Below are 55973 nucleotides of genomic sequence, written 5' to 3' on the forward strand. Positions count from 1 at the left end.
CCACCAGCTTGCAGCGCAGCGGGCCGGCTTCTTCAAGCACTTCCAACCAGCTACCAACACGCAACTGGCGAACTTGCCGAGCATATTCGCTGCTGTCGTCAAAAGGCGCATCACAGGTAGTCTCGTCAGCGACGGCGAGGACAATCTCATCAGCCACCAACACCTCACTGATCAGCGCCTCTTGATCAAGTTGGCTCACACCACCACACGCCCGCAGGTGCAACTGCTCAAGCTCGGCGAAGAACTCCCGAGCCGCGGTCGAGTCCTGGGCGACACTGGCCAACCCATCACGCAACGCCTTGAGCAGCCCCGGCACTTGTTCGAGCAACTGCGCACAAGCCTCGGCACTGCGGTGCGCACTGATGCTGGCAAGCAAGCTATCCATAGTCGCCAGGCCCTGGCGCCAGGCCGGTGAGGCTTCGCCATGCTTGAGCCATGCCAGCAACAGCACCTGGCTCCAGGACTGCACCAGCATCTGCACCAGCGTCTGCGGCAGCATCCGCCCGTGCAGGCGCAGGTTCAGTTCCTGCTGCACGCGCTGTCGCGCCTGCACGGTGCGCGCCCGACCCTCCTCGGCATCGCGGGTGCGCTGCTCGAGCAGTTCGTTGCGGCGGCGCTCATCCTGATTGAAGGCGAGAAAATCCTCGAGCAGCTCGGCGAACAACTGCGGATCTTCAGCGTAATCGTTAAGCAAACGCTGGACGATGCGCTCGACTCGCTGCTGCGGCCCGCCACGCGGCACCTGTTCGTCAGCCTCCCAGCCCAGCGCTGCGGCGGCGATCTCGTCGAGCAAGCGCCGCGCCGGGTGGTTGGCGCGGCTGAACAGGCCCCTGTCGAGCAAGGCCACTTTCAGCAGCGGAATATGCAGACGCGCGAGCAGTTCGCGCAGGTTGCTCGGCAGGTTGTCGTCAGTCTGGATAAAGTCGAAGAGCAAGCCGACCAGGTTGATCACATCTTCGTCGTAGTTGCCGATCCGCCGGCGGTTGCCGCTGCGTACGCCGACCCGCAGCAGCAACTGTTCCAGCTGCTGGCTCAGGTTGAAGTCGTCGGCATCAGCCACGCCGGGCACGTAGTGCTGCAAATGCGACAGTAGCCGCAGCAGATCGGCGGTATTGATTGGCTCGGCGGTTGCCACGCTCTGCAGGCGCGGCGCGAAACGCCCGCGAGCAGGCGCCAGCAGCGGTTGCAGGCTGGCGAAGAAGTCCTGGCCAGTACTGTCGCCGTCGGCCGGATCGGCCTGGGCGTGACAGTCAGCGCTGTGCAGGTGGGTCAGCGGCCGGTCTTCGGCGCGGCGCCGCGGCGCGGGCATCAGTTCGGGCAGGATGCCGGCTGCAGCGAGCAGTTGATTGGCTTCGCCGTACAATAGATCAAGATCACGCAGCACATAGCGTTCGAACAGCTTGAGCAGGATCAGCTTGACCTGCGGGCCAACCCCCAGGCTGCGCCCGGCATCCAGAAAGAACCCACACAGGCACTCCGGGCCCAACGGATTGCGGCGCAGTTCAAGGGGCATCTCCAGCAGCGCCTGGAAGCGCAAGCCGAGCTGATCAAGGGCAAAGCCATCACGCGACAACACCCGCGCCAGCATGCCCTCGATGGCCGCCGCCCGCTCCGGTTGAGCAGCGTTGCGCAGCGATTCGGTAATCGCCAGATAAGGTACGCGCTCGGCCTGGCCGATACGGGCGAAGGCGTCATAGAACGCATCGAGAAACTCCCGCTCGATACTCTTGCGCTTCAGCCGCAGGTCGCGCATCGCTTCGAAGTAGAGGTTCTGATCGACCCGCTCACCGGTCCGGTCCGCCATCTCGAACAGCCTGTCGTCAGCATTGTCGAACAGGGCCTGCAGGCCTTGGCGCAATTGCAGAACAGCCTTGTCCCGTACCTGCAGGAGCACGATCGGAAGGCTCAGCGAGGGCACGCGCGCACCTCTGTCGGCGGCCGCCACCAAGGGCACCACCTTGCCTTCTGTATGCATCCCTAACTCCTTGCAGGAAATCGTCAAAGCCATGACGCCAAATACTGGACGCTATTATCGACAAAAAGTCTTACAGCTGCCACCACGTAGTGCATGCCCCGGTGAAAAGACCACTAATCAGACGAAATGCTCCCCTGTTCTGACCAAAGGTCATCAGCGGCATGACTGTACACACCGCCCCCCTGCCCTATAATCGCCGGCATCTAGCTTGTGGAGCCGACCATGCCGAACCTACGCCTCGCCGACCTGACTGCCGAAATCGAAGCCAACGTGCGCCGCGCGTTGCTCGAGGACGTCGGCAATGGCGATATCACCGCACAACTGATCCCGGCCGAGCGCCTGGCCAAGGCCACCATCATCACCCGCGAAGACTGCGTGGTGGCCGGCAGTGCCTGGGTCGATGCGGTGTTTCGCCAGCTCGATCCGCGGGTCGCGGTGCATTGGCAAGTGGTCGATGGCGACCTGGCCAAGGCCAACCAGCCGCTGTTTCACCTCGAAGGCCCAGCCCGCTCGCTGCTGACCGGCGAACGTTCAGCGCTTAACTTCCTCCAGCTGCTGTCAGGCGTGGCCACCCGGGCGCGGTTCCTCGCGGACCTGGTCGAAGGCACCCAGGTGCGCTTGCTCGATACCCGCAAGACCCTACCCGGCCTGCGCCTGGCGCAGAAGTACGCGGTGACCTGTGGCGGATGCCACAACCACCGCATCGGCCTGTATGACGCGTTCCTGATCAAGGAAAACCACATCGCCGCCAGCGGTGGCGTTGCCGAAGCAGTAGCTGCAGCGCACCGCATCGCGCCAGGCAAGCCGGTCGAGATCGAAGTGGAGAGTCTGGATGAGCTGCGCCAGGCGCTGGCGGCCGGGGCCGATATCGTCATGCTTGACGAGCTGAGCCTGGATGAAATGCGCGAAGCGGTGCGGATCAATGCCGGCAAGGCCAAGCTCGAGGCCAGCGGCGGTGTCAATGAAAGCACCCTGCGGGTGATCGCCGAGACCGGGGTCGACTACATCTCGATCGGCGCAATGACCAAGGACGTCAAAGCGGTCGACCTGTCGATGCGCTTGAGCCTGTAAACGCAACGCGGGGCAATGAGCGCCGGTTGCGAACCGTGCCCATTGCCCCGCGTTTTGACGCTGGCGGCTTAGAACGAAGCGTTGGCCAAGCCGTCCAGGTACCGCTCGACGTCCAGTGCAGCCATGCAGCCAGCACCCGCTGAGGTGATCGCCTGACGGTAGACGTGGTCGGCCACGTCGCCGGCTGCGAACACGCCTTCGACGTTGGTTGCAGTGGCGTTGCCTTCACGGCTGCCGCTGACCACCAGGTAGCCGTCCTTCAAGGTCAGCTGGCCTTCGAACAGCGATGTGTTCGGGGTGTGGCCGATCGCGATGAACACGCCGTCAACAGTGATTTGGTCGCTGCTGCCGTCGTTGTTTTTCAGGCGCGCACCGGTCACGCCCATGTTGTCGCCCAACACTTCGTCGAGGGTGGCGTTGAGCTTGAGCTCGATCTTGCCTTCGGCAACCCGCGCGTTGAGCTTGTCGACCAGGATCTTCTCGGCGCGGAAGGTTTCGCGACGGTGCACCAGGGTCACCTTGCTGGCGATGTTGGCCAGGTACAGCGCCTCTTCAACGGCAGTGTTGCCGCCGCCGACGACCGCTACCGGCTTGTTGCGGTAGAAGAAACCGTCGCAGGTTGCGCAGGCAGACACGCCCTTGCCCATGAACGCTTCTTCCGACGGCAGGCCCAGGTAACGCGCACTGGCACCGGTAGCGACGATCAGCGCGTCGCAGGTGTAGGTGCCGCTGTCGCCTTGCAGAGTGAACGGCTTGTTGGCCAGGTCAACCGCGTTGATGTGGTCGAAGACGATCTCGGTCTCGAAGCGCTCGGCGTGCTCTTGCATACGCTGCATCAGCGCTGGGCCGGTCAGGCCATGGGGGTCGCCCGGCCAGTTGTCGACTTCGGTGGTGGTGGTCAGCTGGCCACCGGCCTGCATGCCGGTAATCAACAGGGGCTTGAGGTTGGCACGCGCAGCGTAGACCGCAGCGCTGTAGCCGGCAGGGCCGGAACCGAGAATGATCACCCGCGAATGACGTACTTCAGACATGTCGAACTCCTGTCGAGCGGGCCGCACGGGGTCGGCTGCAAAGCGCCGGCGGCGGCTGGAAATAAAAATGGACCCACGCAGCACTTGGGGAAGGCTAAAACGCGCAAGTCCGAAACCTCTAAAAGTTGAACGCACTGTAGCGAGGTCGCAGAGATTAAGGAAATATCCTCAGACAATCCACCTTATAGACACGCTCTATCCACCAGCAAAATCGATAGAGAGGTCCCGCGAGGTTTTGTTACAGCCGGTTGCGCGCTGCTCGGCCGGCTTCCGTCACGCCAGCAAACTCGGTAAGGTCAGCGCGTTTACCTTCTGCGGAGCGTCTCCATGCAAGCCCCTGTTCTATCCGGCCCGCAATACCTGCGTGAAGGCCTCAAGCTGATCCTGACCCCTGGCCTGCGCTTGTTCGTGCTGCTGCCGCTGGCGATCAACCTGCTGCTGTTCGGTGGCCTGGTGTACCTAGCCGCGCATCAGTTCAGCCTGTGGGTCGACACGCTGATGCCAACTCTGCCGGAGTGGCTGAGCTTTCTCACCTACATCATCTGGCCGCTGTTCGTGGCGCTGGTGGTGCTGATGGTGTTCTTCACCTTCACCCTGGTGGCCAACATTGTCGCGGCGCCCTTCAACGGCTTTCTGGCAGAAAAGGTCGAAGTGGTGGTGCGCGGCCAGGACACCTTCCCGCCGTTCAGCTGGGGCGAGCTGATCGCCATGGTGCCGCGCACCTTGAGCCGCGAAATGCGCAAGCTGGGCTACTTCTTGCCGCGCGCACTGGCGCTGTTCATTCTCTCGTTCATCCCGGTGGTAAACGTCATTGCCGCACCACTGTGGCTGATTTTCGGCGTGTGGATGATGGCCATCCAGTACATCGACTATCCGGCCGACAACAACAAGGTGAGCTGGCAGGACATGCTCGCCTGGCTGCGCCAGAAGCGCTGGCAGAGCATGGGCTTTGGCGGCATCACTTATCTGGCGTTGATGATCCCGTTCGTCAACATCGTGATGATGCCGGCAGCGGTGGCCGGGGCGACGTTGTTCTGGGTGCGCGAACGCAGCTGATTGGCTCTGGGGCCGGTGCACGGCCCCAGAGCAAGGCTCAAGAGCCCAATTGGCTGGAGAACTGCCCCACTACTTCGACCACGCGCTTGGCGCCATCCTGAATCTCGGTGATCACCGCGCCAGTCTCGCCGGCCAGGCTCAGGCCCTGCTCGGCCTGACGCTTGCTGGTGTCGATGATAGCCACCGCGGCTAACGCCAACTGCTCGTTCTGCTGCACGACCCGGGCGATCTCTTCGGTGGCGGTGCTGGTGCGCGAGGCCAACTGGCGTACTTCATCGGCGACCACGGCAAAGCCCCTGCCCTGCTCACCGGCGCGGGCCGCTTCGATGGCGGCGTTAAGCGCCAGCAGGTTGGTCTGCCCGGCAATATCGCTGATGGTCTTGATAATCGAGCCAATCACCCGTGACTGGGTATCCAGCGCCTGAATACCTTCTGCAGCCTGCTGCATCGAGGCTTCCAGGCCGCGCATCACGCTGACGGTCTGAGTCACCACATCATTGGCCTTGCAGGCGCTGGCATCTGTACCAAGCGAGGTGCTGTAGGCGATATCGGCAGCCTGGGCGACAGCCTGCTCCTGGTTGACCTGGTCGGTAATCACTGTGGCGAACTTGACCACTTTGTAGAGCACGTCGTGGGCGTCGATGATTGGGTTGTAGGACGCTTCCAGCCACACCACGCGGCCATTGGCATCAACCCGTTTGAACCGGTCAGCGACAAACTCGCCACGGCGCAGCTTGTCCCAGAACACCTGGTAACCGGCTGAGTTGGCTTCTTCAGGCTCGCAGAACTGACGGTGATGCTTGCCTTTGACCTGCTCCAGGCGATAACCCATGGTCTGCAGGAAGCGCTCGTTGGCGGTCAGTACATGGCCATCGAGGCTGAATTCGATGACAGCCGTGGAGCGCATCAGTGCATTGATCAGGCTCTCGTGCTCACGCGAACTGGCAATGGTCCGGGTCAGGTCGCTGGAGTGCAGCGTGAAGTACTTGATGCGGCCCTGGAAATCCCGCACCGGCTGCAGTATCGAGCGCAGCCACGCCTCTTCGCCATTGCCACGCAGTAGGCGGAAAGCGCCATTGAGGTGGGCGCCGGTGCTGATGGCGGATTTCATGCGCTCATAGAAGTCGAGTTTCTTGACGTGCGCCGGAACGATCTCTTCAAGGCTACGGCCGAGCAACTGGTCAGCGCGATAGAACATCTCACGCTCAAAGTTGGCGTTGACCGTTTCGATGCGCCCCTGCGGGTCCAGCTGCAGCACCAGCATTTCGCTGTCGAGGCTGTCCTTGACCTGCTCCATGGACATCAAGTCCTCGCGCAGTTGCTGGTTTTCTTTTTTGAGCTTGCTGTTGAACATTACCGCACTCCTGGAGCGCACCGGCCATCCGAATCCATCTGCATCGGCAGATATATGAACGTTCTTGAGCGGCCTGCTGGGAAATATTCCGCGCACTAGGCATTCCGCAACCAGACGTCACTTGCCGGTCATAAAGTGGTCATGGGAACGCAATCGGGCAGGCGGAAACTTTTGTCATGAACACTCCAAGCCTGCGCATCACCTTCGTCAGCGAGACATTTGCCCCTGAAGTCAATGGCGTGGCCAATACCCTCGGCCGGTTGAGTGACGGTCTGCGCGAGCGCGGCCACAGCGTTGAGCTGGTGCGCCCGCGCCAGGCCCACGATCCACTGCGCCTTGACGACGCTGACCTGCTACTGTGCAAAGGCTGGCCGCTGCCAGGTTACCCCGACCTGCAATGGGGCGGCATTTCCCTGCACAAGCTGCTGCGGCGCTGGCGCAGGCAGCGGCCAGATGTGATCTATATCGCCACCGAGGGCCCGTTGGGGCTGAGTGCGCTGCGCGCCGCACGCCGTTTGAAGATTGCCGTGGTCAGCGGCTTTCACACCAATTTTCCGCAGTATGCAGGCCAGTACGGGCTTGGCCTGCTGGCCCGGCTGCTGACCCACTACCTGCGCTGGTTCCACCGGCGCAGCGCGGTGACGCTGGTACCAAGCATCAGCCAACGGGTGGACCTCGAACGACGCGGTTTTACCCAACTGGCCATGCTCGCACGCGGAGTCGATGCCTGCCTGTTCAATCCCGCCCGCCGCAGCCAGCTGCTGCGTGAAGCATGGGGCTTGGCCGAGCAAGACCTGGCGATAATGTATGTCGGCCGGCTGGCTGCGGAAAAAAACCTGAACCTGCTCAAGCCTTGCCTGCAAGCCCTCCAGCAGCGTTATCCACAACAGCGCCTGCGCCTGATCATGGTCGGCGACGGCCCACAGCGGGCCAGCCTCGAGCAGCAACTGCCAGACGCGGTGTTCTGCGGCGCGCAGCGTGGCCAACACCTTGCCGAGCACTACGCCAGCGGCGATGTGTTCCTGTTCCCAAGTTTGACCGAGACGTTTGGCAACGTCGTCCTCGAGGCCATGGCCTCAGGCCTGGCCGTGGTCGCTTATGACCAAGCCGCAGCGGCTCAGCACGTGCGTCACGGGCACAGCGGGGCCGTGGCTATGCCCGGGGATCAGATCGGGTTCATCGATGCAGCGTGCTGGTTACTTGAGGAAAGCGAAACCCTGCGCCGGGTTCGCCTGAATGCGCGGCAGCATGCCAGCCGCCAAGGTTGGCCAGCTATCGTCGAGCAGTTCGAAGGGTATTTGTGCGATGCCTGGCAGCAGGCCTGCGACGCAACCCGCGCCAGAGCGCCGCTGCCGTTGCCCGCGATGGGCCGGTTAGCCAGCCCCGGCCGCTCGCAACAGCACCGTTAAGCCAAGGCTTTTTCGATCGCCTGCACCAGTGCAGGGTCATCAGGTGTAGTGCGCGGGGCGAAGCGAGCCAGCACGCGGCCGTCCTTGCCCACCAGAAACTTTTCGAAATTCCAGCTGATATCGCCCGGATACTCGGCACCCTCGCCCGCCAGCAGCCGATACAACGAGTGGCGCTGAGGACCATTGACTTCAAGCTTGCTGCTCAGCGGAAAACTCACCCCATAGTTGAGGCTGCAGAATTCCTGAATTTCACGCTCGCTGCCCGGCTCCTGGCCGGCGAACTGGTTGCATGGCAAGCCAAGCACGCTGAAACCCTTGGCCTTGTACAGCTGGTGCAACGATTCAAGCGAGGCGTACTGCGGGGTCAGGCCACACTTGGAGGCCACATTGACCACCAGCACCACCAGGCCCTTGAACGGCGCAAGGGGTAGATCCTCGCCATCCAACGCATGCAACGTCAGCTCGTGAAATGCACTCATGATGACTCCCCCTTCCTACGTTCTGATTGTCGCTGGAGCAAACGGCGCCCACTAAAAAGGCGCGCGGGCCAACCGTCAACCCTCCCATGGAGGGCAAGTACGGCTTGCCCGAGCGCCTGGCGACTGTCTGAGCTTAGCGCAGATATCAGTGCTGATGGCCGCCTTCGCCATGGACGTGGCCATGGGCAACTTCTTCTTCGCTGGCATCACGGACCGCAACGACCTTGACCTGGAAGGTCAGGCGCTGACCGGCCAGTGGGTGGTTGCCATCGACAGTTACGTCGTCGCCGTCCAGGTCACGGATGGTAACGATCTGCATCTGGCCGTCCGGCGCCGAAGCGTGGAACTGCATGCCGACTTCGAGCACGTCGACACCTTCGAACATGCTGCGGTTGAGGGTGCTGACCAGCTCGGCCAGGTATTCGCCGTAGGCGTCTTCCGGCTCGATGGTAACGTTCAGTTCTTCGCCGACATCTTTCCCTTCCAGGGCTTTTTCCAGGCCTGGGATGATGTTGCCGGAACCGTGCAGGTAAACCAGCGGCGCGCCGCCAGAGGAGCTGTCAATCACCTCCCCGGCGTCGTTGGTCAGGGTATAGTCGATGGAGACGGCCTTGTTGGCGGCGATCGGCATGGGGGCGAGACCTTTTGCAAAAGAATGTAGAGCGGACAAGTGTAACCAACGCATCGCCCGATTGCGAACGCACTGCAGGCGATGCCCGCCCCGTCAGTCGGGTCAGCGGTTTTCATCAGGATGAACAGGGCCACTGGGTGGTCGAGCTGACGTGCGGGCATACCCAGCATCTGCGCCATCAACCGCCCTGGCAAGCACGCCCGTGGGTGCTCGAGGCCGCCGAGCGCGAACAGCGCATCGGCCAGACATTCGCGTGTGGATGGTGCGCACAAGGTGCCGATTAGCGATACCCTTGGCGATTGGTTCTTTGCACCGCTTATTTCGAGAAGCACGCATGCAGACATTTTTCATCGCACCGACCGACTTCGGTGTCGGCCTGACCTCCATCAGCCTCGGCCTGGTACGCGCTCTCGAGCGCGGCGGTCTCAAGGTCGGCTTCTTCAAGCCCATTGCCCAGCCCCATCCGGGTGACACCGGCCCGGAGCGCTCGACCGAGCTGATGGCGCGCACCCACGGCCTGAAGCCGCCGACGCCGCTGAGCCTGGGCCAGGTCGAGCGCATGCTCGGCGACGGCCAGCTCGACGAACTGCTCGAAGAAATCATTCGCCTGTACCAACAGGCCTGCGTCGGCAAGGACGTGGTGGTGGTCGAAGGCATGGTGCCGACCCGGCATGCCAGCTACGCGGCGCGGGTCAACCTGCATCTGGCGAAAAGCCTGGATGCCGAGGTGATTCTGGTGTCGGCGCCGGAAAACGAAGTGCTCAGCGAACTGTCCGGCCGTGTCGAGCTGCAGGCGCAGTTGTTCGGCGGCCCGCGTGATCCGAAGGTACTCGGGGTGATCCTCAACAAGGTCCGCACCGAAGAGAGCATGAGCGAGTTCGCCAGCCGCCTGCGTGAGCATTCGCCGCTGCTGCGCGGCAATGACTTCCGCCTGCTCGGCTGCATCCCCTACCAACCCGAGCTGAACGCGCCACGCACCCGCGATGTGGCCGATCTGCTCGGCGCTCAGGTAGTGAACGCCGGTGACTACGAGCAACGGCGGATGAACACCATCATCATCTGCGCCCGCACCGTGGCCAACACAGTGCCGCTGCTCAAGCCCGGCACGCTGGTGGTGACCCCTGGCGATCGCGACGACATCATCCTTGCCGTAAGTCTGGCGGCAATCAACGGCGTGCCGCTGGCGGGCCTGTTGCTGACCAGCGACAGCAAGCCTGACCCGCGCATTCTCGAACTGTGCCGCGGCGCACTGCAGGCCGGCCTGCCGATACTGTCGGTGAGCACCGGTTCCTACGACACCGCCAACCGGCTCAACTCGCTCAACCGCGAGATCCCGGTCGACGACCGCGAGCGCGCCGAATTCATCACCGATTTTGTCGCCGGCCAGCTCGATGCCGCCTGGCTGCACCAGCGCTGCGGCACCCCGCGTGAACTGCGCCTGTCGCCGGCGGTGTTCCGCTATCAGCTGATCCAGCGCGCCCAGCAGGCCAACAAGCGCATCGTCCTGCCTGAGGGCGCCGAGCCGCTGCTGGTACAAGCGGCCGCGATTTGCCAGGCGCGTGGGATTGCCCGCTGCGTGCTGCTGGCCAAGCCCGAAGAAGTACAGGCGGTGGCACGCGCGCAGGGCATTACCCTGCCGCCGGATCTGGAAATTCTCGACCCTGATTTGATCCGTGGGCGTTACGTCGAGCCGATGGTCAATCTGCGCAAGAGCAAGAACCTCAATGCGCCGATGGCCGAACAGCAGCTGGAAGACCCGGTGGTGATCGGCACCATGATGCTGGCACTGGATGAAGTCGACGGTTTGGTCTCTGGCTTGGTGCATTCAACCGCCAACACCATTCGCCCGGCCCTGCAACTGATCAAGACCGCGCCGGGCAGCAGCCTGGTGTCGTCGGTGTTCTTCATGCTGTTTCCGGAGCAGGTACTGGTGTATGGCGACTGCGTGATGAACCCGCACCCAAGCGCCGCCGAACTGGCCGAGATCGCCCAGCAGAGCGCGCAGTCAGCCGAGGCCTTCGGCATTGCGCCGCGGGTGGCGATGATCAGCTATTCGAGTGATTCGGCCAGTGACGAGGAAGTCGACAAGGTGCGTGAGGCAACGCGTCTGGCGCAGCAGGCCGAACAACGCCTGGTCATCGATGGGCCGTTGCAGTATGACGCTGCCGCCAACCCGGAGATCGCCCGCCAACTCGCGCCGCAAAGCCCGGTAGCTGGGCGCGCGACGGTGTTCGTGTTCCCTGACCTGAATACTGGCAATACCACCCACAAGGCGGTGCAACGCAGCACTGACGGGGTCAGCCTGGGGCCGATGCTGCAGGGTTTGCGCAAGCCTGTGAACGACCTGCCGCGCGGGGCGCAGGTGGATGACATTGTGCATACCATTGCGCTGACGGCGATTCAGGCCAGCAGGAATATTTGAGTGGGTATTGGGGCTGCTTTGCAGCCCCAGCAATCTCAACCCCGGCGCAGATTACTGCTGATACTGCTGCCCAGGAATCGGCTTCAGGTTGACTTCAACCCGGCGATTCTGCGCACGCCCGTTGGCATCGGCGTTGCTCGCAATCGGCTGATCCGGGCCAAGGCCACGTACCGACACCCGCGAAGCATCCACGCCCTGCGAGGTCAGGTAAGTGCTGACCGCCTGCGCGCGACGCTGCGACAAGTCCATGTTGTGCTGGCGGCTACCGGTGCTGTCGGTGAACCCGACAACTTCAATGGTGTTCTGGTTGAACTGCTTGAACGAGCCCGCAAGGTTGTTCAGCGGGGTGTAGAAGCTTGGCGAGATGTTCGCCGAGTCGGTGGCAAAGGTGATGTTGCCTGGCATGATCAGCTTGATCTGGTCACCTTCACGCTGCACTTCAACGCCGGTGTTGGCCATGCTCTCGCGCAGTGCAGCTTCCTGCTTGTCGGCGTAGTAACCGTAACCGGCAGCGGCAGCACCTACCGCAGCCGCGCCGATCAGCGCGCCCTTGCCGCGGTTGTTGTGGTCGATCGCAGCGCCGGCTACAGCACCGGCCAGAGCACCCAGGCCGCCGTACTTGGCAGTCTTGCTCATGCCGCCAGAACCCTGGCCTTGGTTGTCATAAGGGTTCTGGCCAGCACAACCTGCCATCAGGGCAGCGGCAGTAGCGACGATAATCAGACGACGCATCATGGAAAGCTCCTACAGAAATTCAAGTGTGCAGTGATCGTACGTTGACCCCTGCCGGGTTTGGATCATTGCCGGGCTGAATAATTCCATGAATATTCAAGCGCGTACGAAAGGATTCTCGCGCATCTCATCGCCCAGGCGCGTATCTGGGCCATGCCCGGCCACCACCACCGCGTCTTCATCCAGCCGGTATAAACGGTCCTTGATCGAACGAACGATAGTGCGCTGGTCGCCACCCCACAAATCGGTGCGGCCAATCCCGCGGCGGAACAAGGTGTCGCCGGCAATCAGCAGCTTGGCATCGGCAAACCAGAAGCTCATCGAGCCCGGGCTATGCCCAGGCGTGTGCAGGGCAACGCCACAGCCGCAGGCCAGCTCCTCTTCATCGGCGAGCCAGCGATCCGGTGGTGGTGCGGGCGTATACGGCACGCCAAACATCTGGCACTGCATCTCCAGGTTATCCCACAGCGGCTGGTCGTCCTTGTGCAGGTGCAAGGTCGCGCCGGTCAGCTCCTTGAGCCGGCCAGAGGCGAGAAAGTGATCAAGGTGGGCATGGGTGTGGATGATGCTGACCAGCGTCAGGCCGTGGGCCTGCAAGCGGGCGACGATCTTCTCTGGATCACCGCCTGGGTCGACGACGATGGCTTTCTTGCTCAGCGGATCACCGATCAGGGTGCAGTTACACTGCAACGGCCCGACCGGGAAGGTTTCGCGGATAAGGCTTGGGGCGGCGCTGGTCATGGGGGTTCTGCTCAGCTGAAGAATGCTGAACATGATACCTCGACTCAGGGCAGATAGAGCCTGAACAAACCGCCACCGAGGGCGCCACCGTTGCTGATTTCGATTCGGCCGGTAACGCCATTGCGCTCATGCAGGGCCGCAATCCGTGCCGCGAAGTACAGGCCCAGGCCAGTGCTGCCGGTGCTGGCGTCGAGGCCCTGAATGTAATCCTGCTGCCGCTCGAGCATGCGCTCGGGATAACCCGGGCCGTCGTCGTTGACGCTGATGATCAACTGCTCGCCGTTTTCTTCAATACCGATCAGCAAGGCGTGGCCGGCGTAGCGAATGGCGTTGGTGAGCACGTTGGAGATCACCGAAGCCACCAGCTCGCGGTCGAAGAAGCCCAGCGGGCTGGCGCTTTCGATACGCCAGGTGGCGAGGATATCGCGGTGCTTGAGGATCTCCTGATGCGCCGCCAACTGCGCCTCGATGAAATCTTCCAGCTCGTGGTAGCCAGGGCAGATCGGCAGCTGATTGACGCCCAGCTTGTACAGCCCGAGCATCTGCACCAGCATGCCGTTAAGGTGGCCGAATTCATGCTCTATGACGCCCTGCTCGGTGCCTTGCCGCTGCGCTTCGGGCAGCCGCGCCAGCCACTGGTTATGCGCCTGGATCAACGCTGACAGCGAGTTTTTCATGTCGTGGACAGTTGAGGCGATCACTGTCGAGAAATCCAGCCCCGAGTTTTCCTGGTTCATGCGCCAAACACCCGCATATGCAGTTTTCGATAACGCTCGTAGCGGCTGTCGCTGGCGGGGATGCCGGCCACGCTTTGCAGGCAGCTGCGACACTCCAGCATGTATTCGGGCGAAGGCGACTCGCCGGCGATACGCAACAGGGCCTGAGCCGTGTTCAGGGCGATACTGATGTTTTTTGGCTGTAGCGACAGCGCTCGGCGGAACATCCCCAAGGCCTCGTCGAGCTGGCCGGCCTGATAGCAGCGAACCCCTTGGCGGTTGAGATCGACCGCTTCGGTCACGGCGCCCAGCACCGTTGGGTCGTCGGTCATCTTGGCTACGCTCTGCATGACCTTGGGGTCATCGCCGTAGGTTTCCACGCAGCCCTTGAGGATGCTGGTGCCGGCTGCCTCCTGGCCCAGTTGCTGGAGCTGCTTGGCCACGGTCAGGGCGGCGTCGACCGAGAAGAACTGGTCCATGTTGTCCAGCCGCTGCATGGCCTGCTCGGTCAACTTGGCGGCGGTTTCAGGGTCGCCGGCCTGTTGCAGGCTGGCCGCCTTCATCAACCGGGCGCGCACTTGCAGGCCCTGGTCCTCGCCGTTCTCCTTGGCCACCTCGCTGAGCACGGTGTTGATCTCGACCCGGGTGCGTGCGTCGAGGCCAAAACCTGCGTTCTTGCTCATCAGCGCCTGAGCCAGGCCAAGGTTGGTTTCGGCGTCCTTGTAGCGCGAGCTCTGGCCCTGGCTGACAGCATGACGGAAGGCCTTGGACGCGCTTTCGAAATCGTCGTTGCCCATCGCCAGCTTACCCAGCGCGGCCTGCCGGCGTACTGCCAGTGGCGACAGGCGCACGGCCTCCTCGAGCATGTGCTGGGCACGCTTGTTATCGCCCTGGGCGACCAGCACATCGGCCATGCCGTCATACAGCCCTGGCATGATCGGGAAGGCTTTCAGCGCCTGCTCGTACACGCCCTTGGCCTGATCGTTCTGGCCGCGTTTGTGCAGCACGCTGCCGAGCATCGAGTAGACCCACGGCTGCGGTCTGCTGGCGAGGATCGACGAGAGAAACTTCTCCAGCTCTTCGAAGCGGCCGAGATCGCGCAGGGCATCGGCGCGGTAGCGCAGGCACAGCGGGGCAAAGCGCGGGTCCTGCTTGCACAGGGCAGCACAGGCGGCCATCACTTCGGCGGGGCGACCGCGATCAAGTGCCTGCAGAATCGGCTTGAGCAGGGTTTTACGCTGCAGCAGTTTTTCCAGGCGCTGGGCCAGACCGACACGGTTGAACGGCTTGGTCAGGTAGGCATCCGGCTCGTGCTCGAGGGTGCTGAGAACAATGGCCTGGCTGCTCTCGGCGGTGACCATGAGGAACCCGCACTCGTGGCTGATCAACTTGTCGAGGATCAGGTCCTCGAGTACCTGCTGACCGTTCTTCTTGCCATCGCCCAGGTGAAAGTCCTGCAGGATGAAGTCATAGCGTTTCTGCGCGCACATGCGCAGCGCCTGTTCGCCGCTGTCAGCGGTGTCCACATCGCGCGCGCCCAGCTCGCGGAGCATGGAGCGGGCCGAGGTGCGAAAGTCGGTGAAGTCGTCGACGATCAGAAAGCTTTTTTGCCCGTACTGCAGCATCAACACGACCTGTCATGGCAGAAGATGGAAAATGACCCGAGGCGATGCGTGTCGCCGATCTGTTTATCGGCAGCAGGTAGAGAAAGCTGAGGGCGAATTCGCAGGCCGTGGGGCAGGCTCAGGGCAGCAGCCCTAGCGCCTTGGCCTTGGCTACCGCCTGGGTGCGGCGCTCCACGCCAAGCTTGCTGTTGATGTGGCTGGCGTGGGTCTTGACGGTGTGCAGCGAGATGAACAGGCGCTCGCTGATCTGCTGGTTCGAGCAGCCTTGGGCGATCAACTCAAGCACCGCCAACTCCCGCCCGCTCAGGGCTTCGCCGGTGCCACTGGCAACCACCTGCGGCTGCGGCAGGCGCGCCAGCAGGTCGAGCTGGACGCTGCAGGCGGGGCGCGTCGACAGCTGCTCGCGCAGCCACAGCGGCTGTTCTTCCAGCAACCGTTGAAACGCTTGCAAGGCGCCGCCCTGGGCGGCCAATAGCGCTTGCGGCAACAGGCTGGCAGCGGACTGCTCGCGGCCCTCGGTCAGATGCAGGGCAATCAGCTGGCACAAGGCGCTGGCCGCCAGCAACTGACCGCCACTGCCCTGGCCGCGCTCGACCAGCCTCTGCAGGCGCTCGACAGCCTGCGCCGAACGGCCCTGGACGCGCTCCAGCAGCGCCTGTTGCAGTTCGATGTGCAATGGCAGTAATGGGTGAAACTCCGGTGCTGCAGCGGGCTGCTCGCCGCCATAGGTCTGACCGAGCCGCAGCAGCCATGATTCAGCGAGATCGGTACGGCCCTGGGCCAGCCACAGCTCGCATTTCACCAGGGTGATCATCGCCAGGTAGAAGATTGGCGGTACGTCCCAGATATGCATCAAGCGCTCGGCTTCGGCCAGTTCGGCGAAGGCTTCGGCATACTGCCCTTCGCGGCCATCCAGCGAGGCAATCACGCAGTGCCCGATCAGCACGCTGATATCGCGACAGGCGCGCGCCTCACTGAGGCCCGCGCGCAAGCGCGCGCGGCCCTGGGCCGGTTGCAGGTGCGCCGCGAGCAAATGGCCCTCGTACAAGGTCAGCCTGGCGCGCACCGCGTACAGCCGCTGCGCTGACAGATCCTGCAGGCGCAACAAGCCCTGACGCACTTCATCCAGCGCCCGGCGGATTTCACCACGGGCGTGCAGCACCCGCGCCCGATCGTAATGGGCGAGTGCCTCGAACAACGGGTTGCCGACCCGCTGGGCCAACTCCAGCGCTTCGCGGTTCCAGCCACGCGCGCGCCAGAAGTCGGCGTCGGCAATGGCCAGGTTGGAAAGCGTCGACAGGCACACCAGACGTTGGCCGTAGCGTTTGTTGGGCAGGCTCTGCAGCGCTTCGCTGCAATAGCTCAAGGTGCGTTCACGATCGCCGCGGCCGCGAGCGATCACGCCACTGAGCGCCAGCCACTGCGCCAGCATCGAGCGCTGGGCGGTGGCCGAGGGCGCCGGCAAAAACCGGCTGAGGTGCGCCGCCAGTTCTTCGGCAGCATCCAATTGGCAGGCCAGGCCCAACGCCCAGCTGTACAGCACGATCAGCCGCGGCGTGCTGATCAACAGGCTGTCGGGAAGGTCCATCTTCCAGCGCAGGAGCATGCCGACGTTCTGCTCGGCCAGCAGTTGCTCCTCGGACAGGCTCTGCACCAGGTCCGCCGCCACATCCAAATGGCCGGCGCGCAGGGCCTGCTCGACCGCTTCGTCAAGCAGGCCCTGGGCCTGAAACCAGCGGCAGGCGCGCAGGTGCAGATCAGCCAGCGGCGCGCTGTGCTGGCGGCTGCGCAGCAAATCAGAGAACAGATGATGGTAGCGATACCAATGGCCGTGTTCATCCAGCGGCACCAGAAACACCTGATGCGCTTGCAGGTAGCGCAGGATGCCGGCGCTGTCCTGACGTGCGCGCAGGGCGTCGCACAGCTCGGCGCAGAAGCGCTCCTGGCAGGCGGTTTCGTACAAAAACGCCTGCACGTCGGCCGGCAGGATATCGATCACTTCTTCGAGCAGGTAGTCACGGATCAGCCCTTCGCCGCCATGCAATGCCTGCGGCAAGGCATGTTCGTCGCCCGACTCGCTGGCTGCCAGCTGCCAGAAGCGCAGCCCCGCTACCCAGCCATCGCTGCGCTGGATCAGGTTGTCCAGTGCCTGCCCGCGCAAGCCGGTGGGCTGTCGGCCGAGCACCGCCAGCGCTTCGTCGGCAGTAAGGCGCAGGTCCTGCTCGTTGAGTTCGCTGAGTTGGCGCGACAGGCGCAGACGCGCCAGGTGCCAATCGGGGCGCTGGCGGCTGGTAATCATCAGCACCAGGCCGTTTGGCAGGTGATTGAGGAAGAACTGCAAACACCGGTCGAGCACCGCGCCCTGCGCCAGATGGTAGTCGTCAAGCACCAGCAGGATCGGGCTATCGCTTTGCAGGTAAAGCGCCAGCTCGTCGAGCAGGCCGTCGAGCCACTCTTCGAAGGCGAACGGCTGATGACGCTGGCGCATCTTCAACAGGCCCATGGCCTGCCCGCCCAAGGCCGGGCAGTACTGCTGCAAACCTTCCAGCAGGCGCTCGAGGAAGCGCCCAGGGTCGGCATCCCTTTGGCTCAACCCCAGCCACAGGCTGCGCCAGTGATCAGGCAAGGACTCGCAGAACTCAATCGCCAGTGAGCTTTTGCCGAAGCCGGCTGGCGCGTTGATCAGCAACAGCCTGCCAGACAGCCCCGCATGCAGACGCTGGCACAAGCGCCCACGGGGCACGTGGCCATCGGGCAACGGTGGCCGGAAAAAACGCCCGTCCAGCAGGCCAAGGGCCTGGCTGGTGTATCCATGCGTACGGGACAGATCAGTCATGGCCGGCTCGTTATGAGGGAGACATCAGCACAGCAGGTTGTTGCGAGACTAGCGGGTATCGCAGCCTATTTGAAGATGATGGGTGTGTTTATCCGGTAAAAGACTACGACAAAAAGCGACAGAGCTGATTTACGGCAACCCATCAGTGCGCACCGGAAATCAAAACGCCCCGGCGGGCCGGGGCGTTCTGGGAGTCATGCGGAGTTTTAGCTGCGTCGATTAACGAATACCGTCCTGGCGCAACGCTGCTGGCTGGAAGTCGGCCTTGCTGGCGGTGAAGCCAAAGTCATAGGCACGTTTTTCTTCGTTTTTCAGACCCAGGGCCAGGTAGCGACCCGACTGCAGGTCATAGATCGTCTCGAGGGTGTACCACGGTACCTGGTTGTTGTAATAGTCCTGAGCATGCGCTTCGGACACGCGCCACAACTGGTTGCGACCGTCGTATTGGTCGATCACCGAGGCTTGCCAGGTATCCTCATCGATATAGAAGTCGCGCTTGGCATAGATATGCCGCTGGCCCGGCTTCAAGGTCGCGACCACATGCCAGACCCGGCGCAGCTCATAGCGGCTAAGGTCCTGGTTGATGTGGCCGGGCTTGACGATGTCGGCGTATTTCAGGCCTGGCGAATCGAGCTTGTAGGTGTTGGAGGCGATGTACATCTCCTTCTTGCCTTCAAGCTTCCAGTCGTAGCGATCTGGCGCGCCGTTGAACATGTCGAGATTATCGGAGGTACGCAGCCCGTCCGCCGCAGTACCCGGACCATCGTAAGACACCTGCGGTGCCTGGCGCACGCGGCGTTGGCCGGCGTTGTAGACCCAGGCCTTGCGCGGCTCCTTGACCTGGTCAAGGGTCTCGTGCACCAGCAGTACGGTGCCCGCCAGGCGCGAAGGCGCGGTGACCTTCTGTTTGAAGTAGAACAGCACGTTGCCCGGGTTGGCTGGGTCGTAATCTTTCAGCTTGTCGCGGAACACAAACTGGTCCGAGAACGATACCGGGCTGTAGGAGCCGTTGGGTTGCGGCGTGACCTGGGTAACCAGGCGCGTCACGCTGCCACCGCGATAGCGGGTGATATGGTTCCAGATCACCTCAACGCCGCTCTTGGGAATCGGGAACGGGATAGCCGTCTCGAAGTTCTCCAGACCGTTGCCGCCCGCCACCAGATTGGTCTTGGTGGCGTTGCGCTTGATCGCGGCAAACACTTCATCCGGCACGGTCGAGCCGCGATGGGTCGGGTAGACCGGAATCTTGTAGGTCTCCGGGTAGCGCTTGAACATCGCGTACTGGCCAGGCGAAAGCTTGTCCTTGTACTGCTCAACGTTCTGCGCGGTGATGGTGAATTTGGGCTTCTCGCTGCCATACGGGTCAGACAGGAACCCCTTGGCATCGACGCTGCCAGCCGTTTTCGATAGCGGTTGCCAGGCCGTGATGGAACCGTCGGCGTTACCGGCTTTTTCCGCACCCATCGGCGTCAGGGTGCTGCCGAGTTTGGCCGCCTCGTCAGCGGAAACCGCAGCCATTACGCTGGTTGCCAGCAGGGACATGCCCAGTACACCGGCCTTCAGCAGACTTCTGGTCTTGTTCATTGGTTGGTCGTCCTGGATCAATGGGCTTAGAAGTTCACGCCGAAGCTGAGCGCAACGAAGTCGCGGTCATCCACGGTGGTGTACTTGCCGTCAAAGAAGTTGGTGTACGACAGGCTCGCTGTGTAGGTGTTCTGGTATTCGGCATCGAGGCCCAGGCTTACGGCCTTGCGCCCTTCTTCGAAGTTGGCGCCCGGGCCAGGAGAATAGCCGGACACGTCATGCGACCAGGCCACGCTTGGCTTGAGGTTGACCCCAGCGAAGACATCGTTGTAGTCCCAGATCACGCGGCCCCGGTAGCCCCACGAAGTACTGGTGGTATAGCCATCGTTTTCGCACTTGCGGCTGAGGTTGGCGGTGGATGCGCCCGCGCCGGCGCCACCGATTGTGCTGTTATTGAGTGCCACACAGGTATCCGCGCCACCGGTCGCTGGCAGCGGCCCCGGGCCATAGACCGGGTCACGGCCATAGCGGATTTCGCGGGCGTTCTCCAGGCCGCCAACGTGAGTCACGCCGACTTCGCCGACCACAGTCATGCGGCTCGCGCCCATCACTTGATCGAAGAAGTGCGTCAGAGTGGTCTGGAACTGGGTGATTTCCTTGCGGCGGTAGCCGTGCAAGTCCTGGCCAGGGGTGCCATTGAGCAACGATGCGTTGGCCAACGCGCCGCCGATCGGACGTACGCCGGAGAACAAGATATCGGTAGTGTTGAGCTGCACAGGCGCGTTTGGCCGATAGCTGACTTCACCGCTCCAGGCGGTACCGGTTGGCAGCGTGGTGGAGAAGCTCAAACCGTACAGGCGGATGTCTTCCGGGTACTCGACGAAGTATTTCGAGTTGCCCGCAACGATCAGCGGCGCCAGACCCTGCAGCGGTGGCGGCAAACCGGCGAGGCCAGCGAACACCGATGGATCGGCGCCGGTGGCACTGAAGATCGGCGCACGGCTGTGATAATTCATGAAGTAGGCGCCGAACTCGGTGTCCAGCGGCTCGAACATGTAGCGCAGCGCGACCCCGAACTGGCCACTGTCACGGGCATCGCGGTCAGCACTGCGCCGCACAAGCACGCCTTCGTCGTTGTAGTTCACCCCGCTCCCGGCCAGGATGCCCTGCGCTATAGGTGGCAGCCCGCTCAAAGTTCGCCCACTGCTGAGCACCCGCAGATTGTCGGTACAGCCGTCGGCAATAATGTCCGGCTGAGAGAAGAAGGTGCCGCAGTTATCGACAACCGTCTGGTCCCATTCCAGCTGGTAGAAGGCCTCGGCCGAGAGGTTGTCGGTCAGGCTCTGCGAGATATAGAACATGTTGACCGGGATCAGGCCTTCTTTGATCTCGGCGCCAGGACGGCGGAAGGCAGCCACGTCAATCGGGTTGATCGAGTTGATGCCACCGCCAATGAAGGTGCTTTCACCCCAGCTGACTACCTGCTTGCCGAAACGCACCGAACCGGGTTGGTCGGCAATCGAGTAGTTGTGATAGACAAACGCATCGAGCAGCTCGGCCCCAGAGGACTTGGCGCCTTCCTTGCGGTTGGAATCGCTGATGTCCTTGAACTCGCGGTGTTCATCCTTGAGCTCGAAGTCATACCAGTACTTGCCACGGACGAAGATGCCGGTGTCGCCGTACTTCAGTTCGAGGTCATGGATGCCCTTGAAGATTTTCGAGAAGGTCTCACCGCGCTTGAAGTTCAGGTGGCCATCGTCGGAGGTCTGCGAAAGCCCTTTGCCGCCATTGTTGACGCCGATCAGGTTTTTGTTCGGGCTGGCTGTCGACCAACTGGCGCCGACCGACAGCGACGAATCGAACTGGCCTTCGATTTCACCGATGTTGAAACTGACAGCGAATGCAGGGCTTGCGAGCGTAGAAGCGAGGCTGACGGCAAAGGGCAGTCTTGCCCGACGCCAGAACGGGTGTGCAGATTTCATCGACGCTACTCCATGTTCTTTTTTGTTATGGCAGTGAGTCCTTGCAGAAACGGTCCGGCTGACCGGTAGGCAGGCTTGCACCTGCGACGCTGCGAGTTGCACGCAGCGCTCCCCCTCCGTTTCTGAAAACCCCTGGCCCCGACTATAGCCAGCAGGCTCGGACGCTAGATCCCTCTAAAGTGTGATTTGCGTTCCGTGCCCGTCGCTCGCCCCGATCTGGTCCGGTGTGCGAGCTGACAGTGCTCTAGCATGGCGCAATTTTCCCATTTGACAAGGCGCCATCCTCTCTGCAATGCGGGTCGCGCCTAATTCGCCGATGACCCGCTGCGCTTCACAGGGTCGACAGGAACGCGCTGTTGCTGGCCTGCCATTCGACGATGTCGAGGCGGATGCGCTTCTTGTCCAGCTTGCCGACGCTGGTCTTGGGAATTTCCGTAACAACGGCAATCTGGCTGGGAATCGCCCACTTGTTGATATGACCTTGCTCGACGAACGGTTTGAGATGTTCTTTGAGCGCACGGGCGTCAAGGCTCTGCCCGTCGCGAACAACCAGCAGGGCAAACGGACGCTCGCCCCACTGTGGATCGGCGACACCGACCACTGCAACTTCACGCACCGCCGGATGGCGGCTGATCAAGTCTTCAAGGTCGAGCGAGGAAATCCATTCACCGCCGGTCTTGATCACATCCTTGATGCGGTCGCGGATGTCGATATAGCCCATGCCGTCTAGGGTGGCGACGTCTCCGGTATGCAGCCAGCCGCCAGCCCACAGCTCGGTGCTTTTTTCCGGCTCCTTGAAATACCCCATCGACAGCCACGGCGCCCGCAGCACCAGTTCGCCCTGGGTCTCACCATCGGCCGGGAGGAAATTGCCATCGCAGTCGACAATCGCGGTTTCCACCAGCGGCACCGGCACCCCGGCCTTGATCCGATAGCTGACCCGCTCGTCATCGCCGCCGGCCTGCAGCTCTTCGTTGATGTGCGCAGCGGAGATCAGCGGGCAGGTTTCGGACATGCCGTAGGCTGCAGTGAGCTGAATACCACGGGCCAGCGCGTCTTGATACAGCGCACGGTTGAGCGCACTGCCGCCAATGATGATCTTCCAGCCGCCGAAGTCCTGGCCCTGGGACGCCGGGCAATTGAGCAGCATCTGCAGGATGGTCGGTACGCAGTGGGAGAAGGTGACCTTCTCTTCACGCCAGAGCTTGACCAGCATGTCCGGCTCGTATCGGCCAGGGTAGACCTGCTTCATACCCATCAGCGTGGCTGCGTAGGGGATACCCCAGGCGTGAACGTGGAACATCGGCGTAATCGGCATGTACACGTCATCGCTGCCGAGCAGGCGCACGCTGTCGATGCTGCCCAGTACCGAAGTTTCCGCCAGGGTATGCAGCACCAGTTGCCGATGGGTGAAGTACACGCCCTTAGGGTTGCCGGTGGTGCCGGTGGTGTAAAACATGGTCGCCACCGAGTTTTCGTCGAAATCAGGGAAGACGTACTGCGGGCTGGCGGCGGCCAGCAGTTGTTCGTACTCGCCGACCAGGTTCGGCAGTTCGGCGCGCTTGTCCGGGCCGTCGGTCAGCAGCAGGGTCTTTTCAACCGTGGTCAGCTGCCCGGCGATGCCTTGGTACAGGCCGATGAAATCGCTGTTGACCAACACCAGTCGGTCCTCGGCGTGGTTCATGGTGTAGAGGATCTGCTCGGGTGACAGGCGCACATTGATGGTGTGCACCACCGCGCCGATCATTGGTATGGCAAACATGCATTCCAGGTAACGATGGCTGTCCCAGTCCATCACGGCGACGGTATCGCCCGGCTTGACCCCGGCCTCGCTAAGCACATTGGCCAGGCGCGCAATGCGCTCGACCAGTTGTGGATAGGTCAGGCGCAACTGGTCACGGTAGACGATCTCGCGGGTGCGCTCGTAGCGGCTGCCAGACAACAGCAGGCGCTTGATCAGCAGCGGGAATTGGTAAGCACCTTCAGCGGGTTGGATGATGCGCGTCTGCAGCATGGTTATCCCTTTTTCGAGTCGGGCGAGGTCAGGCGGTTACTCTAGAGCGCAGATGTGACAGCCAAATCAGCCGAAGGAATGATTTGCGCGGCGCGGGTATGAGTGCCGCTGTTGACTCTACCGCTAGGGGCAGGCCTTAGCCTCGTTGGCTTGATTGAGTGGAGCTGACATGAGCAAACGTATTCTGGTGATCCTCGGCCACCCCGCCGCGGACAGCTTTTGCGCCGCATTGGGCCAGGCCTACATCCTCGCCGCCGGCGAGGCCGGGCATGCCGTGCGTATTCTTGACCTGCCGAAGGCGACCTTCGACCCGGTACTGCACCACGGCTATCGGCAGATCCAGCCGCTGGAACCGGACTTGCGCCAGGCCCAGGAGGACATCCTCTGGGCCGAACAACTAGTGTTTGTCTTTCCGATCTGGTGGGGCGCTACCCCGGCGTTGCTCAAGGGCTTTTTCGACCGTACTTTCCTGCCTGGTTTTGCCTTCAAGTACCGCGAAGACTCGCCATTCCCTGAGCAACTGCTCAAAGGCCGCACCGCCCATTTGCTGGTGACAATGGACACGCCGCCCTGGTACTACCGTTGGGTCTATCGCATGCCTGGCCTGCATCAGATGCGTAAGACCACCCTGGCCTTCTGCGGCATCAAGCCGACCCGCACCCTGACGTTCGGGCCGTTACTCGGCTCAGGTACCAGCCAGCGCGAGCGTTGGTTGCTGCAGGCCCGCAAGCTGGCCGCCAGCTAGCCACGTAGACGCGTTCAGCTGCTTGTGTAAGATGAATCGCCAGCCCAGGCTGGCGCCTCGATCACGCAAGGAAGCCCCCCATGTACATCGGAAAAGCAGCCCAACTTGCGGGCACCAGCGTCAAATCGATCCGTCACTACGAGAAGCTCGGCCTGCTGCCCGAGCCGCAACGCGCAGGCAACTACCGGATCTACAGCGAACAGAGCGTAGATCGCCTGCGCCTGATCAAATGCGCGCAGCAACTTGGATTCAAGCTGAAAGAGATGCAGGCCATCCTGCAGCCTTACCCAGAGGGTCAGATTCCCTGGCTGCAGGTGCAGCAGGCGCTCGCCGACAAGAAAGCTGCAGTTCGCGCACAGATCACCTCCTTGCAAGGGCTGCACGCGGCGCTGGAAGCATTCGAGCACGAAACTGCTGACGCCCTCTGCACGCTGCAGCCAGAGATCGGGGCAGCGGCCAAGGTCGCATGACAGATTTCAACTAGTCGACATGCGTTTTTTCACCTGATTCTGTAGGGTCTATTACCCTCCCCTTCGCGCACGCTGCCAGAGCACAGGACAGACCATGACCTTCAGCCACACTGCTGTATTTCTTGACCATGACTCACTGGACCTCGGCGACCTCGACCTAAGCGCGCTCAGGGCCTGCTTCGGCACTCTTACGCTACACGGCGCGACCGCGCCGGAGCAGGTTGCCGAACGCCTGCAGGGCGCTACTGTGGCAATCAGCAACAAGGTGCTGCTGGATGCAGACGTACTGGCGGCCAACCCGCAGTTGCAACTGATCCTGGTGGCTGCAACCGGCACCAACAACGTCGACCTGAACGCCGCGCGTGCCCAGGGCATTATCGTGTGCAACTGCCAGGGCTACGGCACTCCCTCGGTGGCGCAGCACACCCTGGCCTTGCTGCTGGCGCTGGCGACCCGCCTGTGCGACTACCAGCGCGCGGTCGCCGACGGTCAATGGGCCAAGGCCAGCCAGTTCTGCCTGCTCGACTTCCCTATCGTCGAACTTGAAGGCAAGACCCTCGGCCTGCTCGGCCACGGCGAGCTGGGCGGCGCGGTGGCACGCCTGGCCGAGGCCTTTGGCATGCGCGTTCTGAGCGGGCAGATCCCCGGACGCCCTGCACGTGCCGAGCGCCTGCCGCTGGACGAACTGCTGCCGCAGGTCGATGCGTTGACCCTGCATTGCCCGCTCAATGAACACACCCGGCACATGATCAGCCACCGTGAGCTGGCCCTGCTCAAGCCCGGCGCGTTGGTGGTCAACACCGCCCGCGGTGGTCTGATCGATGAACAGGCCTTGGCCGACGCCCTGCGCAGTGGCCATCTGGGCGGCGCGGCGACTGACGTACTCAGCGTCGAGCCACCGGTCAACGGCAACCCGCTGCTGGAGGCAGACGTGCCACGCCTGATCGTTACTCCGCACAGTGCCTGGGGCGCGGTCGAGGCACGGCAGCGCATCGTTGGGCAGCTCAGCGAAAACGCCCAGGCGTTCTTTGCCGGCACGCCGCGCCGCGTGGTCAGCTGAGCCAAGCCCGCCTCTGCTACACTGCGCGACTTTTTTCAGGAGGCGTCGTCCATGGACCCGCGCAGTGAAGTGTTGCTCCGTCAGGCGGAGTTGTTCCAGGGCTCGGTGCTGCTTGCCGGCCTGCCCGCCGACGATCTGCTCGGCCAACTGCCGCAAGCCCACGGCTGGACCTGGCACGCCGGCGACCAGGCCCTGCTCGAAGCGCGCTTTGCCGGGCGCAACCAGCATGGCGTCGAGCCGCCGCAGGTGCCGTTCGATGCCGCGGTAGTGTTCATGCCCAAGTCGCGCGAACTGGCCGCCTACCTGCTCAACGCCCTGGCTTCGCGCCTGGCTGGCCGTGAGCTGTATCTGGTCGGTGAAAAGCGCGGCGGGATCGAAGGCGGCGCCAAGCTGCTGCAAGCCTTCGGTAAGCCGCGCAAGCTCGACAGTGCGCGCCACTGCCAGCTGTGGCAGGTAACCGTCGACAACGCCCCGGCCGCCACCCCACTGGAAAGCCTGGCTGAACGCTTCGAACTGCCGCTGGCCGATGGTCCGCTGCAGATCGTCAGCCTGCCCGGGGTGTTCAGCCATGGCCGGCTGGACCGCGGCACCTCCCTGTTGCTTGAGCATCTGGACGGCCTGGCGGTTGGCCAGGTACTCGACTTCGGCTGCGGCGCGGGCGTAATCGGCTCGATCGTCAAGCGCCGTTACCCGGACAGCCAGGTAACCATGCTCGACGTCGATGCCTTCGCGGTGGCCAGCAGCCGCCTCACCCTTGCCGCCAACGGCTTGCAAGCTGAAGTCATCAGTGGCGATGGGATCGATGCTGCACCGCGTGATCTGCAGGTAATCCTGAGCAATCCGCCGTTCCATACCGGCGTCCACACTGACTACAACGCCTCGGAAACATTGCTGAAAAAATCGGCTGAACATCTGCGATCAGGTGGCGAACTTCGCCTTGTTGCGAACACCTTCCTGCGCTATCAACCGTACATCCAGCAGGCCTTGGGCAACTGCAAGACGCTGATCGAAGAGCAGGGTTTCAGGATTTACCAGGCAAAACGCGGATAGGAAATAGCGCTTGCCCAAACGGATTTGCCTAGGCAGAATCCGCTCCGTCCTAGGGGAGTAGTCTCCCGCAAGCACTCAAGCTTGCCCGGTACGCGTCAACATACTTGGTCCTCAGACCATGGCGCGTACGACTCATGGTCCGCACAGACGGACCCAGGGTTTGACAAGACCTATGACACGCACACCTTACCCGGGGCGGGAAGGCTGTACGTGTCATAGCCGTGTCGACCCGCCCCCGTAGGAACCCTGATGCTGGAATCCCTTCTCGTACCAACCGCCATCGTTGCGCTCGCCGAAATCGGTGACAAGACGCAACTGCTCGCGCTCATCCTTGCTGCCCGCTTTCGCAAACCCTGGCCGATCATCGCCGGTATCGTTGTCGCCACCCTCGCCAACCACGCTGCGGCAGGTGCAGTAGGGGCGTGGGTAAGTGGGTTCTTCAGCGAGTCGGTGTTGCACTGGGTGCTGGCCGCAAGCTTTGTCGCAACCGCGTTGTGGACCCTGGTGCCGGACAAGCTGGACGACGACGAAAGCAGCGCAGCACGACGCTTCGGGCCGTTCGTGACGACCTTGATTGCGTTCTTCCTGGCCGAGATCGGCGACAAGACTCAGGTCGCCACCGTGATGCTGGCGGCGCAGTATCCGCACCTGATCATGGTGATTATCGGTACCACCCTGGGCATGTTGATTGCCAACGTACCGGTGGTATTGGCGGGTAACTTTGCGGCGGAGAAGTTGCCGCTGACACTGATTCGGCGCCTGGCTGCCACGGCGTTTGTGGTGCTGGCGATCGTCGCGGTGTATTCGGCGATGAAGAGCAGTGGCTGGATTGGCTGATTCAGCAGGGATTTCGGGGCTGCTTCGCAGCCCCAATACCGCTTACTTCTTGGCAGCCTGATACAACGGCATCACCTTGGGAATGGCAGCCTGCAACGAGGCGATCCGGCTGGACGAAGCCGGGTGAGTGCTCATGAACTCAGGCGGGGCGCCCTCGGACGCCTTGCTCATCTTGTTCCACAAGGTGATCGCGGCGTTCGGGTCGTAGCCGGCACGGGCCGACAGCTCAAGACCGATCAGATCCGCCTCGTTCTCGTTGGCGCGGCTGTTGGGCAGGGTCATCGAGTAGTTCACCACGGTGTCGGCGAGGGCCATGCTGTCCTGGCCCAGGCCCAGCAGGGCGCCAGCACCGGAGCGGGCCATCTCGATCCCATAGGCCTTGGACATCGCTTCACGACCATGCTCACGCAGGGCATGAGCGATCTCATGGCCCATCACGGCGGCGATTTCAGCGTCAGTCAGCTTGAGCTGATCGATCAGGCCGGTGTAGACGATGATCTTGCCGCCAGGGCCGCAGTTCGCGTTGAGTTCGTCACTCTTGATGACGTTGACTTCCCACTTCCACTGCGCAGAATCCGGGCGAAACTGCGGCGCCTGGGCGATCAGGCGATCGGCGATGGCCTGCACGCGCTTGGCTTCGGCGCTGCTTTTATCCAGCGCGCCCTTGCTCGAGGCTTCGCTCAAGGTCTGCTGATAGGACTGGGCATACATGTTGTTGACCTCGTCGGTCGACAGCATGCTGAACATGTACTGCTTGCGCTCAACGCCGACGGCGCCGCCACTGGTGGTATTCACCGCCTGGCAGCCGCTCAGCAGGACGCCGGCAGCGAGCAGGCTGAGAACAAATGACTTACGCATAAAACACTCCCTGGGTACGTGCCGCGTATCCTAGGCGCAGACGCCCGGCGCCGCCAGAGCCATAGGGAAGATTTAACCCGAGGTTTTTCTGCACCAGGTCAAGCCGGCGTCAGACACTCCGGTGCATCCAGCTTGGGATCATTGACGAAATTGGCCAGCGCCCGCTCGCGTAGCGCAGCCGGTGGGCCAGCAAGCAACTCATGCAAACGCGCCAGAGGCGTCTGCGGATCAAGCCAGGCAGCCTGCCCGGCTTCGTCGAGGATCAGTGGCCGGCGCTGATTGACCACCGCCTGGGTGATCACTGCGCAGCTTAGCCAGACTTGCTCCTGCACCGGATATGCCTCCCATATCGCTGCAAAGAACAGCGCCGCGCCCTCGCCCGGCGTCAGCCAGTAAGGCCGCTTGCGCACACTGCCACGCCATTCGTAAAAACCGTTGGCCGGCATCAGGCAACGGCGCTGGGTAAACGCCTGGCGAAACATCGGTTGTTCGGCGAGGGTCTCGGCCCGCGCTTGTGCCGGCGTCTTGGACAAGTCGGTCAGCCACGGCGGGGTCAGCCCCCAGCGCGCTCTGGCCACCTGTAGCTGGCCGTCAAGCTGGCGCTGGATCAGCACCGAGGCGCCGGGCGCGATGTTCCATTGCGCCTGTTGGTCGGCGGGGTAGCCCGGCAGTCCGGCAAAGGCCGGGGTCCAGCGAAACAGGGCGTAGCGTCCACACATGCGATATACAACCTAGCAAATCAGTGTCCCGGGATAACTCTCCGGTTCGTCGCCAGCAACTGGCAGGGCAACATTGTACGCATCGATCAGCTCGCGTGCGTAGCCGGCCTGCTCATCGGCCACCGCCAGGCCGAGCAAACCGTGCAAGGGCAGCTCACCGGCGGCGCCGACCAGGTCGCGGCCGACCAGGTGCACCTCAATGCCCTCGCTGGCCAGCACCGCCACCAGCAGCTCGGCCTCCAGCAAGTTCTCTGGCTCGTAGATTCGTCGCATCAGGCGTCATCCTCGCTTTTCACATCGAGCATCCACTCGTCGCCGTGCACCTGCAGGTCGAACACGATCGGCCGGCAGCAGACCTGACAGTCTTCGATATAGCGTTGATCACCGCCGGACAGATCAACCGTGGTCTCCACCCCCTCTCCACAATAAGGGCAATCGTAGAATGCAGTTTCCAGCATCGCGGCCTCCAGGGTGACTTATGCGTATAATTGTCGGTCTATTTACGGGACCTGCGCGCGTCCGAGCCGTTTTTCGGAGCCGCCCCCTATCTATTACCCTAGTCGTTTCCAACAAGAGAGCATGATGGGCGAATTCGATGCCATCCGACCGTATGACGATGCTGAGGTGCCGGCGGTGCTGGCGCGCCTGTTCAGCGACCCGGCATTCCTCGATATCCTCACCCACTTCCGCTTCCCTCGGGCGGCCGGTGCCTTCGGCTGGCTGCTCAAGCCACTGATCGCGCGCCGCCTACGCAAAGAGTTCGCCGGCGTCAGTTGCGTCGCGACCCTGCAGGACAAAGTCGAGTATTACGTCGACCAGACCATCGATCGCGCCACCGACGGCGTCACCTACTCAGGTGTCGAACAGCTCAAGGCAGGTACGGCTTACCTGTTTTTGGCCAACCACCGTGACATTGTCATGGATCCGGCCTTCGTCAACTATGCGGTGTACCACGCCGGCCTGCCGACGCCGCGCATCGCCATTGGCGACAACCTCCTGCAAAAGCCCTTTGTCAGTGACATGATGCGGCTGAACAAGAGCTTCATCGTGCACCGCTCATTGACCGGGCGGCGCGAGAAGCTGGCGGCTTATCAGTTGCTCTCGGCCTACATCAATCATTCGATCCGCACCGATGGCGCGTCGATCTGGATCGCCCAGGCTGAAGGTCGGGCCAAGGACGGCGATGACCGTACCGATTCGGCGATCCTCAAGATGTTCCACATGAGCCGCAAGGACGAGCCATTCGGCGCGGTGATCCAGGGCCTGAACCTGACGCCGGTATCGATCAGCTACGAGTATGACCCGTGCGATCAGGCCAAGGCGCGGGAGCTGTACATCCGCGCCACCACCGGCAGCTATACCAAGGCGCCCGGCGAAGACGACAAGAGCATCGCTACGGGCATCACCGGCTATAAAGGCCGCGTGCATATCCACTTCGCTGCACCGGTCAGGGAGTTCTTTGCCGATACCAAGCTGTTGGCGCAGGAAGTTGACCGGCAGATCCTGGGTGGCTACCGCTTGTTCCCGGTGCATTACCTGGCCTACGCAATGTGGCAGGATGCCGACCCGGCACTGGCAGTGCCGCCTGCCGAGAAGCTGTTCCAGGCTGACGAGTTGGCCAAAGCCAAGCAGGAATGGCAACGCCGCCTCGACGCCTGCCCGGTCGAACAGCAGCCTTACCTGGTGCTGCAGTACGCAACGCCGGTACGCAATCAGTATCAGGTCAAGGTCCAGAGCCAGGTTGCCTGAACCGCGGTGGGGCTGGCAGCGGCCCCGCCGTCAGACCCAGGTACTCAACCAGGACAACAGCAGCGCCAGCGCCAGGCACGCCGAGCCGAGGGTGTAGTAGTAACGCGGCACGCGCCGATCAAAGGCGTCGACCAGGCCTTCGTCGACCGCCAGGCTGCGCCGCGTCAACGCCGCCCGGCGCCGGGCGCTTTGCAGCAGCAGGCCGCCAGGGCAGGTAATCAGCAGTGCCAGCAGGTTGATCAGCTTGGCCGGATGGGCCGCCAGCAGCCCCCAGAGTACTTGCACAGACATTACAGACCTCGCAGTCGCGACAGCAAAGCCGAGCATTCTACCCAAGCCGGGCGCGTTGGCTGCGGCTTTACGACCAACTGCCGACGGATTTCATCTGCCATAGACTTTGTTCTCTGCGCTGCGCTATCGCCTGTTCCTGAAGGAAAAAAAACCGCCGCCTGAGATTCAGGCAGCGGTTTTTTTATGACCTGGCTGTGACGAACGCTTACTCGCCGAGCACCTGACCGATGGTCGGGTCCTTGAACAGACGGGTCAAGGCATCGCTGAGCACATCACTGACCAGCTTGGTGTTGGTTTCCTGGTTCGGCGCCATGCCGAAGCGCTGATCCAGCGAAGCGCCGTAACGGCCGCTGTAACGGCGGTTGGCATTGGCTACGTCAGCACGGAAGGTCGCGCCGATGGTCGCCTCGGTCACATACATCTTGTCCTTGGGCGACTGGTACTTCAGTTCGGCCAGGGTCACGGTCAACTGCGGCGCATTGGAGCCGCCCTGGGTCGGGGTGAAACCGAGCAGACGCACCGCAGCCTCGGCCTGAGCCTGCAGCTTGGGCACGACATCGTTGCCGTTGACGCTGATGGTGCTGGTTTCCGGGTACATGCCGCCACGGGTGCCGAGCGACTGCGAAGGACGACCATCGACCACCCGCACCACGACAGGCTGGCCGCGACCGACCGGATTGAGCTGAGTGGTCAGCTTGGGTTGCGGGCTGAGTTGTTGCGGGCTGTGGGCACAACCGACCAGGCTCAGGCTGGCCACCGCGAGCAAACCGAACAGCAGACGTTGCAACATGCGCGTTTCTCCAGAAAATGCGGCAAAGGCCCACAGTATACCCAGCCGCTTGAACGCCAGCTATCGGCTATATCCGCTTGTCATAATGCTTTCATGGCCGCGCCGTTATCCTTGGCCCAGCCCACTCCATAAAGGATTCGCCGCCATGGCCTCGCTCTGGAACCTGCTGTTCAAGCGCTCGCCCCAGCTTATCTATGCTCGCCTCGACAGCACCGGTTGCTGCCTGGGTTTCAAGCAGTGCAGCCTGCCGCCCAGCGGTAGCGGCTGGGTTCAGGTCAGTGACATGCAGCTTGCCTGGCTGGGCCGGACCTTGCCTGCCAGCGCCCGGGTTTGCGCCAGTGCAAGCCGTCGCTGGCAGCAACGCAGCCTGCCCGCCTGACAAATGCTGCAATAAAAACCGCGATTAACGACCTTTCTGCCCGCGACATCGCTATAATCTCCCCCCGATTATAAGGACGTCTCCTGATCGGGCCCCGCACCTGCCGATTGACCCCGGCACCTTCACCGCCTCGCCCACAGAGAGCCTTCCACTTCAGGTCTTGCATCCGGCTGTTGCGCCTGCTTTTTCTGGCCTTCTGCACTGCATGAACCTGTGGGTTGCCATCGCGCAGTCCCTTTTTGAGGTTCACGTCTCCAAAAGAGCGTGGAAAAAACCAGGTTTTCACAACTTCACAAGAGTGTGGCGAGCAAATGAACAGTCTGGCATGTGCAACAGCAGCAGATGTGTCCCCAACAGCCCCTGATGGCCGGTATTGGCGCTCATCCATGATGAGTCACTGAGGCCGGTCCATAACGCACGTCGGACACCTTGACCATAAGTCGAATTGCCGCAGCCGTGGCAATCAGCGTTCAATAGCTGAACCCTGAGACTGATTGGCGGTGTTCGCGAAGTTGCAAGAACTGCGAAGAGTCGGACATGGCGAGCCTGGCAACCCCAGGGATCCTATGCTGTCAATTAGGTGCTGTAGATTGTGGAGACGCGTTAATGGCGCAGAACGAATCGGTTGATGTAGTACTGGTAGGCGCGGGCATCATGAGTGCCACCCTGGCCGTACTGCTCAAGGAGCTCGACCCGGCCCTCAAACTGGAGGTCGTCGAGGCGATGGACTCCGGGGCTGCAGAAAGCTCGAACCCTTGGAACAACGCCGGGACCGGCCATGCCGGCCTGTGCGAGCTGAACTACACGCCGCAGGCCGCCGATGGCAGCATCGACATCAAGAAGGCCGTGCACATCAACACTCAGTTCGAGGTGTCACGGCAGTTCTGGGCTTACCTGATCAACAAGGGTGGCCTCGGCGCGCCGCGTGACTTCATCAATCCCGTGCCACACCTGAGCTACGTCGAAGGTGACAAGGGCGTGTCCTTCCTCAAGAAGCGTTTCGAGCTGCTCAAGCAGCACCACGCCTTCAGCGAGATGGAGTACACCGAAGACAAGGCGGTGATGCGCGACTGGATGCCGTTGATGATGCCCGGCCGCCCGGCCGACCAGCACATCGCCGCAACCCGCGTGATGAAAGGCACCGACGTCAACTTCGGTGCCTTGACCAACAAGCTGCTGAAAATCCTCGGCAACACCGCGGACAGCCAGGTCAAATACAGCAAGAAGGTCGTCGGCCTGCGCCGTAACGGCGCCGGCTGGACCGTCAGCATCAAGGACGTCAACAGCGGCGGTAGCCGTGAAGTCGATGCACGCTTTGTCTTCCTCGGCGCTGGTGGCGCGGCATTGCCATTGCTGCAGGCTTCGGGCATTCCCGAGAGCAAAGGCTTTGGCGGCTTCCCGGTGAGCGGCCAGTGGCTACGCTGCGACAACCCGGAAATCGTCAAGCAGCACCAGGCCAAGGTCTACAGCCAGGCTGCCGTGGGCGCTCCGCCGATGTCGGTGCCGCACCTGGATACCCGTGTCGTCGACGGCAAGACTTCGCTGCTGTTCGGCCCTTACGCCGGCTTCACCACCAAGTTCCTCAAGCACGGTTCGCTGCTCGACCTGCCACTGTCGGTACGCCTGGGTAACCTCGGCCCGATGCTGGCAGTCGCGCGCGACAACATGGACCTGACCAAGTACCTGGTCAGTGAAGTGATGCAGTCGATGGAGCAACGCCTGGACTCGCTGCGCCGCTTCTACCCAGAAGCCAAAGCCGAAGACTGGCGCCTGGAAGTGGCCGGTCAGCGTGTGCAGATCATCAAGAAAGACCCGAAAAAAGGCGGCGTGCTGCAATTTGGTACCGAGCTGGTTGCGGCAGCCGACGGCAGCCTGGCGGCCCTGCTGGGCGCATCCCCTGGTGCTTCGGTGACGGTGTCGATCATGCTTGATCTGATCGAACGCTGCTTCCCTGAGCAAGCCAAGGGTGCCTGGGCGAGCAAGCTGCACGAGATCTTCCCTGCTCGGGAAAGTGTCCTGGCCAGCGATGCAGCGCTGTACCGCAAGGTCAGCGAGCATAACGACCAGGTATTGCAGATGGTTGAAAGCAGCCCGGCTCAGCATTACGCCTGACCGGTCTAGGGGCCGCTCTGCGGCCCCAAATCACCCCAGACTCAGATCACTCAACCACGGGCGTTGTTGATGATCTCGATGTACTCCGCCGCATTACGCTGATCAGCGATCTGCTCGACGAAGGTCTGACCGTGCTCGTCCTTGCCGTCCAGCTCGTAACCCGCCTCGACGAAGAACCCGACAAACCGCTCGAAGTCATCGATGCGCAGGCCACGATAGGCTTTGACCAGCTTGTGCGCGGACGGCGATGTCACGCCGTCGGCCGGGTCGTACTGCAGAAACGACTTGATGTAGTCGTCACTGATCTCGTCACCAATCACTTGCTTCTTGTCTTTACGCATTGCCGACTCCACCTAAGCCATCACCAAATTTCGCAGGGCGGCAGTGTACCCCCGCCAATGCGCAGGCCTCAACGCGTACGTACGGTGCCGGTATGCAGATCCGCCCAGACATGGCCGTTGGCGTAAGTCAGAAACTGCACGTAGAGGGTCTCGTTGCGCAGCAGGTCGATGATCACCCGGTAGTCGGCCATCGGGTAGTTCAGGCTCAGGGTGCGGGTCTTGTCGTCGTAGACTGGCTTCTTCAGGCTCTTGCCACCTTCACCATCGAAGCTGAGCAATACTTGGGTAATCGTCGCGCCCTTGCTCAGCGGCTTGCCTTTCAGGCGCATCTGCAGCGAGGCGGTGATCGGGATCGGTTGTTGGTCAGACTGACGCTGGGTGCCAACCACCACCGAGTAGTCGGTGACTTGCAGCAACTGTTGACTGGTCGGCGCCTCTTGGCGCAGCGACTGGTCATCAGGTGGCAGAAACTGGCTGTGCAGGGGCGCCGCAGACAATGGCAGGCTCAGCGCCAACAGCAAGGGAATGAACGCACGCATGTGAGGCTCCTTGGCATGAAGCCGCACTCTAGCATGCCCGCTCAGGCGAACTGCGCGCGCATCCACACCTGGTATGCGGCAACCCCTGGCTCACCCTCACGCGGCGCCCATGGCGCCAACTCACCCTCACCCACCGGGCGATAAGGGCCGGCCTTGCACTCGAACAGAATGCTGTCGGCGGCGAGCACCACCAGCGCGTGATAGACACCCGGTGGCAGGTCGACACCGAGGCACTCGCCACCGGCCTCGAGCAGGCGTTTTTCGATAACCCCGCCCTTCTCGTCGAACAGCAGCAGGCCAAGGCGCCCTTTGAGCACCAGCAAGGCCTCGGCTTTGTCTTCGCTCAGGTGGCGATGCGGCGGGATGTAGGTGTCAGGCTGCAAGCCAACCGCCATGCGATGGCACGGTTCGGCCATGGCATGAAAGTTATGGTGCTGACGCCCGCGCGGGTTGGCCGCAGCCTGCTCGGCCAGGCCGGCAAACAAGGACTGGTCGATGAATGCCGGCGCGCGCATGGCTTACAGGCCCTTTACGGCGAAGATGCCGTTGGCGTTGCGCCAGTAGCCTTTGTAGTCCATGCCATAGCCGAAGATGTAGCGGTCGATGCATGGCAAGCCGACGAAGTTGGCTTTCAGGTCCGGACTGGCCTTGCGGTCATGCTCCTTGTCGATCAGCACAGCGGTGTACACCTCACGGGCGCCGGCGTGCTTGCAGAACTCGATGATCGCGCTGAGGGTGTGGCCCTCGTCGAGAATGTCATCGACGATCAGCACATCGCGGTCAATGAACGATACTTCCGGCTTGGCCTTCCAGAACAGCTCACCGCCGCTGGTCTGGTTGCGGTAGCGAGTGGCGTGCAGGTAGGACGCTTCGAGCGGGAACTGCAGATGGGTAAGCAGCTTGCCGGCGAAAATCAGGCCACCGTTCATGACGCAGAACACGACCGGGTTCTTCTCATGCAGCTCGCGGCTGATGTGCTCGCCTACCTTGGCGATGGCCGCTTCGACCTCGGCTTCGTTGTACAGGCAGTCAGCTTCGCGCATGACTTGGCGGATGTGCTCGAGATCGGCGGACATGGCGCTCCCCAGGGGTCGGAATCGGAAAAGCGGGCAAAGGTACGCATCCGCTGGCCTCAGATCAAGCGTTTATGGACTAACGTGCACAATGACAAAGCGACAGCTCAGGCTGAATAGATTAATCTAGCGCGGTTTTTTTGCCCGCCTTCCGGAGCCCTCCCCCATGCCTACTCGTGAGATCCGCCATCCGCTGATCCGCCACAAGCTCGGCCTTATGCGCCGTGCCGATATCAGCACCAAGAACTTTCGCGAACTCGCCCAGGAAGTGGGCGCCCTGCTGACTTATGAGGCCACCCAGGACCTGCCACTGGAATCCTACGAAATCGACGGCTGGAGCGGTAAAGTCCAGGTCGAGAAAATCGCCGGCAAGAAGATCACTGTAGTACCGATCCTGCGTGCCGGCATCGGCATGCTCGACGGCGTGCTCAGCCTGATCCCGGGCGCCAAGGTCAGCGCCGTGGGCGTCGCCCGCAACGAAGAAACCCTCGAAGCGCACACCTACCTTGAGAAGCTGGCACCGGACATCAATCAGCGCCTGGCACTGATCATCGACCCGATGCTGGCCACCGGTGCGTCGATGGTCGCAACCATCGACCTGCTGAAAAAAGCCGGCTGCAAGGAGATCCGCGCCATGGTGCTGGTGGCGGCCCCCGAGGGTATCGCCACAGTCGAGAAGGCTCACCCGGATGTGAGCATCTACACCGCCTCGATCGACGAGCGCCTCAACCAGCACGGCTACATCATCCCAGGCCTGGGCGATGCCGGTGACAAGATCTTCGGCACCAAGCAGAAGGACGCCTGATCATGCAGGACGGCTTCAACGACCCGCTCTGGCGCCAGGTCGTCTCGGGCGCGCAGATGCTCTTCGTGGCATTTGGCGCGCTGGTGCTGATGCCGCTGATCACCGGCCTCGACCCTAACGTGGCGCTGTTCACCGCCGGCATCGGCACCTTGCTGTTCCAGCTGGTAACGGGCCGTCAGGTACCGGTGTTTCTCGCCTCGAGCTTTGCCTTCATCACCCCGATCATCCTCGCCAAAGGTCAGTTCGGCCTGGCCGAGACCATGGGCGGAGTGATGGCGGCAGGCTTCGTCTACACCTTCATGGGCATGATGGTGAAGATCAAAGGCACCGGTTTCATCGACCGCATGCTGCCGCCGGTGGTGATCGGCCCGGTGATCATTTCAATCGGCCTGGCGATGGCGCCGATTGCCGCCAACATGGCCATGGGCAAGGGCGGCGATGGCGCTGTGTTGATTCCGTATCAGACCGCGATGCTGATTTCCATGCCGGCCCTGCTGACGACCTTGATCGTGGCCGTGTTCGGCAAGGGCATCTTCCGCCTGGTGCCGATCATTGCCGGGGTTCTGGTCGGTTTTGCCATGGCCTTTGCCTTTGGCGTGGTCGACACTGCCAAGATCGCTGCGGCGCCCTGGCTGGCGATTCCCCATTTCACCGCGCCAGCGTTCAACTGGCAGGCGATTCTGTTCATCGTGCCGGTGGCCTTGGCGCCGGCAATCGAGCATATCGGTGGAGTGATTGCTGTCGGCAGCGTGACTGGACGCGACTACCTGAAAAAGCCCGGCCTGCATCGCACGCTGCTGGGCGATGGCCTGGCCACTACTGCTGCCGGCCTGTTCGGCGGGCCGCCCAATACGACCTACGCGGAAGTGACCGGTGCGGTGATGCTGACCAAGAACTACAACCCGAAGATCATGACCTGGGCGGCGGTGTTTGCCATCACCTTGGCGTTTGTCGGTAAGTTCGGTGCGCTGCTGCAGAGCATTCCGGTACCGGTCATGGGTGGCATCCTGTGCTTGCTGTTTGGTTCGATTGCAGCGGTGGGGATGAATACCATGATCCGCCACAAGATCGACCTGAGCGAGGCGCGTAACCTGGTGATCGTTTCGGTGACCTTGGTGTTCGGGATTGGCGGGGTACTGATTGGCAGCGGTGATGGGCCGGATGACTGGGGTCTGAAGGGCATTGCGCTGTGTGCCATTGTGGCGATTGTGTTGAATCTGTTGCTGCCTGGGAATGATGGGTGGAAGAACAACAAGCTGGATGATCAGTTGCCCTGAGAGGTGATTGGGTGACCCTGCTTTGTTGGGGTTTATCCGGTATTTGTGTGAATAGTTAGGGCCCCTTTCGCCCTTACAGCGAGTCACTTTTTTGGCAAACGCCGGGCGTTTGCCAAAAGTGACTCGCTGTAAGGGCGCAAGGGGCCATAACAGCCCCTAAATCAATTGGATAGTGCAAAGAAAACCGCCCCCCATACATCAGCCCTCTTCACAAAGCCGAGCCAACGTCCGAGCCCACTGCGGATGATCATTCAAACAAGGCACAAGCACCAACTCCTCCCCCCCAGCCTCGATAAACTGCTCCCGCCCCCGATCCCCGATCTCCTCGAGCGTCTCGATACAGTCAGCAACAAACGCCGGGCACATCACCAGCAACCGCTTCACCCCAGCCTTGGCCAACTCATCAAGCCGCGTCTCGGTATAAGGCTCGATCCACTTGGCCCGCCCCAACCGCGACTGGAACGAAGCCGACCACTTGCCATCCGCAATGCCCATCGCCTTGGCAAACGCCGCCGCACTGGCCAGGCACTGCGAGCGATAGCACACCGCCCGCACATTGGCACACGCCTGCTGGCAGCAATCGGCACTCTGGAAGCAATGATTGCCGGTCGGATCAAGCTTCTTCAGATGCCGCTCAGGCAGCCCATGGAAGCTCAACAACAGATGGTCATAGTCATCCTGCAGATACGGCCGCGCACTGGCCACCAACGCATCGATATAGCTCGGCTGATCATAGAACGGCTGCAACACCCGCATCTCCAGCGGCAACCGGTTCTGTGCAATGGTCTGCGTCGCCAACTCGATCACGGTGGTTACCGTACTGTCAGCGAACTGCGGATAGAGCGGCGCCAATGTCACCTTGCGTACGCCCTGCGCAGCCAGGCGCTTGAGCACCTCCGGCAGCGCCGGCTGGCCATAGCGCATGGCCACTTCCACCGGGCCATGCGGCCAATGCGCATGCATGGCGGCTTGCAGACGACGGGTCAGCACCACCAGCGGCGAGCCCTCATCCCACCAGATCGACGCGTAGGCATGAGCCGACTGCTCAGGGCGCTTGATCAGGATCAGCGACACCAGCAAGCGCCGCACCGGCCACGGCAGGTCGATCACGTACGGGTCCATCAGAAACTGGTTGAGGTAGCGGCGCACGTCGGCTACCGAAGTGGAGGCTGGCGAACCCAGGTTGACCAGCAGCAGGGCATGATCGGTCATGCAGCGTCCTATGTCAGAGGCGCCCGGACAGGTTGTCCAGCGCCGATTGCAGATCGTTGAAACGGAAGGTGAAGCCAGCCGCCAGCAAGCGGGTCGGGCGCGCACGCTGGCCACCGAGAAGCAAAGTCGACAGCTCGCCCAGCCCGGCCTTCAGCACCAGCGCCGGCACGGGCAACAACGCCGGTCGATGCAGCGCCTTGCCCAGGCATTTGGCAAAGGTACGGTTGCGCACAGGCTCTGGCGCGCAGGCATTATAAGGACCGCTGGCGTCGTTGTGGCGCATGAGAAAATCTATCAGGGCGACCTGATCATCTATATGGATCCACGGCATCCACTGCCGACCACTGCCCAGCGGCCCGCCCAGGCCGAGTTTGAACGGCAGGCGCAGGCGCGACAAAAAGCCGCCATCGCTGGCCAGCACCAACCCGGTCCGCACCAGCACCACGCGTATGCCAAGCGCTTGAGCACGCTGCGCGGTCTCTTCCCAGGCGATGCACAGCTGGCTGGCGAAGTCCTCCTTGACCGGTTGCGAAGCCTCGGTCAGCTCGCGCTCACCGCCATCGCCATACCAGCCCACTGCTGAGCCTGACACCAGCACCTCAGGGCGCTGCTCGCGCTTTTGCAGCCACGCCAGCAACTGCTCGGTCAAAGTAATGCGGCTGGCCCAAAGCAGGTTGCGCCGCGCTGCGGTCCAGTGCCGGTCGGCAATCGGTGCGCCGGCCAGATTGATCACCGCGTCGATCGGGTCATCGGCAGCCAGATCATCCAGCTGGGCGATACCGCGTACGCCGCTGCCACAAAGCATCGGCACCTGTTCCGGGCGCCGGCTCCAGACCGTCAACCGATGGCCCTGGCCAGTCCACAGACGGCAAAGATGCCTGCCGAGCAAACCGGTACCGCCTGTCAGCAATATATGCATGGCTGTGTCCTCGCAGATCGTCGGGGTGGTCTATTTTTAACAACAAGGCACTTTCTTGACCGCACGCTCTCGGATAAACATAGGCCAAGCTGGCCTGTAGAGCGGAATAACCTTATACAAACTTTGCACATTGTACAGGTTTGCAAGACGGCGTAATCTGTTTCGAGCAAGGTTAGAAGAGGCCATCATGACAGTACCTATTGCCATCATTGGTGCCGGCATTGCCGGCCTTTCCGCAGCCCAGGCCCTGCAGGCCGCCGGGCAGACTGTGCACTTGTTCGACAAAGGCCACGGCAGTGGTGGGCGGATGGCCAGCAAGCGCAGCGATGCCGGTGCGCTCGACCTGGGCGCGCAGTACTTCACTGCCCGCGACCGGCGCTTCGTCGAGCAGGTGCAACAGTGGGAAGCCGCTGGCCATGCCGCGCAATGGAAGCCGCAGCTGTACAACTATCGCGATGGCGTCCTCAGCCCTTCCCCAGACGAGCAAGTGCGCTGGGTCGGCGTGCCGCGCATGAGCGCCATCACTCGCGGCCTACTCAACGACGTCACAGTCAATTTCGGCTGCCGCATCGCCGAGGTGTTTCGCGGCAAGCAGTACTGGCACCTGCAGGATACTGAAGGCTGCAGCCACGGCCCCTTCAGCCGGGTCGTGATTGCCGTGCCCGCACCGCAAGCCACGCCACTGCTGGCAGCAACCCCAAAATTGGCAGCGGTCGCCGCCGGCGTGCAGATGGAACCCACCTGGGCCATCGCCCTGGCCTTCGAGACGCTACTACAAACGCCCATGCAAGGTTGCTTCGTGCAGGACAACCCACTTGACTGGCTGGCGCGCAACCGCAGCAAACCAGGGCGCGACGAGCAGCTCGACACCTGGGTTCTGCATGCCACGTCAGACTGGAGCAAGCAGCACATCGACCTGAGCAAAGAGCTGGTGATCGAGCAGTTGAGCGGCGAGTTTGCCGAGCTGATTGGCTGCGCGGTGCCGGCCCCAAGCTTTGCCCTGGCCCACCGTTGGTTGTATGCCCGCCCCGCCGCTGGCCATGAATGGGGGGCGCTCGCGGATGCTGACCTGGGCTTGTACGCCTGTGGCGACTGGTGCTTGTCTGGCCGGGTCGAAGGTGCTTGGTTGAGTGGCCAGGAAGCGGCAAGACGCTTGCTCGAGCATCTGGAATAGATCTGGCTGTAAACCTGTACAGAAAAAACTATTTGCATAAATGCGTGGCTGTGCTGGAATAGACTTGTACACAAGGAGCAACCTTGTACAGGTATTCTGGAGGCAGCGATGAACGCGTTGGCGAAACCCCGCATTGGCATCAGTGCCTGCCTGCTCGGCGAGAACGTGCGCTACAACGGCGGGCACAAGGCTTCCGAACTCTGCTTGAGTGCTTTCGAAGCGCACTTCGACTGGGCACCGTTGTGCCCTGAGGTCGCCATCGGTCTGGGTATTCCGCGCGATCCGATCCGCCTGGTAGGTGATCCGCAGCACCCCGAAGTGGTTGCCACGCGCAACCCCGGCGCCAACTACTCTGCCCCACTGCGCGCCTATGGCGAACAGATGGCTGATGAAATCGGCGATGTCTGCGGTTATATCTTCATGCAGAAGTCGCCCTCATGCGGCTTGGAGCGGGTCAAGGTCTATCAGGACAACGGCCACCCTGCGCTCAAAGGTGGCCGCGGTGCCTACGCCGACGCTTTCTGCGCGCGCCGCCCCGATCTGCCGGTCGAAGAGGAGGGCCGCCTGCATGATCCGGTGCTGCGGGAGAACTTCATCAGCCGCGTGTATGCCTACGCCGACTGGCAGCAGCAACTGGCTGTGGGGCTGAGCCGGGGTGCGTTGGTGAGTTTCCATTCGCGGTACAAATACCTGCTGATGGCCAACAACCCCAAAGCCTATCGCGAGCTTGGCCGGCTGTTGGGCAGCATGCGCAAGGATGACGACCCGCAGCAGGTCGGCGCGCAGTACTTCAGCCTCCTGATGCAGGCACTGCGCCGCCCGGCCAACCGCGGCACCCATTGCAACGTGCTGCTGCACCTGAGCGGTTATCTGCGCGATGCGCTGGATCAGGGTGACCGCGCCGAGCTGCAGCAGGTAATCGGCCAATATCAGCAAGGAATCGTGCCATTGGTAGTACCGATGACCCTGCTCAAACACCACCTGCGGGTACATCCAGACCCCTACCTCAGCCAGCAGGCCTATCTGCAGCCCCACCCCGAGAGTCTAGGTCTACGCAATGCAGTCTGAAGATTTGATGCCCATTGGCGAGCTTGCCCGCCGCACCGGGGTCAACCCGGTCACCTTGCGCGCCTGGGAGCGTCGCTATGGTTTGCTCAAGCCACAACGCACGGCCAAGGGGCATCGCTTGTATGGCTCCGATCAAGTCGAGCAGGTGCAGGCGATCCTGCGCTGGCTCGAGCGTGGTGCTTCGGTCGGCCAGGTCCGTGAGCTGCTTGAACACGCCCCAAGCGTTGCCCCACAAGGGGACTGGCAGTTGCGCGAGCAGGCGTTGATCGAAGCGGTGGGCAACTTGTCCCAGCGCACCCTCGACCAGCAGCTCAATCAGGCCATGGCGCTGTACCCGGCCGTCACGCTCTGTGAACAGCTGCTGCTGCCGTTGCTGCACAGCCTCGCCCGGCGCTGGCAGACGCATTTCAACGCCCGCCTCGAGCAGGCGTTTTTTCACACCTGGCTGCGCAGCAAGTTCGGCGCACGGGTGTATCACGACAATCAGCAGCTTACAGGGCCGCCGGTGCTGTTGGTGGTCGACAGCGATCGCGGTTTCGACGCGCATCTGTGGCTGTGCGCCTGGCTGTTTACCAGCAGTGGCCGCGCCGTCGAGGTGCTCGAGTTCGCGGTCGCAGGCGCGCAGCTGCAACGCGCCGTGAGCGAGCTACAAGCGCAGGTGCTGGTACTGCTGCTCGGCCCGCGCGTTGACTATGCCGCCCTTGAGCGCGCGCTGCATGGCATCGATGCGGCAAAACTACTGGGTGGCGAAACAATTGCCCTGCACCAGACCCAACTGGAAGCCATGCAGCAACCCGGCCTGTCCCTGTTCGACACACCGCAGGCCGCGTTGCGCCTGCTTCAGCAACCTGCGCTCACCCCGCCAGAGACGACTTCTTCATGCAATTGATGTGGCTGCGCAGCGACCTGCGCATCGATGACAACAGCGCCCTCAGCGCTGCCTGTGAACGCGGCCCCACCGTGGCTGTGTGGATAGCCAGCCCCGCGCAATGGTTGAGCCATGACGATGCCCCGTGCAAGGTCGACTTCTGGTTGCGCAACCTGCGCGAATTGAGCCAATCACTGCAGCAACTGAACATCCCGCTGCTGATTCGCCACACCGACGACTGGGCTCAGGTGCCGCAAGTGCTGCTCGATATCTGCCGGGAGCACGCGGTGGAAGCAGTGCACTGGAATGACGAGTATGGCGTCAACGAGCAACTACGCGATGAGTACGCAGAGGCCCTGCTGCGCAGCAGCGACATCAGCGTGCATCGTTACCTTGATCAGTTGCTGCTCAGCCCCGGCACCGTGCTGACCAAGGCCGGCCAGTATTTTCAAGTGTTCGGCCAGTTCAAGCGTGCCTGCCTCGAGCGTCTGCAGCATGGCATGCCTGCCATGGCCAGCAGAGTTGCGAAACAAGCTGTGACGAAGATCGCCAGCGACCCAATCCCATCTGGCTTCGACGGATTTGCCGAGCCCACTCAGGCGTTGCGGGAGTTGTGGCCCGCCGGTGAAAAAGAAGCGCAGCGGCGCCTCGCCGAGTTCGCCGAACACAGCATCGATGATTACCTGCAACTGCGCGATTTACCGGCCGAACCCGGCACCAGCCAGTTGTCCGCATACCTGGCAGCGGGGGTCATTTCCCCTCGGCAATGCCTGCATGCGGCGTTGTCGGCCAATCGCGGCGAGTTCGACAGCGGCAGTGCCGGCGTGCAGACCTGGATCAACGAACTGCTCTGGCGTGAATTCTACAAACACATCCTGGTCGGTTATCCACAGGTCTCGCGCCACCAACCATTCCGCGCTCACACCGCTGCCCTGCCCTGGCGCGATGCACCGGAAGATTTGAAGGCCTGGGAACAAGGCCGCACCGGCTTCCCCATCATCGACGCAGCGATGCAGCAACTGCTGGCAACTGGCTGGATGCATAACCGCCTGCGCATGATCGTCGCGATGTTTCTGAGCAAGAACCTGCTGATCGACTGGCGCCACGGAGAGCGGCACTTCATGCGTCATCTGATCGACGGCGACCTTGCCGCCAACAACGGTGGCTGGCAGTGGAGCTCATCGACCGGCACCGACTCGGTACCGTACTTCCGCATCTTCAATCCGGTGACGCAATCGCAACGTTTTGATCCCAAAGGGCGCTTTATTCGTCAGTGGCTCCCCCAATTGAAGGCCCGCGACGATAAATCCATTCATTTGCCCGTGAAATCTGCTGATCTTTTTGCTACAACCTCTTATCAGAGTCCAATTGTGGATCTCGCAAGCAGTCGCCAGCGCGCATTGGAAGCCTTCAAGGGCCGCTCGGCAGGATTAGAGGGCAATGTGTGACTCACACAAGCAGTTTTTGGATCACCGGTGCTACCAATGGGCTTGGTCTGGCACTGGTGATTGAGTTGCTCAAGCAAGGCCATCGGGTTGCAGCCAGCTGCAACGACAGCCATCTGCTGGATACGCTGACCAAGGATCACGGTGAGCGCTTTTTGCCGCTTCCGTGGCAGCTGTATGACCATGCCCAGGCCACCGAGGCCGCTGCACAGGTGCAAGCGGCCTGGGGCGCGCTGGATGCCCTGATCATCAATGCCGGAACCTGTGATTACCTCGCGCCCGAGCTTCCTGATGACAAGGTGCTGGAGGCGATCGTCACCAGCAATCGGCAAGCCAGCAGCAATTGCCTGATGGCAGCTGCGCCTCTGTTGGCCAACGGCAGCTCGCCACAGGTCATGGCCATTCTCAGCCGCTATTCTGCGATGCAACTGCACCATCCCAATCAGCCGCTCAACGCCAGCAACAGCTTGACGCACTGGTTCCGCGAGCAGCGCCAGGCACTGCAGGCGCACGGCATCGGTTTGACCGTGGTCGCACCACAATCGCTGCAGGCGCCGGTCACAGCCGCGCATGCCATCCCCGAACAATGGACAGCCGAAACCGCAGCGCAAGTGCTGGTCAGCAGCCTGCGTGAACGGGAGTCGGAACTGGTGTTGGAAGTGTGGAGCCTGAGCAGCTTGTGGCCGTTACCGCGCTAGAGCGGTTCCGGGGCCGCCTGGCGGCCCCGGCTACCTGACGGCGCGCTTACAGCGCCATACGGTAATGCAGTGAGTAGCTCTCTACGCCATCGTTGGGCTGCTTGATCCCGGCGTTGGAGTAGTGGATCGCGCGCACGCCGATCTCGTGGCCGCCGGCAAAGCGCAGGCCGAAGCCGATACGGTCTTCGAACTGGAACGACGAGCCCAGGTCATTGCTTTCCAGCTTGGTGCGCGAGAACGCAGCGACACCAATACCGGCTTCGATGTACGGTTTGACGCTGTCACCGGCGAATTCATAGACGAATACCGGCGCGAACGACAGGCTGTGGTTGCTGGCAGTGGTGTCGCCGTCCCAGAAGGTGTAGGCGCCATCCCAGTAGCCGGTTACCCGACCAACACTGGTTTGCCACCAGCTGGCATCCCAGTTCGATTGCAGGCCCAGGCGATAGACCATGGTGGAGTCGCCGGTCTGCCCTACCGAAAGCGAAACGTCCGCCGCCTGTGCCGCAGACATTTGCCCCATTGCCAAAGCGGCAGCCGCCGCTAAACCAAGCAGTTTCTTCATGAGAAACATCCCTTTCCTTTGCTGTTTTAAGTGTTATGCCCCATCGGCACCTAATAGAAATCAAAGCTTGTACGATAGTTCAGCTTTCTAGGTGGCTTTTCACTTTTTTTTTACAATGGGAAGCTTCGCACACTGTCGGACTTCTTCCACAACAAAGGTAGGATTTTTCTTAAATTGTCCGGATCACTGCTGGTCCAGAAGGCGGTCTGCTGCGCCGGCCCCTCTGCCAACAGTTCACGTTCGCCGAGCAAACGCTGAAGTTGCCGGGCCACCGCAGCCCCGGTATCGATGATCGCTACATCTGCCGGAACCAGTTCGGCCAGTAGCGGACGCAAGAAGGGATAATGCGTACAGCCCAGAATCAGCGTGTCACAACCCGCCTGCAGCAGCGGTTGAACATAGCCTGCGAGCAACCGGCGCAACTCGGCGCTGATCAGGTCACCCGCCTCGATCCGCTCGACCAACCCCGGGCAGGGCTGGGTGATGACGCGGACGTCGCTGGCGAAGCGGTCGAGCAAGGCGGCAAATTTGGCACTTTGCAGAGTACCGGTGGTAGCCAGCACTCCCACTACGCCTGAACGAGTCGCCGCCGCCGCCGGTTTGACCGCAGGTTCCATCCCCACCAACGGCCACTGCGGGTACTGCTCGCGTAGATCGGCTACGGCGGCGACGGTCGCGGTATTACAGGCCAGCACCATTGCCTTGGCACCTTGCTGCTGAAAAAACTCAGCGATATGGCGCAAGCGCTGGCGGATGTAGTCAGGGGATTTTTCGCCGTAGGGAACGTGACCACTGTCGGCCACGTATAGCAGTGATTCGTTCGGTAGCCGGCGCTGGATCTCGGCGAGCACCGACAAGCCGCCGACCCCCGAGTCCATCACGCCGACCGGCGCCGAGCGCTCAGCCATGGCGCTGAGCGCACACGGCGCAGGCAGGGTCACGCTTGACCCGCAGCTCGCGCATGCGCGTAGTCAGCGCATCGATCAGCAACAGGCGGCCAACCAGCGGCTCGCCGAACTCGGCCAGCAGCTTGAGTGCTTCGAGTGCCTGCAGGCTACCGACCAGGCCCACCAACGGACCGATCACGCCGGCTTCACTACAAGTCAGTTCGGCCTCGCTGCCGTGGCCGTACAGGCAGTGGTAGCAAGGGCTGGTGTCGCGCCGTGTGTCGAACACCGACAGCTGGCCTTCGAGGCGAATCGCCGCGCCGCTGACCAAAGGCCTGGCCGCAGCTACGCACGCGGCATTGACCGCCTCGCGGGTGGTGAAGTTATCCGAGCAATCCAGCACTACATCGACCGCTGACACAGCCGCTGCCAGGGAATCCTCGTCCAGCGCCAAGCGGTGCGCAACCAGCTTGATCTCCGGATTGATCGCCTGCAGGCGCCTGATCGCCGAGTCGACCTTGCCCATGCCGACACTGTCGGTGTCATGGATGATCTGCCGCTGCAAGTTGGTCAGGTCGACCGTGTCGAAGTCGGCCAGGTGCAGCTCGCCAACCCCCGCCGCTGCCAGGTACAACGCCACCGGCGAGCCGAGGCCGCCGACGCCGACCACCAGCGCCTTGCTCTGCTTGAGCCGCAACTGGCCGTCGATATCGACTTGAGCCAGCAGGACCTGCCGACTGTAGCGCAGCAGTTCCTGATCACTCAGCATGGCAGGCGCCCCAGCGAGATGCGTTCGTGGCCGCCCAGGTCACGCCGGCTGGCGACCTCGGTGAAGCCCTGTTGGCTGAGCAGTTCACGCACAGCATCAGCCTGATCGTAGCCGTGCTCGAGCAACAACCAGCCGCCTTCGACGAGGTGCTCAGGCGCCTGGGCAATGATCACGCGCAGGTCATCCAGGCCATCGTCACCTGCCACCAGGGCACTGCTCGGCTCGAAGCGCACATCGCCAGCGACCAGATGCGGGTCGGCAGCACGGATATACGGCGGGTTGCTCAGAATCATCGCGAAGCGCTCGCCAGCCAGGGCGTCGAACCAGTGGCTCTTGCGCACCTCGACGTTGCTCAACTGCAAGCGCTGACGATTACGCTCGGCCAGCGCCACGGCGGCGTCGATCCGGTCTACTGCAACCACCTGCCAAACCGGGCGTTCGCTGGCCAGGGCCAAGGCGATCGCGCCGGTTCCAGTGCCCAGATCGAGCAACCGCGCCGGGCCGCCGGCTTGCAGCTCGAGGGCGGTTTCAACCAGCAGCTCGGTATCGGGCCGCGGGATCAGGGTGTCTGGCGCAACCTCGAGGTCGAGCTTCCAGAACCCCTGCTGACCGAGAATATAAGCCACCGGCTCGCCGTCACGGCGGCGCGCGAGATAGTCGGCAAACACCTGCGCGGCCTCACTGCTGACGATGCGCTCAGGCCAGGTGTGGAGAAAACTGCGCGACTTGCCTAGGGCAGCCGCCAGCAGCAACTCGGCATCGAGCCGTTCGGTCGGCGAATCTGGCAACTGTGCGTTGCGCAGCAGGCTGGCAATAATGGTCATCAGTCCCCCAGGGCAGCCAATTGATCGGCCTGGTATTCGGCCAGCAACGGTTCGATCACGGCATCGACGCCGCCGGCGAGGATGTCATCCAGGGAGTACAGGGTCAGGTTGACGCGGTGATCGGTCACCCGTCCCTGCGGATAGTTATAGGTGCGAATGCGCTCGGAGCGGTCACCCGAGCCGACCAACAGCTTGCGCTCGCTGGCAATGGCGTTCTGTGCAGCGCTGGTCTGGATGTCGTTGAGCTTGGCCGACAGCCAGGACATGGCGCGGGCGCGGTTCTTGTGCTGGGAACGCTCTTCCTGGCACTCGACCACGATGCCGGTCGGCAAGTGGGTGATGCGGATCGCCGAGTCGGTCTTGTTGATGTGCTGACCGCCAGCACCGGAGGCCCGGTAGGTGTCTACACGCAGGTCAGCCGGATTGATCTCGATCGCGACCTGCTCGTCGGGCTCGGGCAGCACTGCCACGGTGCAGGCGGAGGTATGGATACGCCCTTGCGATTCGGTCTCCGGCACCCGCTGTACACGGTGCGCGCCGGACTCGAATTTGAGCTTGGCGTAGACGTTATCACCTTCGATGCGCGCGATGATCTCTTTATAGCCGCCGTGCTCGCCGACGTTCTCGGACAGAATTTCCAGGCGCCAACCACGCTTCTCGGCGTAACGCGAGTACATGCGAAACAGGTCGCCGGAGAAAATCGCCGCCTCGTCGCCGCCGGTGCCAGCACGGATTTCAAGGAACACGTTGCGACCGTCGTTGGGGTCCTTGGGCAGCAGCATGCGCTGCAGCTGCGACTCCAGCTCGACCAACTGCTCCTTGGCTTCGCGGACTTCCTCGACGGCCATCTCGCGCATGTCCGGGTCGCTGTCCTTGAGCAGCGCCTGCGCGCCCTCGAGGTCAGCCTGGACCTTGCGCCATTCCTGGTAGGCGCTCATCACCGGCTCGACTTCGGCGTATTCCCTGGAATAGGCCCGGAAGCGCGTCTGGTCGGCAATGACCTCGCCATCACCGAGCAGGGCAGTCAGTTCCTCGAAGCGGTCCTGGAGGATATCCAGTTTATTCAGCAGCGACGCTTTCATTGCGGGGGTTTGTCCGTGGAGCCCTCGTTGAGGGCAAAGAGTTCCTGGGCCATGGCCAGCGCATCGACGCGGCCCTCGGCCGAGAGCTTTTTCAGCTGCACGCTGGGTGCGTGCAGCAATTTGTTGGTCAGCCCTCGGGCCAGCTGGGCCAGCACGTCCTCCGGGTTGCCGCCGTTGGCCAGCAGCCGCTGGGCCTTCTGCAGCTCTTCATCGCGCAGCCGTTCACTCTGCTGGCGGTAGGCCTTGAGCACGTCGACCGCAGCCAGCTCGCGCAGGCGAACCATGAAGTCGCCGGCGCCGGCCGCAACCAGCTCTTCGGCAGCCTGCGCCGCGCCCTGGCGACTTTTGAGGTTCTCGGCGACGACATCATGCAGGTCATCAACGGTATACAGATAGACGTCATCCAGCTCGCCGACCTGCGCTTCGATGTCGCGCGGCACGGCAATGTCGACCATGAAGATCGGCTTGTGCCGGCGTTGCTTCAGCGCGCTTTCGACCGCGCCCTTGCCCAGGATCGGCAACTGGCTGGCGGTGGAACTGATAACAATGTCGCTGTGCGCCAGCTCCTGGGGGATGTCCGCCAGCAGAACGGCATGGGCGCCGAACTGCTCGGCGAGCATGCTTGCCCGCTCCAGGGTACGGTTGGCCACGACGATACGGCGCACGCCCTGCTCATGCAGATGGCGGGCAACCAGGGTGATGGTTTCGCCAGCACCGATCAGCAGCGCCTGGCTACGGCCCAGGTCACTGAAGATCTGCTTGGCCAGGCTGACCGCGGCAAACGCCACCGACACCGGATTTTCGCCGATCGCGGTGTCGGTCCGTACCTGCTTGGCGGCGCTGAAGGTGGCCTGGAACAGGCGCCCCAGCAGCGGCCCGATGGTGCCAGCCTCACGCGCCACGGCGTAGGCCGACTTCATCTGGCCGAGGATCTGCGGCTCGCCCAGCACCAGCGAGTCCAGCCCGGAGGCGACCCGCATCATGTGCCGCACGGCGTCATGTTCCTCATGCACGTAGGCGCTTGCGCGCAGTTCATCTACGCTGAGCTGGTGGTAGTCGGCCAGCCATTGCAGCACCGCGTCGGCGGTCAACTGGTCCTGCTCTATGTAAAGCTCGCTGCGGTTGCAGGTCGACAGGATCGCTGCCTCGCGGCTGGCGGTCAGTCGGCAGAGCTGCTGCAGGGCGTCGACCAGTTGCTCGGGCGTAAACGCCACGCGCTCGCGTACGTCTACCGAGGCAGTCTTATGGTTGATACCAAGTGCAAGAAAGGCCATGCAAGGTCGCTGGTTGTGACGTGAAGCCGATAATTGTCCTACTTCGCAGGTTCCAGAACAACCACCGTTCACTATTGTCGTAATAGATCGTGGCCATGATGGCCACTACACGCGCCTGATTCTTAATCACGCGGTATGGCTTCGCAGGTGGGTTTGCCACTGCGCTTGTGTCATCATGCTGCGACCGCCGGATAGCACTTTTATACCTTATCTATGAATAGATCCCACGCACTGCTGCTCACCTTCGCCCTGCTGCAGGGCTGCCAAAGCCTGGCCCCGCAGAACGCCGCCGAGCCGCCTGCTGCAGAGGCCGCCAAGGCTGCGCAGGAAAAGCCCGTGGTGTACGGATCGTTCAAGCCGGAAACCCTCTACAGCCTGCTCGTCGCCGAGTTGGCCGGCCAGCGCAACCGTTTCGATATCGCCCTGGCCAACTACGTGGACCAGGCCGAGAAAACCCAGGACCCAGGCGTCTCCGAGCGGGCCTTCCGCATTGCCGAGTACCTTGGTGCCGACGAACCGGCGCTGGATACCGCGCTGATCTGGGCCCGCAACGACCCGGACAACCTCGACGCCCAACGCGCCGCCGCGATCCAGCTGGCGCGTGGCGGGCGCTACGACGAGTCGATGGTGTTCATGGAAAAGGTCCTGCAAGGTAAGGGCGATACCCATTTCGACTTCCTCGCGCTGTCTGCCGCCGAGACCGATCAAAGCACCCGGGACGGCTTGATGCAGAGCTTCGAGCGCCTGTTGGTGAAGTACCCCGAGAACGGCCAACTGATCTTCGGCAAGGCGCTGCTGCTCAATCAGGACGACAAACCGGAGCAAGCGCTGGCTCTGCTGGAGCAGCACCCACCGCAAAATGGCGAAATCGCTCCGATCCTGCTCCGTGCACGCTTGCTGCAAGCCCTCGACCGCGGCCCTGAAGCACTGCCACTGCTGCGCCGAGCAATCCGCGACAACCCGGAAGACAAGCGCTTGCGCCTGACCTACGCGCGCACCTTGGTCGAACAGGACCGCATCGGCGACGCCAAGGCCGAGTTCGAAAGCATGCTCCAGCAGTACCCGGAGGACGACGAACTGCGCTATTCCCTGGCGCTGGTATGCCTGGAAAACAAGGACTGGGACGAGGCCGAAGGCTATCTGCAAGAGCTGGTCGAACGCGACAGCAACGTTGATGCCGCGCACCTTAACCTGGGCCGGATCCGCGAGCAGCGCAACGACCCGCAAGCGGCGCTGCGCGAATACGCACTGGTGGGCCCAGGTGCTGACTACTTGCCGGCGCAACTGCGCCAGGCCGACATCCTCATCGCCAACGGCCGCGGCCGCGAGGCCTCGCGCCTGCTCGCCGAAGCCCGCGAAGCGCAGCCCGACTACGCCATCCAGCTGTACCTGATCGAGGCCGAAAGCTACGGCAACAACGACAAGCCGGCGCAGGCCGACCAAGTACTGCAGCAAGCTATCAAGCGCTACCCGGACGACATCAACCTGCTATATACCCGCGCCATGCTCGCCGAAAAGCGTGACGACCTCGGCCAGATGGAAAAGGACCTGCGCGCAATCATCACCCGCGAGCCGGAAAACGCCATGGCCCTGAATGCTCTCGGCTACACCCTGGCCGACCGCACCACGCGCTATGCCGAAGCCAAAGCCCTGATCGAAAAAGCCCACCAACTGACCCCGGACGACCCTGCCGTGCTCGACAGCCTTGGCTGGGTGAACTATCGCCTGGGCAATCTGGATGAGGCCGAGCGCTACCTGCGCCAGGCGTTGGTGCGCTTCCCCGATCACGAAGTGGCAGCCCACCTGGGCGAAGTGCTCTGGGCCAATGGCAAACGCCGCGAAGCGCGCCAGGTCTGGGCCAAAGCCTTCGAAACCCAACCCGACAGCAGTGTCCTGCGCAAGACCGTCTTGCGCCTGACCGGATCAGAGAATCTCTAAGCCATGTTTTTGCGTCATTGCCTTACCTTTACCCTGATCGCCGTGCTCGCTGGCTGCAGCAGCTTTGGTAGTCGTGAAGCCGTACAGGGCCAGGGCGACCCACAACTGTGGCGTCAACACAAACAACAGCTGAGCAGCCTCGACGGCTGGCAGATCAACGGCAAGGTCGGCATCCGCGCGCCCAAGGACTCCGGCAGCGGCACCTTGTTCTGGCTGCAGCGCCAGGATTACTACGACATCCGCCTGGCTGGCCCGCTCGGCCGCGGTGCGGCGCGTCTGACCGGTCGCCCCGGCGGCGTGGTGCTGGAGGTAGCAAACCAGGGCCGCTATGAAGCGCCAAGCCCGGAAGCCCTTCTCGCCGAACAGCTTGGCTGGGAATTGCCGGTGTCGCATCTGGTCTGGTGGGTGCGCGGCCTGCCCGCCCCCGACAGCAAGAGCCAACTGACTCTCGACCAGGACAGCCGCCTGGCCAGCCTGAACCAGGATGGCTGGCAGGTGCAGTACCTGAGCTACACCGAGCAGAATGGCTACTGGCTGCCAGAGCGAATCAAGCTGCATGGCAAGGACATCGACGTCACCCTGGTGGTCAAAGACTGGCAACCGCGGCAACTGGGGCATTGATCGATGACCACGCTGAGCCTGCCGGCACCGGCCAAGCTGAACCTGTGGCTGCATATCATTGGCCGCCGCGATGACGGTTACCATGAGCTGGAAACCGTGTTTCAGTTTCTTGACCACGCTGACCAGTTGCGCTTTGCCCTGCGCGACGACGATCAGGTGCGCCTGCAGACGGACGTCCCCGGAGTCGACCACGACAGCAACCTGATCGTGCGCGCTGCGCGCCAATTGCAGCAGCAGTCAGGCTGCATTCAAGGTGTGGATATCTGGCTGGAGAAGCTTCTGCCCATGGGCGGCGGCATTGGCGGCGGCAGCTCCGACGCCGCGACCACCCTGCTCGGCCTCAACCATCTGTGGCAACTGGGCTGGGACCTTGATCGCCTGGCTGCGCTGGGACTGAGCCTGGGCGCCGATGTACCGGTGTTCGTGCGCGGCCATGCCGCCTTCGCCCAAGGGGTTGGCGAGCAGCTCACCCCGGTCGATCCGGTCGAGCCGTGGTATGTCGTGCTGGTGCCGCAAGTGTCTGTCAGCACAGCGGAAATTTTTTCACATCCGCAGTTGACACGTGATTCCCTCCCCCTTAAGATGCGCCCCGTTCCCGAGGGAAACAGTCGAAATGACTGCCAACCGGTGGTAGAGCAAAGTTACCCGGAAGTTCGCAATGCGTTGAATCTTCTTGGTAAATATACTGAAGCTCGATTAACCGGCACTGGAAGTTGCGTGTTTGGGGCCTTCCCAAGCAAAGCCGAAGCTGATAAAGTTCTGGCCCTTCTTTCAGAGACTCAAACAGGGTTTGTGGCAAAAGGAAGCAACGTTTCGATGTTGCATCGCAAGCTACAGAGTCTGCTCTAGAAGTCGAGTACACAGTACTCGCAGCAACAGATACAGGGGCGTCGCCAAGCGGTAAGGCAGCAGGTTTTGATCCTGCCATGCGTTGGTTCGAATCCAGCCGCCCCTGCCATTTTCCTATACTCATCCAGGTATACCCTCAGCCTTCAGGTACTGCGCGTGTCCAAGATGATGGTCTTTACGGGGAACGCTAACCCCGATCTGGCTCGACGTGTCGTACGTCAGCTGCATATCCCACTTGGTGATGTTTCTGTCGGTAAGTTCTCCGACGGTGAGATCAGCACTGAGATCAATGAAAACGTCCGCGGTAAAGACGTCTTCATCATTCAGCCGACTTGCGCTCCGACCAACGATAATCTGATGGAACTGGTAGTGATGGCCGACGCCTTCCGCCGCTCCTCAGCCTCCCGAATCACCGCCGTGATTCCTTACTTCGGATACGCCCGCCAGGACCGCCGTCCGCGTTCGGCACGTGTAGCCATCAGCGCCAAGGTTGTCGCTGACATGCTCACTGTCGTGGGTATCGACCGTGTTCTCACTGTCGACCTGCACGCTGACCAGATCCAGGGTTTCTTCGATATCCCGGTCGACAACATCTACGGCTCGCCCGTATTGGTCGACGATATCGAAGACCAGCGTTTCGAGAACCTGATGATCGTCTCCCCAGACATCGGTGGCGTCGTGCGTGCACGGGCTGTTGCCAAGTCGCTGGGTGTCGATCTGGGTATCATCGACAAACGCCGTGAAAAGGCCAATCACTCCGAAGTGATGCACATCATCGGCGACGTCGAAGGGCGCACTTGCATCCTGGTAGACGACATGGTCGACACCGCCGGCACACTGTGCCACGCGGCCAAGGCTCTGAAAGAACACGGCGCTGCCAAGGTTTACGCCTATTGCACGCACCCGGTTCTGTCGGGCCGAGCGATCGAGAACATCGAGAAGTCGGTACTCGACGAGCTGGTGGTGACCAACACCATTCCGCTGTCGGCCGCTGCTCAAGCCTGTGACCGTATCCGCCAGTTGGATATTGCACCGGTTGTCGCTGAAGCGGTTCGCCGCATCAGCAACGAAGAATCGATCAGCGCGA

At 62.3% G+C, this 55973-nt stretch carries 54 protein-coding genes, 1 tRNA gene, 2 pseudogenes and 1 riboswitch (2 of these 58 cut by a window edge); of the genes and pseudogenes, 25 read left to right on the top strand and 32 right to left on the bottom strand.

The window, feature by feature from the left end:
- Nucleotides 1–1975: the 5' portion of a DUF1631 domain-containing protein gene (locus tag FW789_RS14435; protein ID WP_446431650.1), read on the bottom strand. Its footprint begins 194 nt before the window's first position; only the first 1975 of its 2169 coding nucleotides appear in the window; the start codon lies at nt 1973–1975; its stop codon lies beyond the left edge, outside the window.
- Between the two features lie 222 nt (nt 1976–2197).
- Between FW789_RS14435 and nadC the strand changes: the two genes are divergently transcribed.
- Nucleotides 2198–3046 carry a carboxylating nicotinate-nucleotide diphosphorylase gene (gene nadC, locus FW789_RS14440; protein WP_101316583.1) on the top strand — a complete coding sequence of 283 codons (849 nt, stop codon included), beginning with the start codon at nt 2198–2200 and terminating at the stop codon, nt 3044–3046.
- A 68-nt stretch (nt 3047–3114) separates the two neighbouring features.
- On the opposite strand, the gene trxB is transcribed toward nadC, so the two are convergent.
- The gene (gene trxB, locus FW789_RS14445) at nt 3115–4077 is read right to left on the bottom strand and encodes a thioredoxin-disulfide reductase (protein ID WP_103436071.1); all 963 of its coding nucleotides are present in this window, start codon (nt 4075–4077) and stop codon (nt 3115–3117) included.
- 327 nt (nt 4078–4404) lie between these two features.
- Between trxB and cysZ the strand changes: the two genes are divergently transcribed.
- Nucleotides 4405–5133: a sulfate transporter CysZ gene (gene cysZ / locus FW789_RS14450; protein ID WP_446431651.1), complete on the top strand. Its 729-nt coding sequence runs from the start codon at nt 4405–4407 to the stop codon at nt 5131–5133.
- A gap of 37 nt (nt 5134–5170) precedes the next feature.
- Here the strand turns inward: cysZ and FW789_RS14455 are convergent, their stop codons facing one another.
- Together FW789_RS14455 and FW789_RS14460 are read right to left on the bottom strand one after the other, a co-directional pair.
- The gene (locus tag FW789_RS14455; protein WP_401184781.1) at nt 5171–5602 is read right to left on the bottom strand and encodes a methyl-accepting chemotaxis protein; all 432 of its coding nucleotides are present in this window, start codon (nt 5600–5602) and stop codon (nt 5171–5173) included.
- Nucleotides 5603–5710: 108 nt separating this feature from the next.
- Nucleotides 5711–6487 (bottom strand): annotated as a pseudogene (locus tag FW789_RS14460) (PAS domain-containing protein); the annotation flags it as partial.
- 176 nt (nt 6488–6663) lie between these two features.
- Here FW789_RS14460 and FW789_RS14465 point away from each other — a divergent pair.
- The gene (locus tag FW789_RS14465; RefSeq protein WP_446431652.1) at nt 6664–7896 is read left to right on the top strand and encodes a glycosyltransferase family 4 protein; all 1233 of its coding nucleotides are present in this window, start codon (nt 6664–6666) and stop codon (nt 7894–7896) included.
- Here the strand turns inward: FW789_RS14465 and FW789_RS14470 are convergent.
- Nucleotides 7893–8375, bottom strand: coding sequence for a glutathione peroxidase (locus FW789_RS14470; RefSeq protein ID WP_207072755.1), 483 nt, complete (start codon nt 8373–8375; stop codon nt 7893–7895). The genes FW789_RS14465 and FW789_RS14470 overlap by 4 nt on opposite strands.
- Before the next feature lie 145 nt (nt 8376–8520).
- On the bottom strand, nt 8521–9006 hold the full coding sequence (locus tag FW789_RS14475; protein WP_101316570.1) for an FKBP-type peptidyl-prolyl cis-trans isomerase: 486 nt from the start codon (nt 9004–9006) through the stop codon (nt 8521–8523).
- On the opposite strand from FW789_RS14475, the pseudogene FW789_RS14480 reads away from it, so the two are divergent.
- Both FW789_RS14480 and pta read left to right on the top strand, forming a co-directional pair.
- Nucleotides 8975–9290, top strand: a pseudogene (locus FW789_RS14480) (DUF3565 domain-containing protein). The gene FW789_RS14475 and the pseudogene FW789_RS14480 overlap by 32 nt on opposite strands.
- A gap of 50 nt (nt 9291–9340) precedes the next feature.
- Nucleotides 9341–11428 (top strand): phosphate acetyltransferase, encoded by a 2088-nt coding sequence (gene pta, locus FW789_RS14485; RefSeq protein ID WP_101316566.1) that lies wholly within the window; start codon nt 9341–9343, stop codon nt 11426–11428.
- Between the two features lie 51 nt (nt 11429–11479).
- On the opposite strand, the gene FW789_RS14490 is transcribed toward pta, so the two are convergent.
- The 8 genes from FW789_RS14490 to FW789_RS14525 form a co-directional block, all read right to left on the bottom strand.
- A complete protein-coding gene (locus FW789_RS14490) occupies nt 11480–12163 on the bottom strand; it encodes an OmpA family protein (protein ID WP_178080745.1) in 684 nt (227 codons plus the stop codon).
- 93 nt (nt 12164–12256) lie between these two features.
- Nucleotides 12257–12901: an MBL fold metallo-hydrolase gene (locus FW789_RS14495; RefSeq protein ID WP_101322941.1), complete on the bottom strand. Its 645-nt coding sequence runs from the start codon at nt 12899–12901 to the stop codon at nt 12257–12259.
- Between the two features lie 44 nt (nt 12902–12945).
- Nucleotides 12946–13638 carry a sensor histidine kinase gene (locus FW789_RS14500; RefSeq protein WP_103436065.1) on the bottom strand — a complete coding sequence of 231 codons (693 nt, stop codon included), beginning with the start codon at nt 13636–13638 and terminating at the stop codon, nt 12946–12948.
- Nucleotides 13635–15242, bottom strand: a complete 1608-nt coding sequence (locus tag FW789_RS14505) for a tetratricopeptide repeat-containing response regulator (protein WP_103436064.1) — start codon at nt 15240–15242, stop codon at nt 13635–13637. Before FW789_RS14505 ends, FW789_RS14500 begins: the two co-directional genes overlap by 4 nt.
- 118 nt (nt 15243–15360) lie before the next feature.
- Nucleotides 15361–18078, bottom strand: a complete 2718-nt coding sequence (locus FW789_RS14510) for a LuxR C-terminal-related transcriptional regulator (protein WP_103436063.1) — start codon at nt 18076–18078, stop codon at nt 15361–15363.
- Nucleotides 18079–18297: 219 nt separating this feature from the next.
- Nucleotides 18298–19662, bottom strand: coding sequence for a DUF1329 domain-containing protein (locus FW789_RS14515; RefSeq protein ID WP_411562177.1), 1365 nt, complete (start codon nt 19660–19662; stop codon nt 18298–18300).
- A 26-nt stretch (nt 19663–19688) separates the two neighbouring features.
- Entirely contained in the window at nt 19689–21584 is a 1896-nt protein-coding gene (locus tag FW789_RS14520; RefSeq protein ID WP_186701468.1) for a DUF1302 domain-containing protein, read from the bottom strand.
- Nucleotides 21585–21915: 331 nt separating this feature from the next.
- The gene (locus FW789_RS14525) at nt 21916–23598 is read right to left on the bottom strand and encodes a fatty acid--CoA ligase (protein ID WP_340612529.1); all 1683 of its coding nucleotides are present in this window, start codon (nt 23596–23598) and stop codon (nt 21916–21918) included.
- 169 nt (nt 23599–23767) lie between these two features.
- On the opposite strand from FW789_RS14525, the gene FW789_RS14530 reads away from it, so the two are divergent.
- The 5 genes from FW789_RS14530 (at nt 23768) to FW789_RS14550 (ending at nt 27760) form a co-directional block, all read left to right on the top strand.
- On the top strand, nt 23768–24343 hold the full coding sequence (locus tag FW789_RS14530; protein WP_103436059.1) for an NAD(P)H-dependent oxidoreductase: 576 nt from the start codon (nt 23768–23770) through the stop codon (nt 24341–24343).
- A gap of 80 nt (nt 24344–24423) precedes the next feature.
- The gene (locus FW789_RS14535) at nt 24424–24813 is read left to right on the top strand and encodes a MerR family transcriptional regulator (RefSeq protein WP_411563787.1); all 390 of its coding nucleotides are present in this window, start codon (nt 24424–24426) and stop codon (nt 24811–24813) included.
- 94 nt (nt 24814–24907) lie between these two features.
- Nucleotides 24908–25873: a 2-hydroxyacid dehydrogenase gene (locus tag FW789_RS14540; protein ID WP_411563788.1), complete on the top strand. Its 966-nt coding sequence runs from the start codon at nt 24908–24910 to the stop codon at nt 25871–25873.
- Nucleotides 25874–25924: 51 nt separating this feature from the next.
- Nucleotides 25925–26923 carry a methyltransferase gene (locus FW789_RS14545; RefSeq protein WP_446431653.1) on the top strand — a complete coding sequence of 333 codons (999 nt, stop codon included), beginning with the start codon at nt 25925–25927 and terminating at the stop codon, nt 26921–26923.
- 39 nt (nt 26924–26962) lie between these two features.
- Nucleotides 26963–27085, top strand: a riboswitch (yybP-ykoY riboswitch).
- A gap of 90 nt (nt 27086–27175) precedes the next feature.
- On the top strand, nt 27176–27760 hold the full coding sequence (locus FW789_RS14550) for a TMEM165/GDT1 family protein (RefSeq protein WP_446431704.1): 585 nt from the start codon (nt 27176–27178) through the stop codon (nt 27758–27760).
- A 42-nt stretch (nt 27761–27802) separates the two neighbouring features.
- On the opposite strand, the gene FW789_RS14555 is transcribed toward FW789_RS14550, so the two are convergent.
- From FW789_RS14555 to FW789_RS14570, 4 genes are all read right to left on the bottom strand, one after another.
- Entirely contained in the window at nt 27803–28618 is an 816-nt protein-coding gene (locus FW789_RS14555; protein ID WP_103436054.1) for a M48 family metallopeptidase, read from the bottom strand.
- A 98-nt stretch (nt 28619–28716) separates the two neighbouring features.
- Entirely contained in the window at nt 28717–29337 is a 621-nt protein-coding gene (locus FW789_RS14560; protein WP_446431654.1) for an SOS response-associated peptidase, read from the bottom strand.
- Between the two features lie 12 nt (nt 29338–29349).
- On the bottom strand, nt 29350–29610 hold the full coding sequence (locus FW789_RS14565; RefSeq protein ID WP_103436052.1) for a putative signal transducing protein: 261 nt from the start codon (nt 29608–29610) through the stop codon (nt 29350–29352).
- The gene (locus FW789_RS14570; RefSeq protein WP_101316538.1) at nt 29610–29795 is read right to left on the bottom strand and encodes a CPXCG motif-containing cysteine-rich protein; all 186 of its coding nucleotides are present in this window, start codon (nt 29793–29795) and stop codon (nt 29610–29612) included. Before FW789_RS14570 ends, FW789_RS14565 begins: the two co-directional genes overlap by 1 nt.
- Nucleotides 29796–29916: 121 nt before the next feature.
- Here FW789_RS14570 and FW789_RS14575 point away from each other — a divergent pair, with 121 nt between their 5' ends.
- Nucleotides 29917–31086: a 1-acyl-sn-glycerol-3-phosphate acyltransferase gene (locus FW789_RS14575; protein WP_181003770.1), complete on the top strand. Its 1170-nt coding sequence runs from the start codon at nt 29917–29919 to the stop codon at nt 31084–31086.
- A gap of 30 nt (nt 31087–31116) precedes the next feature.
- Here the strand turns inward: FW789_RS14575 and FW789_RS14580 are convergent, their stop codons facing one another.
- A complete protein-coding gene (locus FW789_RS14580) occupies nt 31117–31377 on the bottom strand; it encodes a hypothetical protein (protein WP_101316534.1) in 261 nt (86 codons plus the stop codon).
- Between the two features lie 205 nt (nt 31378–31582).
- Nucleotides 31583–32167, bottom strand: coding sequence for a YajG family lipoprotein (locus tag FW789_RS14585; protein WP_101316532.1), 585 nt, complete (start codon nt 32165–32167; stop codon nt 31583–31585).
- Nucleotides 32168–32312: 145 nt separating this feature from the next.
- On the opposite strand from FW789_RS14585, the gene FW789_RS14590 reads away from it, so the two are divergent.
- Nucleotides 32313–32546: a hypothetical protein gene (locus tag FW789_RS14590; RefSeq protein WP_207073620.1), complete on the top strand. Its 234-nt coding sequence runs from the start codon at nt 32313–32315 to the stop codon at nt 32544–32546.
- Nucleotides 32547–33152: 606 nt separating this feature from the next.
- Nucleotides 33153–34658 (top strand): malate dehydrogenase (quinone), encoded by a 1506-nt coding sequence (gene mqo / locus FW789_RS14595; protein WP_186701479.1) that lies wholly within the window; start codon nt 33153–33155, stop codon nt 34656–34658.
- Nucleotides 34659–34708: 50 nt separating this feature from the next.
- Here the strand turns inward: mqo and FW789_RS14600 are convergent, their stop codons facing one another.
- From FW789_RS14600 to FW789_RS14615, 4 genes are all read right to left on the bottom strand, one after another.
- On the bottom strand, nt 34709–34999 hold the full coding sequence (locus FW789_RS14600) for a PA4642 family protein (RefSeq protein ID WP_101316527.1): 291 nt from the start codon (nt 34997–34999) through the stop codon (nt 34709–34711).
- 68 nt (nt 35000–35067) lie between these two features.
- Complete coding sequence (locus FW789_RS14605; protein ID WP_103436047.1) at nt 35068–35538, bottom strand: hypothetical protein; 471 nt, start codon at nt 35536–35538, stop codon at nt 35068–35070.
- Between the two features lie 41 nt (nt 35539–35579).
- Nucleotides 35580–36053, bottom strand: a complete 474-nt coding sequence (locus FW789_RS14610) for a WbuC family cupin fold metalloprotein (protein ID WP_103436046.1) — start codon at nt 36051–36053, stop codon at nt 35580–35582.
- A gap of 3 nt (nt 36054–36056) precedes the next feature.
- Entirely contained in the window at nt 36057–36614 is a 558-nt protein-coding gene (locus FW789_RS14615) for a hypoxanthine-guanine phosphoribosyltransferase (RefSeq protein ID WP_103436045.1), read from the bottom strand.
- Nucleotides 36615–36777: 163 nt separating this feature from the next.
- On the opposite strand from FW789_RS14615, the gene upp reads away from it, so the two are divergent.
- Both upp and FW789_RS14625 read left to right on the top strand, forming a co-directional pair.
- A complete protein-coding gene (gene upp / locus FW789_RS14620) occupies nt 36778–37416 on the top strand; it encodes a uracil phosphoribosyltransferase (RefSeq protein WP_101316519.1) in 639 nt (212 codons plus the stop codon).
- 2 nt (nt 37417–37418) lie between these two features.
- Complete coding sequence (locus FW789_RS14625) at nt 37419–38693, top strand: uracil-xanthine permease family protein (protein WP_103436044.1); 1275 nt, start codon at nt 37419–37421, stop codon at nt 38691–38693.
- A gap of 198 nt (nt 38694–38891) precedes the next feature.
- Here the strand turns inward: FW789_RS14625 and hemH are convergent, their stop codons facing one another.
- Nucleotides 38892–39905 carry a ferrochelatase gene (hemH, locus tag FW789_RS14630; RefSeq protein WP_103436043.1) on the bottom strand — a complete coding sequence of 338 codons (1014 nt, stop codon included), beginning with the start codon at nt 39903–39905 and terminating at the stop codon, nt 38892–38894.
- A gap of 13 nt (nt 39906–39918) precedes the next feature.
- The gene (locus FW789_RS14635; RefSeq protein WP_186701481.1) at nt 39919–40824 is read right to left on the bottom strand and encodes a TIGR01777 family oxidoreductase; all 906 of its coding nucleotides are present in this window, start codon (nt 40822–40824) and stop codon (nt 39919–39921) included.
- Between the two features lie 187 nt (nt 40825–41011).
- Here FW789_RS14635 and FW789_RS14640 point away from each other — a divergent pair, with 187 nt between their 5' ends.
- From FW789_RS14640 to FW789_RS14660, 5 genes are all read left to right on the top strand, one after another.
- A complete protein-coding gene (locus tag FW789_RS14640; protein WP_446431655.1) occupies nt 41012–41998 on the top strand; it encodes an NAD(P)/FAD-dependent oxidoreductase in 987 nt (328 codons plus the stop codon).
- 108 nt (nt 41999–42106) lie between these two features.
- Nucleotides 42107–43066: a DUF523 and DUF1722 domain-containing protein gene (locus FW789_RS14645; RefSeq protein WP_186701482.1), complete on the top strand. Its 960-nt coding sequence runs from the start codon at nt 42107–42109 to the stop codon at nt 43064–43066.
- Entirely contained in the window at nt 43056–43955 is a 900-nt protein-coding gene (locus tag FW789_RS14650) for a MerR family transcriptional regulator (protein WP_207073616.1), read from the top strand. The genes FW789_RS14645 and FW789_RS14650 overlap by 11 nt, the downstream gene beginning before the upstream one ends.
- The gene (gene phrB / locus FW789_RS14655) at nt 43946–45382 is read left to right on the top strand and encodes a deoxyribodipyrimidine photo-lyase (RefSeq protein WP_446431656.1); all 1437 of its coding nucleotides are present in this window, start codon (nt 43946–43948) and stop codon (nt 45380–45382) included. Before FW789_RS14650 ends, phrB begins: the two co-directional genes overlap by 10 nt.
- Nucleotides 45379–46077 carry an SDR family NAD(P)-dependent oxidoreductase gene (locus FW789_RS14660; RefSeq protein WP_446431657.1) on the top strand — a complete coding sequence of 233 codons (699 nt, stop codon included), beginning with the start codon at nt 45379–45381 and terminating at the stop codon, nt 46075–46077. The genes phrB and FW789_RS14660 overlap by 4 nt, the downstream gene beginning before the upstream one ends.
- 46 nt (nt 46078–46123) lie before the next feature.
- Here the strand turns inward: FW789_RS14660 and FW789_RS14665 are convergent, their stop codons facing one another.
- The 6 genes from FW789_RS14665 to hemA form a co-directional block, all read right to left on the bottom strand.
- Nucleotides 46124–46642, bottom strand: a complete 519-nt coding sequence (locus FW789_RS14665) for an acyloxyacyl hydrolase (RefSeq protein ID WP_103438695.1) — start codon at nt 46640–46642, stop codon at nt 46124–46126.
- 110 nt (nt 46643–46752) lie between these two features.
- Nucleotides 46753–47550 carry a glutamate racemase gene (gene murI / locus FW789_RS14670; RefSeq protein WP_446431705.1) on the bottom strand — a complete coding sequence of 266 codons (798 nt, stop codon included), beginning with the start codon at nt 47548–47550 and terminating at the stop codon, nt 46753–46755.
- Nucleotides 47543–48298 carry a molybdopterin-synthase adenylyltransferase MoeB gene (locus tag FW789_RS14675; protein ID WP_101316498.1) on the bottom strand — a complete coding sequence of 252 codons (756 nt, stop codon included), beginning with the start codon at nt 48296–48298 and terminating at the stop codon, nt 47543–47545. Before FW789_RS14675 ends, murI begins: the two co-directional genes overlap by 8 nt.
- Entirely contained in the window at nt 48292–49122 is an 831-nt protein-coding gene (prmC, locus tag FW789_RS14680; protein WP_101316496.1) for a peptide chain release factor N(5)-glutamine methyltransferase, read from the bottom strand. The genes FW789_RS14675 and prmC overlap by 7 nt, the downstream gene beginning before the upstream one ends.
- Nucleotides 49122–50204, bottom strand: coding sequence for a peptide chain release factor 1 (gene prfA / locus FW789_RS14685; protein ID WP_101316494.1), 1083 nt, complete (start codon nt 50202–50204; stop codon nt 49122–49124). Before prfA ends, prmC begins: the two co-directional genes overlap by 1 nt.
- Nucleotides 50201–51478 carry a glutamyl-tRNA reductase gene (gene hemA / locus FW789_RS14690; protein WP_101316492.1) on the bottom strand — a complete coding sequence of 426 codons (1278 nt, stop codon included), beginning with the start codon at nt 51476–51478 and terminating at the stop codon, nt 50201–50203. The genes prfA and hemA overlap by 4 nt, the downstream gene beginning before the upstream one ends.
- Before the next feature lie 213 nt (nt 51479–51691).
- On the opposite strand from hemA, the gene FW789_RS14695 reads away from it, so the two are divergent.
- From FW789_RS14695 to FW789_RS14715, 5 genes are all read left to right on the top strand, one after another.
- Nucleotides 51692–53416, top strand: a complete 1725-nt coding sequence (locus tag FW789_RS14695) for a tetratricopeptide repeat protein (protein ID WP_446431658.1) — start codon at nt 51692–51694, stop codon at nt 53414–53416.
- A 3-nt stretch (nt 53417–53419) separates the two neighbouring features.
- Nucleotides 53420–54037 (top strand): lipoprotein insertase outer membrane protein LolB, encoded by a 618-nt coding sequence (gene lolB / locus FW789_RS14700; protein ID WP_103436032.1) that lies wholly within the window; start codon nt 53420–53422, stop codon nt 54035–54037.
- A 3-nt stretch (nt 54038–54040) separates the two neighbouring features.
- A complete protein-coding gene (ispE, locus tag FW789_RS14705) occupies nt 54041–54886 on the top strand; it encodes a 4-(cytidine 5'-diphospho)-2-C-methyl-D-erythritol kinase (protein ID WP_103436031.1) in 846 nt (281 codons plus the stop codon).
- A gap of 34 nt (nt 54887–54920) precedes the next feature.
- A tRNA-Gln gene (locus FW789_RS14710) sits at nt 54921–54995 on the top strand.
- A 47-nt stretch (nt 54996–55042) separates the two neighbouring features.
- A protein-coding gene (locus tag FW789_RS14715; RefSeq protein ID WP_099773531.1) for a ribose-phosphate pyrophosphokinase crosses the window boundary here: on the top strand, nt 55043–55973 show its 5' portion. Its footprint extends 11 nt past the window's final position; only the first 931 of its 942 coding nucleotides appear in the window; it begins with the start codon at nt 55043–55045; its stop codon lies beyond the right edge, outside the window.

This window comes from Pseudomonas sp. 1121_17 (assembly GCF_052850745.1).

Bases quoted from the DNA above. Each gene is read 5' to 3' on its own strand.
- nadC (WP_101316583.1), top strand. From the start codon at position 2,198: ATGCCGAACCTACGCCTCGCCGACCTGACTGCCGAAATCGAAGCCAAC.
- trxB (WP_103436071.1), bottom strand. From the start codon at position 4,077: ATGTCTGAAGTACGTCATTCGCGGGTGATCATTCTCGGTTCCGGCCCT.
- cysZ (WP_446431651.1), top strand. From the start codon at position 4,405: ATGCAAGCCCCTGTTCTATCCGGCCCGCAATACCTGCGTGAAGGCCTC.
- FW789_RS14455 (WP_401184781.1), bottom strand. From the start codon at position 5,602: ATGCGCGGCCTGGAAGCCTCGATGCAGCAGGCTGCAGAAGGTATTCAG.
- FW789_RS14465 (WP_446431652.1), top strand. From the start codon at position 6,664: ATGAACACTCCAAGCCTGCGCATCACCTTCGTCAGCGAGACATTTGCC.
- FW789_RS14470 (WP_207072755.1), bottom strand. From the start codon at position 8,375: ATGAGTGCATTTCACGAGCTGACGTTGCATGCGTTGGATGGCGAGGAT.
- FW789_RS14475 (WP_101316570.1), bottom strand. From the start codon at position 9,006: ATGCCGATCGCCGCCAACAAGGCCGTCTCCATCGACTATACCCTGACC.
- pta (WP_101316566.1), top strand. From the start codon at position 9,341: ATGCAGACATTTTTCATCGCACCGACCGACTTCGGTGTCGGCCTGACC.
- FW789_RS14490 (WP_178080745.1), bottom strand. From the start codon at position 12,163: ATGATGCGTCGTCTGATTATCGTCGCTACTGCCGCTGCCCTGATGGCA.
- FW789_RS14495 (WP_101322941.1), bottom strand. From the start codon at position 12,901: ATGACCAGCGCCGCCCCAAGCCTTATCCGCGAAACCTTCCCGGTCGGG.
- FW789_RS14500 (WP_103436065.1), bottom strand. From the start codon at position 13,638: ATGAACCAGGAAAACTCGGGGCTGGATTTCTCGACAGTGATCGCCTCA.
- FW789_RS14505 (WP_103436064.1), bottom strand. From the start codon at position 15,242: ATGCTGCAGTACGGGCAAAAAAGCTTTCTGATCGTCGACGACTTCACC.
- FW789_RS14510 (WP_103436063.1), bottom strand. From the start codon at position 18,078: ATGACTGATCTGTCCCGTACGCATGGATACACCAGCCAGGCCCTTGGC.
- FW789_RS14515 (WP_411562177.1), bottom strand. From the start codon at position 19,662: ATGAACAAGACCAGAAGTCTGCTGAAGGCCGGTGTACTGGGCATGTCC.
- FW789_RS14520 (WP_186701468.1), bottom strand. From the start codon at position 21,584: ATGAAATCTGCACACCCGTTCTGGCGTCGGGCAAGACTGCCCTTTGCC.
- FW789_RS14525 (WP_340612529.1), bottom strand. From the start codon at position 23,598: ATGCTGCAGACGCGCATCATCCAACCCGCTGAAGGTGCTTACCAATTC.
- FW789_RS14530 (WP_103436059.1), top strand. From the start codon at position 23,768: ATGAGCAAACGTATTCTGGTGATCCTCGGCCACCCCGCCGCGGACAGC.
- FW789_RS14535 (WP_411563787.1), top strand. From the start codon at position 24,424: ATGTACATCGGAAAAGCAGCCCAACTTGCGGGCACCAGCGTCAAATCG.
- FW789_RS14540 (WP_411563788.1), top strand. From the start codon at position 24,908: ATGACCTTCAGCCACACTGCTGTATTTCTTGACCATGACTCACTGGAC.
- FW789_RS14545 (WP_446431653.1), top strand. From the start codon at position 25,925: ATGGACCCGCGCAGTGAAGTGTTGCTCCGTCAGGCGGAGTTGTTCCAG.
- FW789_RS14555 (WP_103436054.1), bottom strand. From the start codon at position 28,618: ATGCGTAAGTCATTTGTTCTCAGCCTGCTCGCTGCCGGCGTCCTGCTG.
- FW789_RS14560 (WP_446431654.1), bottom strand. From the start codon at position 29,337: ATGTGTGGACGCTACGCCCTGTTTCGCTGGACCCCGGCCTTTGCCGGA.
- FW789_RS14565 (WP_103436052.1), bottom strand. From the start codon at position 29,610: ATGCGACGAATCTACGAGCCAGAGAACTTGCTGGAGGCCGAGCTGCTG.
- FW789_RS14570 (WP_101316538.1), bottom strand. From the start codon at position 29,795: ATGCTGGAAACTGCATTCTACGATTGCCCTTATTGTGGAGAGGGGGTG.
- FW789_RS14575 (WP_181003770.1), top strand. From the start codon at position 29,917: ATGATGGGCGAATTCGATGCCATCCGACCGTATGACGATGCTGAGGTG.
- FW789_RS14580 (WP_101316534.1), bottom strand. From the start codon at position 31,377: ATGTCTGTGCAAGTACTCTGGGGGCTGCTGGCGGCCCATCCGGCCAAG.
- FW789_RS14585 (WP_101316532.1), bottom strand. From the start codon at position 32,167: ATGTTGCAACGTCTGCTGTTCGGTTTGCTCGCGGTGGCCAGCCTGAGC.
- FW789_RS14590 (WP_207073620.1), top strand. From the start codon at position 32,313: ATGGCCTCGCTCTGGAACCTGCTGTTCAAGCGCTCGCCCCAGCTTATC.
- mqo (WP_186701479.1), top strand. From the start codon at position 33,153: ATGGCGCAGAACGAATCGGTTGATGTAGTACTGGTAGGCGCGGGCATC.
- FW789_RS14600 (WP_101316527.1), bottom strand. From the start codon at position 34,999: ATGCGTAAAGACAAGAAGCAAGTGATTGGTGACGAGATCAGTGACGAC.
- FW789_RS14605 (WP_103436047.1), bottom strand. From the start codon at position 35,538: ATGCGTGCGTTCATTCCCTTGCTGTTGGCGCTGAGCCTGCCATTGTCT.
- FW789_RS14610 (WP_103436046.1), bottom strand. From the start codon at position 36,053: ATGCGCGCGCCGGCATTCATCGACCAGTCCTTGTTTGCCGGCCTGGCC.
- FW789_RS14615 (WP_103436045.1), bottom strand. From the start codon at position 36,614: ATGTCCGCCGATCTCGAGCACATCCGCCAAGTCATGCGCGAAGCTGAC.
- upp (WP_101316519.1), top strand. From the start codon at position 36,778: ATGCCTACTCGTGAGATCCGCCATCCGCTGATCCGCCACAAGCTCGGC.
- FW789_RS14625 (WP_103436044.1), top strand. From the start codon at position 37,419: ATGCAGGACGGCTTCAACGACCCGCTCTGGCGCCAGGTCGTCTCGGGC.
- hemH (WP_103436043.1), bottom strand. From the start codon at position 39,905: ATGACCGATCATGCCCTGCTGCTGGTCAACCTGGGTTCGCCAGCCTCC.
- FW789_RS14635 (WP_186701481.1), bottom strand. From the start codon at position 40,824: ATGCATATATTGCTGACAGGCGGTACCGGTTTGCTCGGCAGGCATCTT.
- FW789_RS14640 (WP_446431655.1), top strand. From the start codon at position 41,012: ATGACAGTACCTATTGCCATCATTGGTGCCGGCATTGCCGGCCTTTCC.
- FW789_RS14645 (WP_186701482.1), top strand. From the start codon at position 42,107: ATGAACGCGTTGGCGAAACCCCGCATTGGCATCAGTGCCTGCCTGCTC.
- FW789_RS14650 (WP_207073616.1), top strand. From the start codon at position 43,056: ATGCAGTCTGAAGATTTGATGCCCATTGGCGAGCTTGCCCGCCGCACC.
- phrB (WP_446431656.1), top strand. From the start codon at position 43,946: ATGCAATTGATGTGGCTGCGCAGCGACCTGCGCATCGATGACAACAGC.
- FW789_RS14665 (WP_103438695.1), bottom strand. From the start codon at position 46,642: ATGAAGAAACTGCTTGGTTTAGCGGCGGCTGCCGCTTTGGCAATGGGG.
- murI (WP_446431705.1), bottom strand. From the start codon at position 47,550: ATGGCTGAGCGCTCGGCGCCGGTCGGCGTGATGGACTCGGGGGTCGGC.
- FW789_RS14675 (WP_101316498.1), bottom strand. From the start codon at position 48,298: ATGCTGAGTGATCAGGAACTGCTGCGCTACAGTCGGCAGGTCCTGCTG.
- prmC (WP_101316496.1), bottom strand. From the start codon at position 49,122: ATGACCATTATTGCCAGCCTGCTGCGCAACGCACAGTTGCCAGATTCG.
- prfA (WP_101316494.1), bottom strand. From the start codon at position 50,204: ATGAAAGCGTCGCTGCTGAATAAACTGGATATCCTCCAGGACCGCTTC.
- hemA (WP_101316492.1), bottom strand. From the start codon at position 51,478: ATGGCCTTTCTTGCACTTGGTATCAACCATAAGACTGCCTCGGTAGAC.
- FW789_RS14695 (WP_446431658.1), top strand. From the start codon at position 51,692: ATGAATAGATCCCACGCACTGCTGCTCACCTTCGCCCTGCTGCAGGGC.
- lolB (WP_103436032.1), top strand. From the start codon at position 53,420: ATGTTTTTGCGTCATTGCCTTACCTTTACCCTGATCGCCGTGCTCGCT.
- ispE (WP_103436031.1), top strand. From the start codon at position 54,041: ATGACCACGCTGAGCCTGCCGGCACCGGCCAAGCTGAACCTGTGGCTG.